We start from the raw sequence: 57181 nt of genomic DNA on the forward strand, positions 1-57181 counted from the left end.
TTGCAAATAGAATAACAAGCGTTCTTTGTTGATGTAGAAATATGCGATAGAAAGTACTTCGCTCGTTTCCAAATCGTTACCTGTTTAGTTTTTACAGCGAGGTAACTTTTTTATTTTCAGTTAGATACATTTTAAGAATTATTTTGCAGCGTAATATGAATGGAGTTATAAATCAAGGTGTTTGCCATTGAAAAACAAGCGCGGTCATCCTGCTTTCTTTCCCGTTTGTTGTCACTGTGGATACAGCCTGTCAGGGAGATTTCTTTTCTCCCTTTTCATGGCGTTTTGTAATATTGGTTATGCCGCTTTCCGTTGCCGATAAGCCCATGTTTCTCCTGCTGTGGAATAAAAAGATGACTGGAAATGTCTTTCATACAGAATATTTCCGTAACTTTGTAAATCATAAAATGAAAAGCTTACAGACTTATTTTCAGACATGGGAGAAAAGACATTAATTGACGACTACCGCGAACAAGTGAGGCAAATCATGCTGAAAGCAACCAAGGAAAACGGCGAACCGAGACTCACGGAGAAAGAAGTGAAAGACATCCTGACGTCGTTTTCTGATGAAGACTTAGCCTTTGGCATGCCTTTCAACACGCCCGAAGAGACGGCTGCCATGCTGCTTTCCGAATAAAGTAAAGGCAGAAAGCCGGCCAACGGCAAGCAACACACCCTGCAAGAACAAAAAATCGGAGTAGATTTCTCACTCCGATACTCATCGGTGGGACGCCTTTCAGCTTCCCACATACGCTTATTGACTAACTAACTTCAACCTGAAAATAATAACTAAAAACCTAAAACGTAATACGTTATCCTTTCAAACAATCTCTGTTTTTACCTCAGACTAATCCTATGTTATATCTTTATATCCTGAAAAATAATCTTTCGCTTACCTTAACTATACCTATGAGATGCTCTCTAATCAATCTTCTAAACCTAAAACCTATTGTCGTTTTGTGTCTGCGAAAATAGAAATAATTTCAAAAGAAGACCTCATCTGTTGCCAACTTCCATGAATTATACCGCGAATTTTTGATGTAAATCAAGTTTCGTTCCCGTCTGACGGCATGATTTCCCCAAACATAATCTTTCTAAACTCCAAGCTATTCCTCTCGCCATTCCTTGCAGGAAATGTTTTTTTTGCGTATCTTTGTCCACATATCCATATACCCCAAAAACTTCAAACCATTAAGACATGAATAAGAATCTTTTGTTTGCAGTGGTTGCCTTGGCAAGTCCGTTATGTGGTCATGCCCAGCTACAACCAACGTTTACAGAGTGGCACGACTGTGCTGTTAACGAGGTGAACCGTTTTCCCTTGCACACCGATTTCTTCGCTTTTGAGTCAGCTGACAAGGCACTGAAAGGCGAAAAGGAGCATTCGAACAATTATCTTTCACTCGAAGGCGACTGGAAATTCAATTGGGTTGCTAATGCCGATGAACGTCCGACCGACTTCTATCAGCCTGCTTTCAACGATGCCTCATGGGGCAAGATGAGTGTGCCGGGGTGCTGGGAAGTTAATGGTTATGGCGATCCTGTATACTTAAACGTCGGCTTTGCATGGCGAGGTCACTTCAAAGACAACCCTCCACAGGTTCCGATTAAAGACAACCACGTGGGCAGTTACCGCCGTGTCATCACGCTTCCCGACACGTGGAAAGGCCGTCAGGTCATTGCCCACTTCGGGTCGGTCACATCGAATATGTATCTCTGGGTTAACGGACAGTATGTCGGTTACACTGAAGACAGCAAGATGGCTGCCGAACATGACATTACAAAATACCTCAAACCGGGTGAAAACCTCATAGCATTCCAGACGTTCAGATGGTGTGACGGGTCTTACAGTGAAGACCAAGATTTCTGGAGATTAAGCGGAGTTGCTCGCGAATGCTACCTTTATTCACGCGACAACAACATCCATATTGATGACATTCGCATCACTCCTGACCTCACCAATAACTATACAGACGGCGATGCCATGATAGCAGTCACGGCGAAAGGTAACCCTATTATCGACTTCGAATTGCTGAATGCTAACGGCGTTGCAGTGGTGAAAACCGAGTCAAACTTCAAGAAACGGCAAAGTGGAAACGTGCATTTCGTCATCCGTAACGTGAAGAAATGGACTGCAGAGACACCTTATTTATATACCCTTGTGGCTACGGTGAAAGACCAGAAGCGCCAGGTAAAGGAGGTCATCACACAGAAAGTGGGCTTCCGCAAGATTGAAATCAAGAATTCACAACTGTTGGTCAACGGCCAGCCTATCCTCATCAAAGGAGCTGACCGCCATGAGATGGACCCCGACGGAGGCTATGTTGTGAGCACAGAACGCATGATACAAGACATCAAAATCATGAAGCGTCTGAACATCAATGCTGTCAGAACATGCCATTATCCCGATGATCCGCGCTGGTATGACCTATGTGATAAGTATGGACTCTACCTTGTTTCAGAGTCCAATCAGGAGAGTCATGGCTTCGGTTATGATGAGAATTCATTGATGCTTCAGCAGCAGTTTGCTGCTCCGGTGATGCAACGCAACCAGCATAATGTAGCTTCTCACTTCAATCATCCAAGCATTATCGTGTGGAGTTTGGGCAATGAAAGCAAATATTGTGACCATTTCGACAAAGCTTATGATTGGGTTAAGCAACAGGATCCGTCGCGTCCTGTGCAGTATGAACGCGCTGCATGGAGAGGTGGAAGGGCTTCGGATATCTTCTGTCCGATGTATTATCCCGTGAAATACTGCGAGAAATACTGCCTTGATTCCACGAAGACATTGCCGCTCATTCAATGCGAATACAATCACACGATGGGTAATTCCGGGGGCAATCTTGCCGAATATTGGCAGCTCGTTCGTAAGTATCCTAAGTTCCAAGGAGGCTTCGATTGGGACTTCGTTGACCAGGGATTGCACAAGAAACCGAATTATAAAGCCAACAGAACACTGGCTGATTATGAGGCAAAAGCAGCTTCGCTGGAACCTGGAACAGGTAACCAAGAGCAATATTGCTATGGTGGTGACTACAACAACTACGACCCGTCAGACAACAACTTCAACTGCAACGGCATCATAGGTCCCGACCGTCAGCTCAATCCTCATGCCTATGAACTGGCTTATCAGTATCAAGATATATGGACAGAGCCCGTGGACTTGGATGCTGGAAAGATACGAATCAAGAACGAATATTTCTTCCGTGACCTCAGCAACTACCGCTTGAAGTGGACTGCCTTGGATGAATACGGACAGGAACTTGCATCAGGAAACATCGACAATCTGAATGTTCAGCCACAGCAAACGGCTGAAATTCAGTTGCCATTAGATGAAAAGTCCAGCCGATTCATGTACTTAAATGTGGATTATCTGCTGAAAGAAGCCGAGCCACTCATGGCTAAAGGACAGTCGGTTGCACATCAGCAATTCAAGTCAGATGCGCCTGTTGCACATGCCATGTACGAACCTTCACCCGTGAAAGTGAAGTTCATCGACAAGAAGAAAGAACCGGTTATCCGTGTTGCAGGCAACAACTTCACCCTTGGTTTCGACCGAACAACAGGCTGGTTGACCCAATATGAGGTTGGCGGAACCGACATGTTAGGCAATGGCGGCATGTTGAAACCCAACTTCTGGCGTGCTTTGACAGACAACGATATGGGTGCCGATTTCCAGCATAAGCTTGGTGTTTGGCGCAATCCTGAAATGAAATTGATTTCATTAACCACTCAAACGGTAGCTAATGGAACCATGAAAGCGCATCCAACTATCATTGCATGCTATGACATGCCGGCTGTAAAAGCAAAGTTAAAGCTCACCTATACCATCTTCGAAAAAGGCAAGTTGAATGTCAAGATGCAGATGACGACCGACAAGGATGCCAAGGTAAGCGACATGCTTCGCTTCGGAATGGTGATGCAGATGCCGTATGACATGGATCAAAGTCGCTTCTTCGGACGTGGCCCAATAGAGAACTATAGCGACCGAAAAGCTTCAGAACGCATCGGCATCTATAAGCAAACAGCCGATCAACAGTTCTTCCCTTACATCCGTCCACAGGAGACCGGCACGAAACAAGACATCAAGTGGTGGCAGCAGACCAATGCTTCGGGCACGGGAATTGAAATCCATGGCCTGTCGGGTGACCTCTCCATGTCGGCCCTCCACTATGCCATTGCCGACCTTGACGACGGACTTGAGAAAGAACAACGACATAGTTACCAGGTGAAGAAGTCGCCTTTCACCAACCTTTGTATCGACAAAGAGCAGGCCGGAGTGGGCGGAACAGACAGCTGGGGTTCATGGCCTTTGGAGCCTTATCGCCTGCACTATGGCGACCGGAGCTTTGAGTTCTCTATTTCTCCTCGCATGAAATAACGCGTTTTATCCACCTTTTAACTCATAAAATCCACCTCCACGGAGGTGGATTTTCTTATTTTTGCACCCACAATACCACTGAAAGTATAACAAAAACCTAATATGAATACAAAGAAAATCCTATCGACTTTGCTGTTGACTGCACTGACTTCAGTCGGCATCAACGCACAACATCAGTTCACGGTCAGCACCAAACCCGGTGCAACCATACAGCCGACGATGTATGGCATCTTCTTCGAAGACATCAATTTCGGTGCCGATGGCGGCCTTTATGCCGAGATGGTAGAGAACCGTTCGTTTGAGTTTCCCGACCGATTAATGGGTTGGAACACCTTCGGTGATGTCACCGTGAGCGATGTCAAGCCTGCTTTCGACCGCAATCCCCACTACGTAACATTGGCCAATGCGGGGCATCGTGAGAAATGGACGGGCCTTGAAAACCGCGGTTTCTTCGGCATGGGACTGAAGAAAGGCATGCATTATGACTTTACAGTCTATGCCCGTTTGCACACCTTGCAAGGCAAAGAAGCCAAGTTCCGCATAGAACTTGTCGACGAAGAAGACCGTCCTATCAGCAAGGCTACGGTCACTGTGACGAGCAACAAATGGCAGAAACACACGGCAACGCTCACTTCTGACAAGACCATTGAAAAGGGATTGCTCCGCATTTTCCTTGAAGGCAGCGAGAGTGTTGACATCGACCATGTGAGTCTTTTCCCTGCAGACAGCTGGCAAGGTATGCGTGCCGACCTCGTAAAAGACCTTGCCGACCTGCATCCGGGCATATTCCGTTTCCCCGGCGGTTGTATCGTTGAAGGCACTGATCTGGCTACACGTTATCAATGGAAAAACACAGTTGGCCCTGCAGAAAACCGTCCGTTGAACGAGAACAGATGGAATTATACGTTCCCACATCGCATGTACCCGAATTATTATCAGACATTGGGTTTAGGCTTCTATGAGTTCTTCCTACTCTCCGAAAAGATTGGAGCCGAACCGCTTCCTGTGCTGAGTTGCGGATTAGCCTGCCAATATCAGAACGACGACAACGACAAGAATGCACACGTCTGCACCGCCGACCTGCAGCCTTATATCGATGATGCACTCGACCTCATTGAGTTTGCCAATGGTCCCGTTACGAGCAAATGGGGACGCCTGCGCGCCGATATGGGCCACCCGGCACCGTTCAATCTCAAGCAGATTGGTATTGGAAACGAACAGTGGGGCCCGCTCTATCCCGAACGATTAGCATTGTTTGTGAAGCAAATCCGCGCCAAATACCCTCACATCAAGATATGCGGCTCGTCTGGTCCTTCAGCAAGTGGCAAGGAGTTTGATTATGGTTGGGAGCAGATGCGCAGGCTCGGTGTAGACCTTGTTGACGAACATTATTACATGACTCCCGACTGGTTCCTGAAGAATGCAGGTCGTTATGACAACTATAACCGCACGGGACCGAAGGTGTTTGCAGGCGAATATGCGGCTCATGTGCATGGACTTGACAAGCAACCGACTGTAGCTATGAACAATTTTGAAGCTGCCTTGTCTGAAGCGGCATTCATGACAGGACTTGAACGCAATGCCGACGTGGTTTATCAAGCCACCTATGCGCCCCTCTTCGCACATGTTGAAGGCTGGCAATGGCGTCCCGATCTCATCTGGTTCAACAATCTTGAGAGCGTGCGTTCAGTCAACTGGTATGTCCAAATGCTTTATGCCACGAACCGAGGCACCCATGTTTTGAGTCTCACCGAAGGCGGAAAGCCTGTCGAAGGCCATGAAAATCTCTACGCAAGTGCCGTGTACGACAAGACCGCCAAGGCCTACATCGTTAAGATTGTCAATGCCGGAGACAAAGAACAGCATATCAATCTCACCTTCACGGGCCTCAAAAATCTTGGCAAGGGCAAGCTTATCACACTGCACAGCAACGACCCTCGCGCAACGAACTCGTTGGAAAACAAGACCCATGTGGTGCCCCAGACTTCTGATGTCGAAGCTCATGGCAACATGCTTTCAGTGAAAGTGCCCGCCAAGACCTTTGCAGTATATCGGTTCTGAAAACTTATCCCCTCCTCTTCTCAAGGGAGAGGAGGGCGTTTCGGCTGTCAATTTTCTTCCTTGTTTTTAACACTTTTCCCCACGGGCAAATAGAAACGAAAAACCGTTTCTCAAGCAAATGTGAAGTCATTTCATGGCTTCGAAGTCCTCGTTTCTGTCTCCAAGCTTTGCAATCTCAGTCACTTTACCATGCAAGATGACTGAGATTGTCTCGCTTTTCAAGTCAAAACACGTTGTAATCTGATGCAAATTACAACGCTTTTCAGCATGATTTCAGTCCGTTTTTCAACTTGATTTCTGTAATCATCTGATTGTCAACACATTGCAAACTGTCCAAAAACGACGCGTATTTGGAAAGAGAAAGACATTCGTTCTGAATTTGCAAAGCATTTAAAAGCGATTGTAAAGAATAATGACGAATATTAACCTATTATTCGCTTCCCATGATTATTCCTCACAGGAGCAGCCGACAAGCGAAACAAACAGAGCGCAACGGAAAAGTGTTTGCATAGGGATTACACCACCTATCGCAAGGCATAAGAAAATAAAAGCCATTTGGCGACTCGCCACTTTCTGTTTCGAACATGCACGAAACCACAGACCTTGCTGACAGCAATATATGAAAAGGGGTGGCCAATCAACATTGGTCACCCCTTTTTCATATCATATTCTATCTTCAAAACTCACCATTAGGATTGACAGTTTCCCCCTTCCAAAAATAAAGAAAAGCTTTTCTTGCGGCGCAGTTCTTTTGACTTTGCACCCTTAAAGCGTGCCGATGCGCCCACATTGTCAATCCCGACTTTGAGCCATGAGGGTTTGAAGCGTGAATTAGCGAAGCTTCTTATAGCCATATTTTGCTACGCCACCAAGCTCTTCCTCAATGCGGATGAGTTGGTTGTACTTCGCCATACGGTCGGTACGGCTCATAGAACCGGTCTTAATCTGGCCTGAGTTTGTAGCTACAGCAATGTCGGCAATCGTTGTATCTTCTGTCTCTCCTGAGCGGTGAGAGGTAACCGTTGTGTAGCCATGACGGTGTGCCATTTCGATAGCTTCAAGGGTTTCAGTGAGCGAACCAATCTGGTTCACCTTGATAAGGATAGCATTTCCTGCACCCATCTTGATGCCCTTTTCGAGGAACTTCACGTTGGTTACGAACAAATCATCGCCTACCAACTGGCAACGGTCACCGATTTTAGCGGTCAGTTTCACCCAGTTTTCCCAGTCGTTCTCGTCGAGTCCGTCCTCAATAGAGTCGATAGGATATTTTGTGATGAGTTCTTCGAGATAAGCAATCTGCTCATCTGCGGTGAGCTTCTTACCGTTGGGATCCTTCGGCATGCCGTTCTTCAGCTGGCGATAGTCGTAGAACCACTGTCCGTTCTCCTGCACAGCAAACTCTGAAGCAGCGCAGTCCATGGCAATCTTCACGTCTTTTCCCGGCTCGTAACCAGCGTCCTTGATAGCCTGGATGATAGAGTCGAGGGCGTCTTCAATACCGTCAAACTTCGGTGCAAAGCCTCCTTCGTCACCTACAGCGGTAGAAAGTCCACGCTTCTTCAAGTTCTTTGCCAGTGCATGGAACACCTCGGCACCCATTCGGATAGCCTCTTTTTCAGTAGGAGCACCTACAGGACGGATCATAAACTCCTGGAAAGCAATCGGTGCATCGCTGTGTGCACCACCGTTGATGATATTCATCATAGGTACCGGGAGCACATAAGTATTAGCGCCACCGATATAGCGATACAATGGTATGTTGAGTGCTTTTGCAGCGGTTTGAGCAACAGCAAGACTCACACCGAGAATGGCGTTGGCACCGAGTTTGCTCTTGGTTGGTGTGCCGTCAAGCGCTAACATCTTGTAATCAAGGGCGCGCTGATTGAATACACAATCGCCTTTCAAGGCCGGAGCTATCACGTTATTGACGTTCTCCACAGCTTTAAGTACGCCCTTACCACCGAAGCGTTGCTTGTCGCCGTCACGCAATTCGAGGGCTTCATTCTCACCCGTTGATGCACCGGAAGGTACACTTGCGCGGCCCATTACGCCGTTTTCGAGGGTTACTTCTACTTCAACTGTTGGATTACCTCTTGAGTCGAGGATTTCTCTTGCATGGATTTTTTCAATCTTCATAGTTCTTTTTGTTATAGAGTTCCTTATGTTTTCGTGAGGCAAAGATAAAGAAAACCTATCTTTTTTGCAATACCTAAAAATGGTGGTTTACAGGTTTTTTCTGTCCTATTTAAGCCAAAATAACACATCAGAAAGTTCAAATTTCAATGCACAATGTTCAATATCATTATGCCATTTCCCTCATGGAATGTATCAGTCTGTCGTACATCTCATGCAGATTATAATGCGGTTTCCAGCCTAAAGCCTCTAATTTGGCAGAAGACTGTACCAACATCGTTGCAGGAGGAAACCCCATTTTTCCATTCAACTCAATAGTTATTTTAATGGAAGGACAAAACTCTTGACAAACTTTTTCAGCCATCCCTCTAATTGAAATATAGGTTGATGGATTAGAAACATTATAGACTTCACCGTCATTTCCTTTCAACAACACATACAATACACCAGCAATTGCATCAGTAGTATAACAATAACAATGGGCTAAAGTGCCATGCGTGTGAAGCACAATGTCCTTTTGTTCAAGCACACATCGCGCAAACTGAGCAAACACTCGTGTATCATTCTGGGCAACTCCTGCGCCAAACACCTGTGCAAGTCGGGCTATCTTCACAGGGCAATGATATTCTTCTGTATAGGAATGGCATAGGGTTTCGGCGAGTCTTTTAGCCATAGGATAACTGCTCCTCACAGAAATCGGATCAACATATCCCTGCATCTCTTCCGTTACAGGAATAGTATCATCAGTTATCATGCCATAAACTTCTACAGAAGAAGCAAAGACAAGCGACTTCAACGGCTGCTTTATGGCATACGACAACACGGCTTTCGTGCCTTGATATATCGTGTTGATAGTCTCTACCGGCCTGTCAACGAAATACTTGGATGCCGTGGGGCTGGCAAAATGAATGACATAGTCGACGGTCTCAGGGGGCATGAACTCTCTGCTGTCGGCATTCGAAAAATCGTAGAGATAGTAACAAAGTCGGTCGTTTTCCGGCCCTAACACACGCTCGGCCTTAGCCTCATCACGAATGACTGCCACGACTTTTGCATCGATACCCAACAGACATTTCACTGCAATACTGCCCAAAAGCCCAGTTGATCCCGTTACACAAACCGTCGTTCCTGCTAAAGATGACTTGAGACTGAACTGCTCTTTGAACGCTCTGATGTCGTTATCTAATACTGTATTCATGCCTTGTGATCTATAAACCGAATATCTGTTGGTCTTCATGTACTTTCACCATGGCCCGCAAAACGAAGAAATCGGTAGGCGTAGTAATCTTGATATTCTCCATCGGGCCAATGACAGTACCCAATATCATGCCTTGACTGTTCATCATCGTGCACGAGTCTATATAGTCGTGACGCCCCTCTTTGATAGCCTTCCTGTGGGCTGCAAGGATATCATTCAACTTGAATGACTGCGGTGCACGCGCTATCAGCGAAGCCGAACGCGTTGGAATTTCAAGACTTCCGTCGGCTTGTTTGACGATGAAAGTCTCTGTGGCAGGCACGCAAGTGATGCAGGAACCGCATTCATCCACCTTATTTATATTGTCGGTTATCGTATCTTCGGTAATCAACGGACGCACACCATCGTGGATTAACACCGTGGCATTATCCCCCTTTGCATAGGCTTCGGCTGCACAAAGTCCGTTGTAAATGGAGTCTTGTCCTGTTGCTCCGCCTGGTACAATGCTTACAACCTTGTTGATTTCAAACTTCTTCAGCTGTTTCTTCAGATAGGGAATCCAGCTTTCAATGCAGGCCACGACAATGCCATCTATCATCGGATGATTGTCGAACAGCTCCAAAGTATAGATGATAATGGGCTTTCCGTTGAGGTCAAGAAACTGCTTCGGCTTCGACTTTGTGTGCATACGCAGTCCTGAACCACCGGCAAAAATAACGGCAATATTCATGATTTTGTCTTTTTCAATAGGCTTTTTACATCGCTCAAAGCAATGCGTTTATCGAGATTAAAGAACACTTTCTGATGATGAGATGCCCGCTTTTCCACAGGAGGGAGCGTCATATAATCACCGAAGAAATGGCGAAGATAGGCGTCATAATCATGGGGAAGGTTCACCATGAGACCCTCAAAGGAAAATGACTGCGGTGTTTCAAGCCATGCTTTCGGATAGATTTCCTGTCTATGATACACTCCACTGTAAGTGACAACGCTTGAAGATTGCGCGTAGTCATTGGCATAAGCAATGGTGTCCATCTGTTTCAAGAGCCACTTCCGAAGCCATGGACGACAGAAGAAAGCTACGGTCTTCACTGCAAAACGGCCCCATTCACTTCGTTTTTTCAGCAGCGAAACATACTCACCGAAGCTGTTATGCGTGGAAATAGCTTCCAATTTGTTCATCAAACGCTTGAAACGACACTTTTTCTGATAGCAGGTTTCAATGTCGTCACAAGCCCCGTCCAAAGGAAAAATATCTATATAGAGTCCGAAAATACAGGGGATATGCTCGTTTTCAAGCAGCGTTGTGCGTGCATTGCACATCTTGGAGAAATACATCGGATAGTCCTTGGTGTTATAAGGGGTCATCACCTCGTAGCCCTCGGGCATCGAATGGGCTGCCAAAGCAAGGAAGCGGTCGTAGTCGGGACGTGGCATGAACACATCAATATCATCGTCCCAAGGTATCATTCCCTGATGACGCACGGCACCGATTGCCGTTCCTCCTGCACAGAAATAGCGCAGTCCATACTGCTCGCAAATACGGATGAAGGCCGCAAACACATCAATAATCACGGCATTCCATTTCGGTTGTAGTTCTTTTGTCACCTCTTGCATGGTTGCAAACTTACATATTTTTTTTGATTTTAGACTGCTTCAATGCCTAAAATAATAAGGTAAGACCTAAAAAGAAAACTGCACATGCCTGACAGGACATATGAGAATGCTGTGATTTTCGGCATTCGTGGATGAACAAAACGAATGGAATGATAAGGTAAGAAAATGAAAGCGAGAATGCCGAAGCCAAAGAATGGCTTCGCATTCACGCTGAAAAAGGGTTTTTATTTCTTTCAAAAAACTATTTATTCAACTTCCAGGTGACGCCGTCTTTGGTGTCTTTCACCTCGAAACCTGCAGCTGCAAGGGCATCACGTATCTTGTCACTGGTAGTCCAGTCCTTGTCTGCTTTAGCCTTGGCACGCAGGTCAAGCACCATGTCGACTACTTTTCCATAGGCTTCTTCGCGTGCAACATTGTTGTCACCCTTTTCGTTTTTCAGTCCGAGAAGGTCGAAAGCAAAGAGTTTCATGGCATCACCAAGCTCTTTCAGGCAATCAGCACAGATCTCCGCTTTATGGTCGAGAAGTGTATTGATGAGATGACAAGCCTCGAAAAGATAGCTGATAACGAGCGGAGTCTGCAGGTCATCGTTCATTGCTTCATAGCAACGTTGACGGAAAGCCTTTACGAATTTGTCGGTTTCAGCATCACAGTGGCTGCTCACCGGAACGCGTTCAAGGTCGTCAAAAGCATTCATCAGTCGTTCATACCCTTTCTGGGCAGCTTCCAAAGCCTCATTGGAGAAGTCGACAGTACCGCGATAATGCGCCGAAAGAATGAAGAAACGAATTGTCATCGGCGTATAGGCCTGCGTGAGACTCTCATGATTTCCCGTGAAGAACTGCTCCAAAGTAATGAAGTTTCCAAGACTCTTTCCCATCTTCTGACCATTGATCGTAATCATGTTGTTATGCATCCAATAGTGCACCATCTGGTCACCTTGACTGGCAACAGCCTGGGCAATCTCACATTCATGGTGTGGGAATATAAGATCCATGCCACCACCATGAATATCGAAATGGCTGCCGAGATATTTCCTTCCCATAGCCGTACACTCGCAATGCCAACCTGGGAAGCCTACACTCCATGGACTGGGCCAACGCATGATGTGTTCGGGCTGCGCCTTTTTCCATAGGGCAAAATCCACTTGGTTCTTCTTTTCACCCACACCTTGAAGCTCACGGCTGTTATTAATCATATCCGTGAGGTTGCGACCCGACAGAATTCCATACTTATGTTCCTTGTCGTATTTCTCTACATCAAAGTAGATGCTGCCATTACTTTCATAGGCATAGCCGTTCTTAAGGATTTCCTTGACAAGTTCTTCCTGCTCGATGATGTGCCCTGTCGCATGCGGTTCAATCGAAGGAGGCAGCACATTGAGGGCTTCCATGGCTGCATGATAGCGGTTGGTGTAGTACTGTGCTATCTCCATAGGCTCCAACTGTTCGAGTCGTGCTTTCTTTTCTATCTTGTCATCGCCCTCATCTGCATCGTGTTCCAAATGGCCCACATCGGTGATATTGCGCACATAACGCACCTTATACCCAAGATGTTTCAGGTAGCGGAAAAGGATATCAAAGGTGATTGCAGGGCGTGCGTGCCCCAAATGTGGGTCGCCATAGACGGTCGGGCCACATACATACATGCCCACGTTAGGCGCATGCAGCGGTTTGAACAACTCTTTCTGACGTGTAAGTGTATTGTAAATGATGAGATTTTGCTCCATATTCTGAACGGTTTATAAATATGAATGCAAAGTTAATGGAAAAAAGATGAATGGCAAAAGAAACGCTTTGTTTTCTTTGGAGAAGGCCTGCTCACGATGAAGTTCTATTTTTCTTTATAGTCAGCATCTTTCTTTTTGCAGCCTCTTTCGCTGTGATTAGCGACCGCAAAGGTATTCCATACCACATGCTTTTTACATATGAAGCAGTGAAACGAATGATATGTCAGCATGGGAACAGCTTTACACAATCGTTTAATCTAAAATTAGAGGAATGCTATATTACAATCCGCCTATTCCTTTTCTTACTCCAATTATTTTGTATTCCACCCTTTTTATTGTAAATTTGCAAATGAATTCGAATTATAATATTATTACCGGTATGAATATTGAAAACGCAATATGCAGTTCCGTTATCAGCGTGGTGAAGGGACTCTATGGTCAGGATGTGCCTGAAAAGATGGTGCAACTGCAAAAGACACGTAGCAACTTTGAAGGCAACCTGACGTTGGTGGTCTTCCCTTTCTTGAAGATTTCGAAGAAAAATCCAGAGCAGACCGCACAGGAAATCGGTGAGGCTTTGGTGAAAGAATGCAGTGCAGTGGCTGCTTTCAATGTAGTGAAAGGGTTCTTGAACCTCACTGTTGCCAAGGAAGCATGGATTGAATTGCTCAACGATATCAATGCCGACGAGGAGTTTGGTGAAAAGAAAGTAACCGACAACTCACCGTTAGTGATGATTGAATACAGTTCTCCAAACACCAACAAACCACTACATCTGGGCCATGTGCGCAATAATCTTCTGGGCTGGTCATTGGCTCAAATCATGGAGGCTAATGGCAACAAAGTGGTTAAAACCAATATTGTGAACGACAGAGGTATTCACATCTGCAAGTCGATGTTGGCCTGGTTGAAATGGGGGAACGGTGTAACTCCCGAACAAGCAGGGAAGAAAGGCGATCATCTGATTGGTGATTTCTATGTGGCATTCGACAAGCATTACAGAGCTGAATGCGAGACTTTGAAGGCCCAGTACATGCAGGAAGGCATGGACGAAGAGGCTGCCGGCGAAAAAGCTAAAGCCGAAGCACCACTCATGAAAGAAGCACACGAGATGTTAGTGAAGTGGGAACAGGGCGACAAGGAAGTGCGTTCGCTTTGGGAAAAAATGAACAATTGGGTCTATGCAGGCTTTGATGAAACCTATAAAGCATTAGGTGTAGGCTTCGACAAGATTTATTATGAATCGAATACATACCTCGAGGGCAAGAAGAAGGTAGAGGAAGGGCTCGCCAAAGGGCTTTTCTTTCGCAAGGATGACAACAGTGTATGGGCAGATCTTACTAATGAAGGACTGGATCAGAAGCTGTTGCTCCGAAGCGACGGCACTTCGGTTTACATGACGCAGGATATCGGAACAGCCGATATGCGCTTTAAGGATTATCCTATAGACAAGATGATTTATGTTGTTGGAAACGAGCAGAACTATCACTTCCAAGTGCTTTCAATCTTGCTTGACCGCCTTGGTTTCAAGTGGGGTAAGGAGCTTGTGCACTTCTCTTACGGTATGGTTGAACTGCCCAATGGCAAGATGAAGAGTCGCGAGGGTACCGTTGTAGATGCTGACGACCTTATTGCTGCAATGATTGATGATGCCCGCAAGACAAGTGATGAACTCGGTAAGTTCAAGGATATGACCGAGGAAGAGAAACAGAATGTGGCTCGCATTGTTGGTTTAGGTGCACTGAAATATTTCATTCTGAAAGTAGATGCCCGCAAGAACATGCTTTTCAACCCGGAAGAGAGTATCGACTTCAATGGCAACACGGGGCCGTTTATCCAATATACCTATGCGCGCATCCGCTCTATTCTGCGCAAGGCAGAGGCTGAAAACATTACTGTTCCAACCACATTGAACACTGATGCTCCGCTCAACGAGAAGGAAATCCAATTGATTCAGAAGCTCAACGAGTTTGGTGCTGCCGTTGAACAGGCCGGCAAGGACTACAGTCCGAGTGGCATTGCCAACTACTGTTACGAGTTGACCAAAGACTTTAACCAGTTCTATCACGACTATAGTATTCTCAATGCCGACACTGAAACCGAGAAGATTACGCGCTTGATGCTGGCCAAGAACGTTGCAAAGATCATCAAGAACGGCATGGAACTGCTGGGGATTGAAGTACCGGAGAGGATGTAAAAGGCTTTTCCTTTTATGACTAAACACTATATCTATCAAACTGCCGACACTGCAATGTATGACAAGCTGAAGCAATATGCCAAGGAAAACAAAATGTTCCTGACAGATGCAGAGCGTGCCCTATGGACTATATTGAAGTCAAAATCGTTAGGATATAAGTTTCGTCAGCAACATATTATCGGTGACTATATTGCGGATTTCGTGTCACTTCACTATCATTTAATTATTGAAATAGACGGCAAATACCATTTCAAAGGCGACCAACCGATTAATGACCAACTCCGAACCAACGACTTAAATCGTATGGGCTACCAAGTGTTGAGGGTCACAAATGATGAAGTTTTGCATTCCCCTTATCAGGTTGTCAACAAAATAAAACGAGCAATCATGAATAAAGAAAGCCTCCCCCGGCCCTTCAAAAAAGAGGAGAGTACCTCCTTAACGGGCCAAAACAACCCCGAAAAGAATGCTGCGAGTTTGGTCTCCCCTCCTTTCGGAGGGGCCGGGGGAGGCTCCTTTCCCGAAGTGGAACGCAACGCTTGGGCTGTTGATGCAGCCTGTTCGGGAAATCCAGGGCCTATGGAATACCAGGCCATTGACTTGCAGACAGGGGCGAGGGTGTTTCATTTCGGCCCCATGCATGGCACAAACAATATTGGAGAATTCCTTGCTATCGTCCACGCCTTGGCTTTACTCGACAAACAGGGCGATAAAGAAAAAGTAATCTATTCGGACAGCTATAATGCCATTCTATGGGTGCACAACAAGAAATGCAAAACAAAATTAGAGCATACATCACAGACCGAAGCTCTCTATCAGATTGTTGCCCGCGCCGAAAACTGGCTACGCACACACAATATCCAAACCCGCATCATCAAATGGGAAACCAAAAAATGGGGAGAGATACCTGCCGACTTCGGCAGGAAATAATGTCTGGTTTATAAATATACTCCTAAATTAGCAACGACAGTACAAGATGTAAAACACCGTTTTGTCATGAATTGACAGTTTGACAATCAAAGTAAAACCAGAACATTTTCTTATACATTATTTTATTTAAGCGTGGGTCTATATACAAGGCTCACGCCTTTTGAATATACATGATTGCAGAATCTTTGTTTTAAATATACTTGCTTCTATTTTTCACTATTAACTTACATTAAGTTTTTATCAAGCAAGCTATTTGGAGACTTGCTTTTATTAAGTGAGTTTAAATCATACTATTTCATAAAAAACAATTAAAAGAAAATGAAAACAAAAACTATTTTCAAGTCAATGATGATGGCAGTATGCTGCCTTGGTATTGTAACATTAGCATCTTGCAAAGATGATAAGGATGACAACAAGGGGCTGAAGTTTAGTGTTGCTAAAGTTGAGGTTGCTCAAGGTGCTTCTGCCAAAGTCACCATTGGTAACGGAACACAGCCATACACGGCAAAGTCTACAAATGAGAAGCTTGCTACTGTCAAGGTTGATAAAAACATGATGACTGTTACGGGTGTAGCAGTAGGAAAAGCTTCCATTGTCGTTACGGATAAGAACAAAAAGACCGGCACGCTCTCTGTTAATGTGTTTGCTCCTGTGTCGTTTGATAAGCAGACGATAACTGTTCCCGCAGGTAAAGAGGGGGTGGTTGCCATCAAATCAGGCAAAGCTCCGTTTACAGTCAATGTGAAAGACAAGAACATTGCTACTGCCATGGAAAAGGATGGCAAGATTACTGTCAAAGGCGTTAAAGCCGGAACCACAACGATAACAGTTATGGATAAGGACAAAGCATCGGGCACATTCACTGTTACCGTGAAATAAACCGGAATTCTCATGACTCAGGAATAGGGAGGCTTCTCTTGCAGAACAGCTCCCTATCCTTTCATTTATCATTCATATTTATCATCAATATTCACACTGTCGTAATATCATCAAAAATAGGAGGATCTAAGATGAAACGTTTATTTTTCTATGCTTTCAGTTTTATCGTTGCGCTGAGCTCACTGTATTTGTATTCCTGTGATAATGATGATACGGATTATTCTGTTCGTTATCCGAATGCACTTGTTACCATCAAGACCAACAGTTCCACCGGACAAGTCTATTTCCAGTTAGACGATTCTACCACTATTCTTCCTGTCAATATCGATAAGTCGCTCTATGGTAAGAAGGAATTGCGAGCACTCACAAACTTCAAAGTCCAAGAGGGACAGAGCGGACATTATTCAAAAAGCGCGTATGTGAATTGGGTCGACACCATACTTACAAAGAACATAGCGCAAAGTTTTGGAGACAAGAACAACGAAAAATATGGTAATGATGCCATCGAAATCGTCAAGGACTGGACAACGGTTGTGGAAGACGGCTATCTCACACTGAGGTTCCGCACCTATTTCGGCAATCGCACAAAGCATGCTATCAATCTTGTCAAAGGTGATAAACCCTACGAAGTGGTGCTTCACCATAATGCATTCGGCGATACAAGAGGTTTCGTGAGCGACGGACTTGTGGCTTTCAGTCTTAAAGATCTGCCCGATACGCAGGGAAAAAGCGTTGATTTAATTTTGAAGTGGCAATCATTCTCGGGCATGAAGAGTGTGAAATTCAAATACACCACCCGTAAATAGTACTAACACAGGTGTCCTTGTTATATCATTAATGAACCTATTCGGGCATAATAAAGAACAACATATTATAGACCTTTTCATGAAGGGCGATGCATTCGCCATGGATGAACTCTATGCCGAATATGCTGATTATCTAACCAAAGTCTGTTCACAATATATTGAAAATCAAGAGAACCTGCGTGATGTACTCCAGGAAGCTTTCATAAGAATCTTTACCCGTATCCATACATTTGAGTATCGGGGAAAGGGCTCTTTGAAAGCTTGGCTGACAAAAGTGGTTATCAATGAGTCCCTCTATTTTATCAGAGAGAATGACAGAAGCCTCTTCGTTGATAAACAAGATATGCTGAGTTTGTCTGACATTGAGGCTGAAGAGCCGGACATTAACAGCCTGTCTATCCATCAAATCACCGACACAATACAGAAGCTACCGCCCGGATACAGAACTGTTTTTAACTTATATGCAATAGAAGGGAAAAGTCATAAGGAGATAGCAAAGCTCCTGAATATCAAACCAGACTCCTCGGCCTCACAATTTCACAAAGCAAAAAACATGCTTGCCAAAATGCTTAAAGAACAAAACATATATAGGGGATACAACAATGAAAGAAAAATGGCTTAATGATTTGCAGGCACGTATTCAGAAGGAATACCATGTAAGTGCTCCGGAAGGCCTCCTTGACGACATCAAGTCAGAGATGCTGCGTCGTGGCATCACCCCGAAGCATTCCCGCCAGCAGAAATCAAGAATTGTCCCGTTATGGCTTTACAGTTCGATTTCTATTGCAGCCATGGTTGTCATCGGACTATATTTATTTAACGCTTCCACCAACTCTTCTCTCTTATCTGATCAAGCTGTAACAATGCTTGACCATAAGGCAAACACCACTCCAAATCTTACAATTAAAAAAACGCATAGTCAGGACTACACTCCTTCAAACACCTTAAAATCCGGATATTCTATCTCAAAAAACGCTAAACAAGAATTTAACCATAAGCATAAAATCAATGCAGAAGTTCATCTTGACAATAGCTCTTTAATAGCCAACAACGCAGCTTATCATACAGACCAAGAAACTGTTGAGAACAATAAGCCTTCTGCACATCATCAAGAAACCGTTGAAAGTTCAGTTAAAGAGAATGCAAACAAATCTCAACAACCCGTAAACCAACGCCCCATAGAAAACCATATAACAGCTTATAATCCACATACAAAGCACGATGCTTCACCTTCACGGCTGATTGTCGGGACATCTTACAGTGGCACAATAGGAACTTCTAACACTTCTCAGACCCCTTTGCTGGCAGCAGCAAATCCCTATGGTGAATATACTTCGGAATTCTCCGGAGCCAATATCCAACGCCATATGGACGACACGGAGAAAGCAAAAGTCCGTGCAAAGCACCGCCCTGCAGTTAAGTTCGGCATCTCTGTAAGATATAACTTGAATGAGCATTGGAGCCTACAGTCGGGGATTACTTACAGCAAACTCTCATCTACTTTTAAGCATAAGATAGCAGATGAGCACTTCGATGTAGAGCAGAACCTGCACTATGTAGGCCTGCCTGTCAACGTAAGCTATAGCCTCATCCGGACAAAACGGCTCAATGTCTATATGACAGCAGGCGGAGAGGTGGAGAAACTCGTCAAAGGAAACGCTGTACAAAAGAAGAAAAACAGCGCCAAGACTGCCCAAAACAACACCTCTGTCACAGAACGTCAGCCTGTATTCTCCATGAATGCAGCTGTGGGTGGCGAATACTTGCTGAGCAATAAGATAAGTGCTTATGTCGAACCAGGAGTGAGTTACTATTTCAAGAACGGCAGTAATGTCGAAAATGTCTATAAAGACAAACCCACAAACTTCAACTTAAACATAGGTCTCAGAGTTGCTTTGAACAATAATTTTTAGTCTCGAACAGAAAGCTTAAACCTGTAATAGCCCCAAAATCACCTTAGTTCGGGATAATCAATTAGGGCCTGTTCTAAGCTAAGATTTATCCCCAATCAGTGTAATCCATATCTGTCTGCATGGTAACTTCACATAGATTACAGCGTAACTTGACTCACTTTACATCATAACTTGACGCTAATTACACTGCAACTTGAGTCACTTTACCGCCTAAAGTGACTCAAGTTGCGTGGTGATTCAAGTCAAGTTACAACGCCATATAATGAAACCTTATTTACTATCTCCAAAATATGGGAGTAAGATTCAACTTCTTCATTCCCTGCTTCTCTTGCCTGTCGACAACATTCTTATGGGACCAAAGATAAAGCAATGGGGCATTTCGGCTCGCGAAATCTGTGGCTTCAGCCATTGTTTCAAGGCGTCTACAGTGAGAATGCCCCCTGTTTTCAATTCTATCTGAGCATGAAGCACCAAGCCAAAACGTTCATCTGGAACAGCAAAGACCAACGCGTCTGCAATCAACGGATGAGACCTTAAACACTTTTCCACATGTTCCGGATAGACGTTTTCCCCTCCGCAAACTACCATTTTGTCGGCTCTTCCACGATGAAAAAACAATCCATTCGCAGCTTTCCAAACGCGGTCACCCGTACATTGCCAGCGATTTTGCCGACCAGTCATAGCCCATCGGCTTTTCACCCACAACGTTCCCACCCCTTCATCATCGGCATCTCTAATCTCACATCGCAACCCACGGATAGGTCTGCCGATAGAAACTTCATCGCCATAGACCAGTTCTTGTGGCGTGGCAAGCATGAAAAAGCCAGCTTCCGATGTGCCATAAAGGTTATAAAGCACATCTCCCAAGCAAGCAGAAGTCTTTTCTACCAATGGTTTTCCCAAACGATCTCCCCCGCTAATCACGCATTTCAATGATGTCATCCGGCGCTCAGCACCTTCTGTTTGCCACAATCTTGCGAGCATAGCCGGCACTATCGGCATCACTTCCACACGTTCATCCAAGACGACATGCAACACTTCTTGAACATCGAAATGGCGCAACAAACAAATCTTTTTGCCCATTATCAATGAGATTATCAGCGTTGCCAAACCGAAACCATGATAGAAAGGAAGCCCTATCAATACGCTCTGATACTGATCAATATGCAGGTCGCGAAGCAATGAAAAGAATGGTGGGAGAAACTGAACGATACCTGTTTGCCGTGCTGCTTCCTTGTAATTACCACTTGAGCCACCTGTCATCACGCTGATATTTCCCCCTCTTTTTATTTTTGGTAAAGTCTTCTTTTCATCTGTTCCCTTTTTCCCCACACAGGCATATAGGCTCTCACAGGAGATTATTGGACACGACTTCGGAAACGATTTCTTTTGCTTCATAGCCTCATCAAAGATAAACAGAGAAAACGGGCGAGTCATTACCCGAGCCAATTGGTCGTCAGAGAGGTCGGTATTCAACAGTTTGACATGTACGCCTAAACGCGAAAGCGCAGGCAAGAGTAAGGCTGAAACAAGATGATTACGGCACAACAGCACCACATGTTGTCCTCTTTCCAAATGATAATCATGATAGAGTAAAGTGGCTAATGCCTTTGACTGCCGAAAGAATTCACCATAATTCAAGCGTTTTTCCTCACTCACCACAGCACATTCTGAAGCATGATAATATGCCACAAAACGCAAAACAGCCATCAACGTGATGCCTTCGTGCCAGAAACATGCTATCAGGCGCATGATACCGCGTGGCGTTATGAGATGCAGATGCCAAAGCGAACGAAACAGAGATACTTTCATCGGAGGAGTTTCTGATAACAAAAGCGAACGATTGGTGCAAACAACGAGGCCATGGGAGCCGTAAACCAAGCCCACCAGGGCTTATAGGAAAACCTGTGGCTCATGGCCAACCGCAACAGAACTCCTGCGGCATCATGGGCCGAATAAGCGGGCATGGAACGATAATCAGGATTGACTTCCGACATTGCCGTATGCACTAAAGGAAGATAGGCCACATGGACTCCAACTCCAAGTGCTTTCCATTCGCTCTCTGCAGTACGGCACCATACGTTGGCTGCCGACTTAGATGCGTGATAAGCCGACCAGCCTGGAGCAGGCGGATAAAGGCAACTGACCGACGAGGTATAAACCAATTGCCCGCCAACTTGCTGCATGGCAGGCAATAAGGCTAAAGCCAAGGCAACCATTGCACGGTAGTTAAGCGCCATCGTACGGTCGAAATCATGCAGTCTGTCGGTAGCATCCACGATTTTCCTACAAATAGATTTACCCGCATTACAAAAGAGATAATCCACTGTCGGCAACCTCTTTCGCAGGTCATTACATAACAAGTCAAGTGCCGTTTTGTCGCGCAAATCCACTGCACGGCATTCTGCCTGACAGCCCATAGCCCGTGCTTCACAACACAAGGTCTGAAGTTCTGTTTCACTCCGCGCTATGAGATAGAGATTTGCCCCAGCCTCCATGAGCCTTCTTGCCAGTGCAAATCCGATGCCACGTGATGCTCCTGTGATTACCACCCAACGCCCCTTGAAGCATTCCTCCAATCGTTTTTCACGGAGATGAGGCACAGGATAGAGCCATCGGGCACATAGATTAAGTATGCTTGTATTCATCTTTCATTCCTGTTTTCCACTTGCAAACATAGTCTTTATCACCCTTGTTCTGAAACAACAATCTGACTATTATAATCAAAGCTTAGTCCCCAACAAATGCGGCCTATATCAGCTTGCTTTGTAACTTGACTTAGATTACCGTGCGTTTTGACTCAAATTGCATCGTAACTTGACTCAAGTTACCGTATAAAATGACTCAAATGGCGAGGCTATTCAATACAAGTTACAACACCATGCAATAGAACCTTATTTTATATTATCGCAGACTGAGGCGCTTTATTGTCTTTCCATGCAAGCTTTTCACAAGATAAAGTGAAAACAGCTCTGCAATCATTCTCCCATATTCTCTCTCTTACAATCGCATCATTCAGGCTTCCTTGCAGGAAGTAGGGATTGATTTCACCCTACTTCCAACCTGGATTTTGAACATATTCTCTCATGAGGTCGAAGTCGCGTTGAGGTATAGGCAGTAAGTCATTCTTACCCTTTTGGGTAAACATGGCACATATATAATAGGTTGGTCCATCGCTATACCAATTGACAAGCTGCTGTTCAGTTTGCTTAATAGCCTCATAGTAAACACCCCATCTTACAAGGTCTTGACGCCGATGTCCCTCGAAAGCAAGCTCGTAAGCACGTTCATCTCTCACTGCTTTCTGAAAGTTTTCATAATCCATTGCGCCGAGATCAGAGAGCGAATTAGCCTCAGAAACAGACAAGCCGAAACCACGACGACGCACCATATTGAGGGCAGTGAGTGCTTCAGCCGTTGGCTGTTTATGCCATTCATTGAGTGCTTCTGCATAGAGCAACAGCACATCTGCATAACGCAGTATATACCAGTTGACATTCGAGAGATTGGCATCGACGAGATAGTTGGCTACATCTACATACTTTTCCGTATCCCATTTGGCAGGGCAGATGTTATTCGCATAGACTTTCTTCAAATCATCTGAGGCATTAGAAGTAAAGGCATCAGCAAACGAACCCAACTTACTGAGAGGCTGAAGGCCTGCCGCTGTGTAGCGATAGTCAGCAAATGACAAAGCCCACCGCTTGTCGTTATCATGCTTTTTCCATTCACTGAGGAATGTTGGAATAATCCTCCAGTTAGCAGCATTACGTATTCCACGAATTCCTGTGGCAGAAACTCCGTTCCATTTTCCTATGCGGCCACTTGGATCTTCACCGTTCTTGCCGGTTATAGTGGGTGAATAGAACGACACTTCTATCAGACTCTCTGCTGGGTCCCACGTGCCGTTACACGTGTTTTTCCATAGCTGTTCATAGTCAGAAAGCAGATGATGCTTCCCCGATGCTATGAGTATGTGGGCTGTCAAAGCTGCTTCTTTCCACTTGCTGGTGTCATTAACCGGATTCCCTGCCCATGTAGCATAGACCTTTGTAAGTAGTCCAAGTGCTGCACCTTTAGACATTCGGAAGGCATTGTCTGTGCGCAAATGGTCATCAGTAGCATAGGGCAAATGAGCGATTGCATATTTCAAGTCGGCCTCTATGAATTGATAGACGGCCTCTGGTGTAGCCTGTTTGAAGGTCTTGGGATTGTCGTGAGAAGCATTAGTGCTTGTGGTAAGAGTGACATGTCCGAACCATCGCAGCAATTCAAAATAGTAGAGGGCACGCAGACAACGGGCTTCTGCCATATATACTGTAGCCAATCGTCGGTCTGCTTCATTGTAACTATCCGCTTTTTCAGATAGATTCTCCAAGAAATCATTGGCAGAATAGATTGCTGCATAAAGCGCTTTCCACGTAACACGCACTTCATTTTGTGTGCTGGTATAGGCATTGGCAGGCACTTGTCGAAAACCATTGGTGCTTGACCCCTCACACTTTGCTATGTCAGTGGGCAGCGTGAACAACAGCGAAAGATGATAACGGTAAAGTCCTTCGTCGGTCATCTGACTGTAAACACCCATCAACACGGTCTCTGCCTCCTTTGCATTACGCATAAACTTGCCTTTCTCTACTTCGGTAAAGTCCTTTTCTTCGAGCGAACAAGCAGTGAAAACAAGAAGCCCCAACAGGCTCATTGCAATGTATTTGATAGTATATCTTTTCATATTACACATTTTAAGCATTAGAATTGTAATTCCAAACCGAAGGTCACTACACGACTCTTGGGATAAGCTCCCCAGTCGAATCCCGGCATCAATGGGCTGCTCTTCATGTTCACTTCAGGGTCGTAACCGCTATATTGGGTCAGACAAAAGAGGTTTTGTGCCGTAGCATAAAGGCGCAATCTGCTCACTTTCATACGCTGAGTAAGCCGTGTTGGGAAGGTATAACCCAAAGTAATATTCTTCAATCGCAAATAAGAACCGTCTTCGATAAAGCGGGAGTAAAGTTCATTCTTCACATAACCTTTAGCCGAAGGCACAGCATTTGAAGCATGTGTGGGTGTCCATCGGTCAGCAGTTTCTGCCAGTTGATTGCTTCGCTCATCCTGGGTCTGCGTGTTGAACATGCGCGTTGCATTATAGATATCATTGCCATAACTGAACTGGAAGATGACACTCAAATCGAAATTTGCATAATTAAAGGTGTTGGTCAAACCACCAAACCACGATGGATAGCCGTCACCAATGACTGTACGGTCTGCTGTATCAATTATTCCATTGCCGTCGATATCCTCGTATTTCACCATTCCCGGTTCAACTTTCCGACCCGCATGACGGCTGATATCAGGTACTCCGGGCTTCAATACACGTTCACCTGATGGCGTAAGATAGAAGTCAGACGACTGATAAACGCCTGCAAATCGGTAGCCATACATCTTTCCCAATGCTTCACCGACCTTTGCAACATAGTCGTAACCCGTGAAATTGCTATTGAAAACAGTAGCCGAATACATTGATTGCGTACCGTCTTGCAATGATTTAAGCGTGTTCTTGACAAATGAGAGGTTGAGATCAGTCTGCCATCTGAACTTCTTTCCCTGTATATTCACCGTGTTAAGTGAGAGTTCCAGACCGCGGTTCTGTATCTTTCCAATATTCTGCCACTGATAATCAAAGCCTGTTACATAGGCCAAGTTCTGTGCCAGAAGCAGGTCTTTGGTGTTTTTGACATAGAAATCTGCACTCATGTTGACCCTTCCTCCAAACAAACCAAGGTCTATTCCGGCATTAACTGTCGATGCTCCCTCCCACTTCAAGTTCAAATTTGCTAATTGTTTCGGTGTAAGTACAGTCATCAGCTTCTTTCCAACACCGCATTTGCTCTGCATATAGAGGTTCATTGAGAGATAGTTTGAAATGCGGTCATTGCCTACAACTCCCCATCCCATACGCAGTTTAAGGTTAGAAAGCGGTTTGATATTCTTCATAAAAGCTTCTTCAGACACACGCCAAGCGAGAGAGAACGAGGGAAAATATCCCCACTTATGATTGGGGGCAAAGACCGTAGAGCCGTCTGCACGCAGTGTTGCTGTAGCAAGATAGCGGTTATCATAATTGTAGTTGGCACGTGCAAAAAAGGAAAGTAGTCCCTTTTCATAGCGATTGGTTCTTACAAGACTTGGCGTAGCACCCAATCCAAGGTTATCATTCCCGAGATTTTCAAATGGGAATTCCTGAGCCTGTCCCAACAGATATTCATTGCTTCGGAATGAATATTCGTGACCAAGCATCACTTCATAGCGCTGTTTCTTATTGATTTCGCCCTTATAAGTCAATGTGTTATTGGTCGACCAACGCAGATCTTTCTGCATCTGTGACGACCCATAAGAACCTCCACTACGATAAGCTTGACTGGAGTTCTCACCATAAAAGAAATCAATACGCGAATGGGTAACATTATAAGTAGCTGCACTACGCAGTACAAGTCCCTTCATCAGCCTTACATTGAAAGCCAGATTGGCTCCCCAAAGCTCTGTTTGTGTGCGGCTATGAACAGCTTCAGCCTGCTTGATAGGATTGATTTGAGAATAGCTATCGTTCTCTTTCAACAGCAACGGATCGAAAACAGAGTTGCGAAGTTCTTCATCTGTCACCGAGAGTCCACCCGTTGGGCGAGCACGCAAAAGGTTGGCCAACACATTAAGTGTGCCGCCTGTTCCTGCCGTACCGATGCCTTTCTTCACCGTGTTTGCATAGTTGATAGTGGCATCCATACCGATACCCTTGGTCAACTGCTGCTTGAAGCGCATCTTTCCAGTGTTCTTTTCAAAACTACTATTCGTGAAAATGCCGTCTTCATCAAAATGAGAGAAAGACAATGCATATTGAGTTTCCTTGCTTCCACCCGAGATACAGAGGTCGTGACTTTGCGACCAAGTAGGTTTGAAAGCTTCTTTCTGCCAGTCTATTCCTGCAACATTGTCATAATCAGCTATTGACTGATAGCGGTAAGGAGTTCCCGAAGCATCTTTTCCTTCCTTGAAATAAGTGCCAGCATACTTCAAAGGGTTGATTTCCATCTGCAAATCTACAAACTCACGAGGCGTAAGCAGGTCGAGATGCCTAGTGATATTACGTAGGCTGAAAGCGCCATTATAGGCAACAATAGGCCTTCCCTGCTGCCCCGATTTAGTCTTTACGAGCACTACTCCATTAGCAGCACGCGCACCATAGATTGCGGATGCTGAAGCATCTTTAAGCACATCGATAGAAGCAATGTCTGAATTGGCTAAATAATCAATATTGCTCACCTCGAATCCATCAACGATATAAAGAGGTGAAGAGTCGCCATTTACGGTACCCACACCACGTATCTTGATGTCAAAACCAGCACCAGGCGTACCGTCAGAAGCCGTTACCTGCACACCAGCCATCTGTCCTCCAAGGGTTTCAACGACTGATCCTGTCTTGAAATTTCGTATTCGCTGTTCGTTCACACTCGTAATAGCACCTGTGATGTCACTTCGTTTCATATTGCCATAGCCCACAACCACTACCTCATTGAGTGTTTTGTTGTCGGGCAACATCACAACGCGTTGTCCCTTTTGTGTCGTCAAACGAACCTCCATTGTCTTATATCCAATGAAAGAAAATACATATACTTTATTTTTCATTTTCGGCAGCATGAAAACGCCATCCAAATCAGTAATGGTACCACCATTTCCTACTTTGGGCTTCACGGTCACACCGACCAGTGGCTCACCAGCCTCATCTACGACAACACCCTGTACCATATCCTGCGCAAAGCTGCAAGCAATTCCCAGCCAGGCTACGATTACAAGGAGCAGGCTTCGTCTGCCTATATTATTCTTATTGAATGTTTTCATATTTTTGGTATTATGAATTAAAAGTCTGTATTAAACCAAATGGCCAATGGGAACACCTGACTTCCCGAAGCCACTTTTCCTACATTTCCGCTTGTTGTGAATGTCATCTGCCCAATAAACACACCGTTCGCATATTCATTGTCAGCCTGCCACTTACCTGGGTTCACGGTAACAGCGCAGTCTTTCGTTGCATCCACATAGCACAAAGGAGCGTTCAATGAGGCTTTGTTATCATAGAAAGACACCGGTTTGCGTGCTCCCGTGTTCACGGCAGCATCACCATAGTAGCGTTTCCACATTTGATAAATAAAAGCAGTAGTCGCTCCTGCCTTTAATTGTCCCGTCTGATGTGTTTCCGGACCATTGATATTATAATAGTTGAAAGCACGTCGATAGTCCATCAAGAACTTTCCAGGAGTTGCACCTGTGACTGTTGGAGCCACAGAAGTGCCGCCTTTTCGTGGATTCACTTGGAATACAAATGGCGTGTAATCTACGGTTACACCACCTACAGGTGCTGAGCAATGCACAAAGACCGGAGTCTTAATCGTCACCTCACCTGCAGTGCCCTTACCTGTCGTTACTTTCACAAGAAGCATGAACACCTTACCTGCTTGCCACTTATCAAAGGTGATTTCACCTGTATGTGGATTGATAGTGGCACTCGTACTCGAGTTTGCACCATCAATAAGATACTCTGCCTGCACACCTTTTTCTATATCACTGGCTGTTACTTTCATCTTAAATGTGCCTTTGGACGTTATCCTATACTGACTCGCATAATTGCGGATAGGTGACAATCCAATATTATTTCCCCAATGCACATACGTGAAAAGATATCGATTTCTCACGATTTTCAGTGCAACCGTAGCCGTCTTGCTACCCTTCGAATTCTCGGCTGTCACCTCAACGGTATAGTTGCCTTGAGGAATGGTATTCCCTTTCTCTGCCGACAATTCGCCTGTCTGCGCATTGATATTCAACTGCCCATTCAAAGCAGAAGGAAGGGTTTTGAAGGCATATTTCACACCATCTCCGTCTATTTCCTTTACAGGTAATGTAAATGATGTTCCTTCGATAAATTCGGTTGCAGAAGCATAATTAAATTTGGTTATCGTATGAATAAGCGGCACAATGGTAAAAGTGTAGACTTCGGGGAAGTCAGTTGCTCCATATTTATTAGTTACCTTAACCTCCACCTTGCAGGTCGTACCAATAGCCAAGTGATTGGGTTCTAACATGATTTCGCCTGTAGCAGCATCTATCTTGACAGGAGCCGTAGCAGGAACCACCTTACTAATCTCGAACTTCAAATCTTCAAGAGAGCCTGACATCACAGGCACCACACTCTTAACGGTCTCACTTATTTCTGCCTCAACCTTGCTGAAATCGGGTGAATAACCCAAAGTAAGAGGACGTGAAGTAACATTAACCTCAACAGCATTGGCAAAAAGTCCCTCTTCAGAGTGTTCATCTACGACCTCTGTTGTCAGTTTCATGTCGATGATATACTTGCCGGGAGCCAATTGTGCATGGTTGCTTCCAAAACCAATCACTCCTTTATCGCTCACCGAAAACAACTTATCATTGGCAATAACCACACCTTCATGCCTCACGTTGGCAATGACATATTTATTGATATGAATGTGCTTGCCGTCAGTAGTAATCTGAGAGGTTGGCAATTCTGACTCCGATTTACTCTTCACATCGTCATAGCTTACCTCCAAAAGTCGTGGCGTAGCCGTGATACCTTCGGGCACAGTGCGCATCATATTGACATGAACGAGGTCCTTGAAATTATAATGTTTGCCACCCGACCGACAGCTTACGCTCAGCGCATAGGTTCCGATAGCCAGCCCAGAGGTGTTTTCAATGGCAATGGCACCCGTTTCCTTATCGATACTGAAACATTCTGTCTGCACATCGTTACCGTCAAGAGTCACCCCTGTCAAAGCGAAATCCGAAGGTTTCTTGCCGATATATGTCGGTTCATAGAGCTTCATACTCATCGACGGTCCAATATCTGTCACATCCGAATAAAACAACTGAAAAGTCGTATTGTCGGTCAAAGCATCGTCTGAACAAGAACCCATGCCGAAACAGCAAAGTATCATCAGCAATGCACCTGTGGTCTTGTCGGCTATTTTTTTAAGTCTTTCTTTCATGATTTATTATAATAAGGTGAATGACAATGGATAGGTTTTTCCGTTTACCGTCACTTCAACAGAAGCACCCTTGGCATGGAATGTGCCTGCCGTTCCTGCAGAATTGTCAGTAAATCTGGCCTTAACATCCATACTTGCAGCCTCATCCGACTTGGCAAACGGACAGATAACACTCACAAAACGTGCGGCACCTTGGGCCGGTTTACGTATGGAAAGCTGATACCCCTTGCGGTTTCCCGTAACCTCACCAAGCTTGCTTGAGAATGGCGAATTCACTTCCATGGCTCCAAAATCCTGATGAGTTTCTGCGAAACTGCGTATCAACATGTTATTGTTATCTGCAAAACAAGTGTGTGCACCAAAGGCATATTGTGACGTTAAATCATCAACTACGGTTGCCTGACTACCTGTGCCTGTAAGCAAATGGAAGTTCAGATTAACCTTGTCGTGATTACCATCGCCGAAAGCTTCGTCAACAATTACAAAGAAACAGTTGTCAACAAAGAAAACGGCCCGACGATGTGTTAGACCATGATATGACTCGTTCTGCATGACTATCAACTGTGCTCCGGCCTGCTTTTCAACCTTAAGTAACTCACCGTTCATGTGCTTGTTGTCAATGGTTTTGCCAAGCACTGTGAGTGTGTTGTGCATCTTTGTAGCACGATAAGCATTGCGACTTGCATTGCTAGCACTGGTTCCTCCATACGAATAGCAACCTGCATCAGGGAAGAAATTACGGCCATTATGATAGAGTGCAAACGTACCGTTATCGGGCTGACAATGCCACTTGGCATCGGGATTGACATTATTCTTGATCACCATCATGGTTGATTCCTTTGTCCACCCATTGCGCATCATATAATAACCCGACGCCTTATAGGTAGCTATCTGGCGTAGAGGCACTTTCCCCTGCTGTCTTTCCGTAGCCAACCAACGCATTTCCTGATCATTAGGGAACATGCCGGCATAGCGTTTCAGATTTTTCAACACAACACTCTTTGTGTAAGAACTGCTGCGAGTATCATTGAAATTATCGAGGCTATAATCAGGGAAGATGATGTCTGTCACGAAAGTTGTGGCCCTCTTCAAACACTGAATATAGTCTGTAGGAAGCTGGTCAAGCCTGTTGTTGGCCTGCAACAACTGATAAAGATCATAATAATCGCTGATTGCTCCAATATGATAGCTGGGGTCAAGTTCATTCTGTACACCGTCAGCAAGGAATTGCTTTTCAAGCCCATGACTTACATCTTGAAGTCCTTCTTTCAGCCATTCACCTGCATTTTTGAATTCGGGCATCAGCACACCAGCCGTTGCCACAACTTTCGATTGCGTGAGTCGAATGTTGCTTTCATCCTTATAATAGCCCTTTCGGATAGTCTCCACTTCGTCGGCCAAGGCCTTCATCACGACCGAGAACCAGCCTGGAGTGAGTTTTGTTGAGTGCAGATAATAGGGCAAAATGCTCAATCTGTCGCGTACACGCTCTGCAGGTTGCAGCCCCATCCACGCCACATTGTTTCCGGCTACATTCGTATGAGGATTCGGATAGGCTTTCATCCAGTTATTATAAACGTTTTTCCATGCCTCAAAATAGGCTTCGTTGCCCGTCACGCGATAAGCTTTTGCCAGCGAGGGAAACCATTGATGACGATGAAGTTGGTTTTTAAACTCCTGATCGGGCATTGACTGCACCAACGTTTCCCAATCAATTTTTCCGTTATTATCGAAAGAATAATAGACATCCTGCCCGTTGACAACCTTCTCTTTGAAGTTTCTGATGTAGAAACGATGCTTCAATGCCTGTTCAGCCACATTCTTTTCAAAAGTCGAAAGTGTAGGTGTCAGAAGGTCAACCGATGGATTTACGACATTCGTTCGCATGCGGTAATACTCTAAAAGCGCATAGGCTGCCCGATAATATTGCTTTGCCTCATATTGTTCCTTGACTTTCTCCAAACCTGGATAATCCAAATTCAGAACCTCAAAGATTCCTTTGTTGATTGTGTCAGCAGCAACAGAATCAGGATAAGTCTCTATGTCTACAATCGTTTTCTGGGCTATTTCAGCTGTGTTGTCCGAACAACCTACAGGCCCAAGTGCTAAACTAATTACAGCAAAGAAACTGATAAATTGTTTTTTCATAAGTTTAAATTATAACTAAGAGTTACTGTCTTTGTAAGCTTTGGTTTGTTTTCCATTGGTCATGGTCACCCAAGTATGGATACAAAAATAATGTTTTTAAGGCAAGTCGACTTTCAATTCTGTCGAAAAGAGTTTTAATTATGTATAGGTAGGAGACTGACTTCATTCTTCAATTCATTGGAAACACACTTTTCAAGGGGAATGCTCTGTTTCCTTATAAATGATGATTGTGAGCGCAAGAGAAATGCCTTAACTTTGCAAACCGTATGAACAAAAACAGTGATATGAAGTCTTTTCTCCTATTATCTACAGCTTTTTTACCCTTATACGCAATGGCGGAAACTGCTGATTCGACGATTGCACAGCATCACACCTTGGAAGAAGTGGTGGTGAATGGGTTCAAACAAGACCACATCAGCAATGCCCCCATGTCGATATCTGTGGCGGGAAGTACCTTTCTTCAGCGCAATGAGCTCAACGGCTTGCGCGACATGAGCAGCGTTTTTCCCAATCTTTTCATTGCTGACTATGGCGCACGGCAGAACACTCCGATATATATTCGCGGTATAGGTTCAAAGACCAATGCGCCTTCTGTGGGCTTGTATGTTGATGGAATGCCTTATTTTGAGCGTTCTGTTGTCGACTTGGACATTGCCGGAATCAGTGGCCTTGAGGTGCTGCGTGGGCCACAAGGCACACTCTATGGACGCAATTCAACGGGCGGACTCATCAATATCTATACCTATTCGCCATTGGATTATCAAAACATGATTGCCAAAATCAGTTACGGTTCGCGCAATGATGTGCGCTTGGGGCTGGCACATTATCAGAAAATCGCCCCCAGATTAGGACTTCATGTGGCAGGGAATTATCACCGCAACGACGGTTTCTTCCGCAACATCTATACGGGGAAGAAAGCCGACGACCTGCAAAGTGCCAATGCAAAAGTGGGATTAGCCTGGCAAGCTGCACCCCTCTGGACCATGCGTTTGAACGTACTTTTCGACCACTCTACGCAAGGTGGTTATCCTTATGGACTGTATCATGCCGACGACAACACGGCAGAGGCTGTGAACTATAACCGCTATAGCAGCTATCGTCGTAATGTTTTGTCGGCCGGAATGAACTGGCTTTACAAGGGAGAAGCCTTTCATTTCAATGCACAGACATCGTTTCAACACAGCAAAGACAAACAATATATCGATCAGGATTTCATGCCTCGTGATCTCTTTTTCACGATTACAGGCTTGAAACAGACCCTCGTGAGCCAGGAATTCACGCTGAGATCGGCGAATAATGACTGCCGTTATCACTGGATAACAGGGGCTTTCGGCTTCTATCAAAAGCTCAACAATGCTGTCGAAACACAATTCATTACGCCCGATTATGCTACACCTAAGTTCTATGACAGCCCTACATGGGGCGGTGCTATCTATCATCAATCCACCTATGACCTGACAAAAACATTGCACGCAGCAGTGGGATTGCGTTATGATTATGAGCGAGTGGGCGAAAATTATGAAGCCAACAAATATACGTTGAGCGTGGGACAGAGCAGCAATGTGCAAACGGCTACATTCAAAGATCATATGCATTTCAGCCAGATTACACCGAAATTCACGCTCAGCCAGCAATTTTCTGCCGACAAAATGGTCTATGCTTCTGTGTCAAGAGGCTACAAGGCAGGGGGCTACAACATTACTTCTATCACGCCCAACCTGCCTGCTTACGACCCGGAATATAACTGGAACTATGAAATAGGCGCAAAACTAACCTTGTTCAATGGTGCACTTCAAACCGAGATGAGTCTGTTCTACATTGATTGGAAGCATCAACAAGTCACCACGACTGTACCCGGTTTGGGCAACATCATCAATAATGCAGGCCACTCCAACAGTAAAGGTTTCGAACTTTCTGCCGTCTGTCGCCCCTTCAGAAACTTGGAGTTGCAGGCCAATTACGGTTACACCTATGCACAATTCCTTCACTACAAGAAGAGCGCTACGGTTGACTTCTCCCGCAACATGCTGCCCATGGTGCCCCGACAGACCATGGCTTTCGTGGCCAACTATACTCTTTTCCACGTCATGGGATTGGACAAACTCTTGCTGAATGCCGCACTCACGGGAACGGGAAAGATTTACTGGACCGAGGATAACAAGTTGGTACAGCCTTTTTATGCACTGCTCAATATGAAGATTGCGGCCACAAAAGGACGTTTCACTTGGGAACTTTGGAGCAAAAACACCACCAACACACGCTATATGAGCTATGCTTTTGCCTCTTCTGCCAAGTTTGCTCAGCGTGGAAAGCCTTTCATGTTAGGCACCTCTTTGGTGTTCAGACTTCACCCATAGCCCTTGAAACGATTAGCAAAATGAACCGAACATCCACGCGGAAGGTAGCCTATTTGTCTACCTTCTTCAGTTTATATATAGCCCAAGCTGTGCCGATGAGTTTCTTCACTACGGCGCTGCAGGTCATCATGCGCGAGCAAGCGGTGTCGCTTTCTGTTATCGGGCTGCTGCAAATCATAAAGCTCCCATGGATATTAAAGGTGTTTTGGGCACCGGCCGTAGACCGCTGTTGCAACACCATTGTCGACTATAAACGCACCATTATCGGTGTGGAAATCATCTACGCCCTATTGATTTTACTGACAAGTGTATTCGATATGAGTACAATTCTGCCGTCATCTTTCCACCTCTTAATCGTCATTATCCTACTGGCTTTAATGGCTTCGGCAACGCAGGACATTGCTACCGATGCATTGGCCATACGCACTTCATCGCATCAGCAGCGCGGACTGCTCAACAGCATGCAGTCAATGGGCAGCTTCGGGGGTAGCCTTTTGGGGAGCGGAGTACTGCTGATAGTGCTCCATGAGTATAGTTGGAACCGCGTGGCACAATGCCTGAGTGTGTTTGTTCTCATGGCTCTTGTTCCGCTGTTACTGCATAAGAAGCTCGCGTTTCAACAGGAAAGCAAGGTCAGAGAGCGTGCTGCGTGGAAGGATTTCGGATTGTTTTTCCGTCAGAAAGGCATCTCCCGGCAAGTCATTTTCTTAGTACTCTACTACACAGGGATAATCGGTGTCATGTCAATGTTAAAGCCTTTCATGGTCGATTTGGGATATTCTATGAAAGAGATAGGCTTTCTCTGTGGCATCATTGGCATTGGTTCGGCTTTCGTGATGGCTTATCCCGCGGGACTCTTCGTGCGCCGTTGGGGGTATAAACGCATGCGAGTGGTCTTCGCTTTCGTGATGTTTCTCGCAACACTATTCTTTGTTATGCTGTCTCTATCCCATCCAACGACATTGCTGTTAACGGCAGCAATCATCATGCTTTGGGGCAGTTACGGCATGGGAACAGTTGTTGTTTACACCTCATCCATGCACCATGTGCGTGCAGGGAGAGAGGGAACAGACTTCACTGTGCAAACCGTTATCACGCATCTCATGGGAATTCTCATCGCCGTTGTATGCGGATTTATCGCCAGCAGCATAGGTTATACGGGCATGTTTGCCACACAAAGCGCCATTGCCTTAGCCTCTTTCTTTTATACGATGCATATGAACGAACATCAAACAGACAATGAACGAAACGCTTTTCAAGAAATATAACATCCCTGTTCCGCGCTATACGAGTTATCCAACGGCCAATGAATTCAAGCCTTTTGATGCAGAACAGTATCTGAAAGCCGTTGAAAGCTCGAACAACGCCACAGCCGACAATATCTCATTCTATATTCATGTGCCCTTTTGCAGGCATCTTTGTCATTATTGCGGATGTAATTCCGTGGCCATGGCAAAGCCTGACCGCATCACAGAATATTTCGAAACACTCCACAAAGAGATTGACTTATTGCTGCCACACCTAAGGAAAGACCGCCGAATAAGCCAGATACATTATGGCGGAGGAAGTCCTTCGTCAATGCCGTTGCCACTGATCCGTGGCGTCAACGAACATCTGTTGTCGGCTTTTGAAACGATAGAAAGCCCCGAAATTGCCATTGAATGTCACCCCGGTTACCTCAAGGCAGAAGACTGGCACTATCTGCTTGGCAGTGGGTTCAACCGCTTCAGTCTCGGCATTCAGGATTTCAACGCCGATGTTCTGCATACCGTGAACCGACACCCCTCATTGCTTCCCGTTGCAGAAATCATGGACATACTGCGCAAAGGCGGTGCAAAGGTGAACTTTGACTTTATCTATGGGCTGCCGAAACAATCGGTAAAGGAATTTGTATCGACCATAGAAACGGCCATATCTCTGCGCCCCGACCGCTTGGTGACATTCAGTTATGCTCATCTTCCAAGCCTTTTCAAACGCCAGCAGATATTGGAAAAGGCCGGACTTCCACTGCAAAACGAAAAGTTAGGAATGTTTGAAGAGGCTGCAAGAACGCTCCGGGCGGCAGGCTATGTGCCCATCGGCATGGATCATTTCGTATTGCCTGACGACGACTTGAGCGTGGCCCTGCAACATCACACCCTACACCGTAACTTCCAAGGCTATTGTCCTCGCCGCATCACTGCACAGGTCTATGCCTTCGGGGTGTCGGGAATCAGTCAGTTGGACGAGGCTTATGCGCAGAATACCAAAGACATTTCAACCTATATCACGCAGGTGAATGCAGGCCGTTTGCCCGTTCAACGCGGCTATGCCTTAGCCCCTTGGCAGCGCATCACGCGCGAAGTCATTGAATGCATCATGTGTAACAACGGCATCAACTGGCATGACATGGCGCAACGTTTGCACTGCACCGTGACCGACATTTGGCAGGCCGTTCACTACAATGAGGCACAACTGCAGACACTTCAAGCCGACGGTTTAATCATCTTTGATGCCGAAGAGGTGCGCGTAACGCCTGAAGGCATGCCCTTTGTGCGCAATGTTGCAGCTGCTTTCGACCCTATGATGCGCAACAGTCACCTGCTGTTTTCAAAACCGGTATAACGCTATTATCCACATATTCCATGCAGAACGAAACGAAAACAAGTATCGATGTCATCGTCATTGGTGCAGGATTAACAGGACTCACCACTGCCCACACACTCAGAAAGCGTGGGAAAAAAGTGCTCGTAATCGAGAAAGAACAACGCATCGGCGGTCAGATCCAGACCCACCGACAAGGAGATTTCACGTTTGAAAGCGGGCCCAACACAGGCGTTGTGAGCTGTCCTGAAGTGGCAGAGCTGTTTCGAGACCTCACGAAGTGGGGTTGCACGCTCGAAGAGGCCCATGAAGAAGCCAAGCAAAGGTGGATTTGGAAGGGCACAAGTTTCCATGCCTTACCTGCTGATCCGATAGCAGCATTGCGCACACCGCTATTCACTTGGCACGATAAATTCGGCATCTTGCTTGAGCCTTTCCGTCCCAAGGGCACCGATCCCAACGAAGATGTGGCATCAATGGTGGTGAGAAGATTGGGCAAAAGCTATTTAGACTACGCCGTAGACCCATTTATTTCGGGCGTATATGCAGGCAATCCACATGCGCTCATCACGCGTTTTGCACTGCCAAAGCTGTATAACTTGGAACAAAACTACGGCAGTTTCATTCGCGGAGCCATTGCCAAACGCAAGGAAAAGAAGTCAGATCGCGAGCGGTTAGCCACAAAGAAGGTCTTTTCTGCAGTGGGAGGACTCGGTCATCTGACGGATGCTTTGGCGCAATCCGTAGGACTTTCCAACATCATCTTGGGGGCAAACGAGGTTGTTGTCATGCCGATTGGAGGTCAATGGCAGGTGGAATATACAACGGAAACGGGCGAAAAGGTGAGTCTGCAAAGCCGAAATGTCATTACAACCGTGGGAGCCTACGCGCTGAAAGCCATGCTGCCATTTGTGAAAGCCGGCGATATGGCACCGATTTCAGCCTTGCGTTACGCTCCGATAGTACAAGTAAGCGTGGGGCTTTCCAATGCGCACGGCATTGAACATAAAGCCTTTGGCGGACTCATTCCCACGTGCGAACAGCAACAACTCTTGGGCATTCTCTTCCCTTCGGCCTGCTTTTCACAGCGTTGTCCTGCAGAGGGTGCACTGTTTTCATTCTTCCTTGGAGGCATGAAACATGCCGAAATGCTTGGAAAAACCAACGAGGAACTGTGCGAACTCGTAACGAAAGCACTGTCCAAGATGCTTGGATTTCCACAAGATGTGGAGCCCGATATGGTTCAAATCTTCCGTCATGAGCACGCCATTCCACAGTATGAGCTGTCGAGTGGCGCCCGTTTTGCAGCCGTCAAACGCATAGAACAAGCCCATCCTGGCCTTATCCTCGGTGGTAATCTGCGTGATGGCATCGGCATGGCCGACCGCATTCGTCAGGCCGTTGCTATGGGCCTGCAAATCAACTGATTAGAGAAAGCCCTGCAACTTGATGCATTTCACGCTGTAACTTGACTCATTTTGCGGCCTCATTTGAGTCACTTCACAGCATGATTTGACGCAGATTGCACAGTAATATAAGTCACTTTACAAAACCGTTTGCATGATGACATGAAAAAGGAGATAACATGTTGCTTCTCACCTTGTGGCAAAAGGAATGAGTTTCTAAGGCAGAGTCCAATCCGTCTTGAAAGAAGTATTCAGTAAAAGCAGCTTTTAAGCTTTTTTACTTCGACCGATTTGCGCGTTCTGAAAAATATTCGTAAATTTGTAAACTCTACTATAATAACTCGAAACAAGACTAAAACATGGACACATTTTCTCAGAGATTCTCCTTAGAAGGGAAAGTAGCATTAGTTACAGGTGCTGCCTATGGTATCGGATTTGCTATCGCGGAGGCTTATGCCAAAGCCGGAGCTAAGGTGGCATTCAACTGCCGAAGCGAACATCATCTGCAGCAGGCATTGGCCGACTACAAGGCTAAAGGCATTGATGCACGCGGATATATTGCCGACGTGACCGACGAAACACAGGTGAAAGAACTTGTTGAAAAGGTTGAAAAAGAGCTTGGCACGATTGACATTCTCGTCAACAATGCCGGTATCATCAAGCGTATTCCAATGGAAGAGATGAGCGTTGAAGACTTCCGCCAGGTGATTGACATTGACCTCAACGCACCTTTCATCGTGTCAAAAGCCGTAATTCCGGGCATGAAACGAAAAGGACATGGTAAGATTATCAATATCTGTTCAATGATGAGTGAATTAGGTCGCGAGACCGTCAGTGCCTACGCAGCTGCCAAGGGCGGTCTGAAGATGCTGACACGCAACATCTGTTCAGAGTTCGGCGAGCACAACATCCAGTGTAACGGCATTGGCCCGGGCTACATTGCAACACCGCAAACCGCTCCTCTTCGTGAGCTTCAGGCTGACGGCAGCCGTCATCCTTTCGACCGTTTCATCATCAGTAAGACTCCCGCTGCACGTTGGGGAACGCCGGAAGACCTTATGGGGCCGGCCGTATTCCTTGCTTCTGATGCCAGTGATTTCGTAAATGGTCACATCCTTTATGTTGATGGTGGCATCTTGGCTTATATCGGTAAGCAACCTTAATCGATGCCCGGAAGCCCGGTATTCGACATTCTGATTTTTATTTTGCCTATGCCCTGAGACCCTGCAAGCAGGACTTCAAGGAGGCAAAACAGCATTTGAGCCTTGCCTATTCATATGGTGCAAGGCTCAAACTCTTCATAAAGCTGAATGATAATATAAAGGGTAAGAACGCCTAAAAAATACCTTATGAAACACAAAACAGCCTGCTTTCTCTCTCTTTTCACTATTCTTTTGCTATTTACGCCCACGCATGCCATACCGCGAATAACATTTTCACACATTGGAACTGACCAAGGGTTGTCGCAAAGTTCGGTGTTCGATGTAACGCAAGACAGGTTGGGGTTCATGTGGATGGCTACGGCTGACGGCCTCAACCGCTATGACGGCTATGGCTTCAAGACCTATCATAACCTGCCACACGACCGTTTTTCAATCGGAAGTGATATCATCAAGACCGTCATGACCGACCGACAAGGGAGACTATGGATAGGAACCAATGCAGGACTTTCACTTTATGACGACCTCCACGACCGTTTTTTCAATTTTCGGACAGACCGGAAAATGTCGGTAAGCCATATTGTGGAACTTGGCAACAACCAGTTACTCATCTGCGCAAATGGACACTTGTGGGTATTTGATACGGTCAGAAAAGCCTTTCAAAAGGCGCAGATTGTTTCCTCTCCCATGGGAGAAGTGACTGCCATTGGCCGCTTCAAACACACCGTTTTCATCGGAACAGCATCGGGACTCTACGCCTATGACATGCGAAATCACACCACTTGCCCATTAGCTGCCCATGAATTGGCCGGTAAACGAGTGTCAGTGACAGCCTGCCATGGTCCGAATCTGTGGATAGGAACAGAAGGCAACGGTCTCTATCAGCTTCAACTCACTACGCTGAAAGTTTCCCGATACACGCCTACAAACTCTCTTCTGTGCTCGAATTACATTCGTGCGCTGGCCTATGATAAGCATGGAAATCTTTGGATTGGTACTGTCAATGGATTAAATGTGCTTGATCATCAAGGAAACATGACCGTCTATAAGGCGCAGCCCCTTGTTGAAGAAAGCCTTTCACAAGCCTCTGTCAGATGCCTTTATGCCGACACAAACGGCGGAATGTGGGTTGGAACCTATTTTGGAGGCATGAACTATTACCACCCACGGAAGCATCGTTTCAGCTATCTTCGCATGATACCGGGACAGAACACCATTCACAATAACATCATTGGTTGCATCGTTGAGGATGCCAAGCGCAATCTATGGATTGGAACGAACGACGGTATAAGCTATTATGATGCCGTCAAGCAACGTTACGAAACCATTACTTCGGTCGACGGACTCGCATCGAATGATATCAAGGATATCTATGTAGACCCGCACAACGGCACTGCGTTTGTCGGTTCACAATTAGGGGGATTAGCAATCATCCGGCAGCATCCGCGCCGCGTAAAGAGTGTCGTCATCTCTGAAATATCGCCTGATGCCAACAGCGTCTATGCCATCTTGCCTTACAAAAACAATCGCGAGCTGCTGCTTGGCACACTCGACGGACTTAAATGCTTTGACATTCTATCACAGAAAATCACATCACCAAAGGTGGCATTCTCTGCTCCCTTGACAAGCGAACAGCGCAAGATAGGGGCCTTGCACCGCGATCATGACGGCCGCCTGTGGGTGGGAACGGAAGGCGGTCTGTTTGTTCTTCGCCCCACAGCAAAGGGATTTCGCCAGCTTTTTCCTACAAAGATAAGCCATACTTTAGGGCGGGCTTTCGTGCATTGTGTGGTAGAAACTCCCGACAGAAAAGTGTGGATAGGAACCCGTCAAGGTGCTTTCTGCGTGGATCCTGCCACGTGGCAGGTGCGCAGATACAGCGTCAGCAACGCTTTGCCAAGCAATATTGTGTGTGGAATCATTCAAGATGCGGGCGGAACACTGTGGTTAAGCACAGGGAACGGACTGTGCCGACTTAACCAAAAGACTGGGAAAACAAGGGTGTACACCCATACTGACGGCATACAGAGCAATCAGTTCAGCCCGCATGCCTTTTGTCAGACGCAGGATTGGCGCTTGTTTTTCGGTGGCGTCAACGGCATTACGGCCTTCAATCCCCGCCAACTGAAAGACAACCCCTATGCACCTCGCGTGGTCATCACAACCTTGCGCGTGTTCAATCAGCCTGTCGTCCCCGGCGATCATCACGACATTCTCAACCGTCAGCTGCCTTTCACCCGACATATTACCCTGACACATCAGCAGACCATGTTCTCGCTTCAATTTGTTGTTCCCAACTATATTGCGGGCTCACACAACACCTTTGCCTACATGCTTGAAGGCTACGACCAGAAATGGCACTATACAAACGACATGCAAACCGTAAGTTATTCGCGTCTGCCGGCCGGCACTTACATCTTCAAAGTGAAAGCAGCCAACAACGACGGCAAGTGGTGTGCACAGCCAACCGAGCTTGAAATAGAGGTGCTTCCCGTCTGGTATGCCACTTGGTGGGCGCGCCTTATCTTCCTTTTTGCTATCATTGGAGTCGTCATTCTTGGCTTCCGACATCTATTAAGCCGTAAAATGGTGCAGCTGCAATTGGAGAATGAGCGCCAAGATAAGCTTCGAATGCAGGAAATCAACGAGATGAAACAACGTTTCTTCATTGATATCTCTCATGAACTGCGCACGCCGCTGACGCTCATCAGTTCGCCTTTGCAGGAGATGAAAGAGCGACTGACCGACACTTGGGCACAGCAACAGCTGACAATCATGAGGCGCAATGTCAACCGACTGCTGCATTTAGTCAATCAACTGATGGATTATCGGAGGGCAGAATTAGGCTATTTCAAATTGCAAGTGAGGCCCGTTGACCTGCAGCAGATGATAGAAAGACTGTTCGAACAGTTTGAGAAGCTGGCTCAACAGCGAGAAATCGGCTATCAACTTATAGCTGATTTGAAAGAGGAGCACGTGGTATGTGACCCTAATTTCATCGAGCTAATGATGAACAACCTACTTTCAAATGCCTTCAAATTCACCCCTAAAGGGGGAAATATCACTGTAAAGGCAGAACTCACCATGGACAGTGAGGCACCGAAAACGCTTATCCTGCAGGTTTCTGACACAGGGAAAGGTATCCCTGAAGACCAACATGCACGTATCTTTGAACGCTTCTATCAGACCGATGCCATGCATGAGGGCAGTGGAGTGGGGCTTTCTCTCGTGAAAAGATTAGTCACTACGCATCATGGCAGCATTCATTTGGAAAGTCAAATAGGGCGAGGAAGTGTCTTCACAATATGCCTACCTGCTGAGAAAAGCGCTTACCAGACCAACGAATTCGCTACGGAACAAGCGGTCGTACAAACCTATTCGATGAATTCGCCAATGGCGTTTATGGCTGATTCGCTTGAAAATGAAATGGAAGAGGAAACCATAGAGACCAGAACGGCAGCTGAAACGAGCGGACATGAAACCCTGCTCATCGTGGAAGACAACGAAGATATCCGTCTGCATTTGTGTCAGGCACTGCGCGGAAGCTATCGGATTATTGAGGCAGCAGACGGCATTGAGGCCACAGAAAAGCTTGCTTCAGAGACGATTAGCCTTGTGTTGACCGATGTCATGATGCCACGCATGGACGGACTGCAACTCTGTCGCCATATTAAACAGCACATTCAAACAAGCCATATCCCTGTGATCATACTCTCGGCCAAGGTAGAAGTGGAGGAACAATTAGATGGATTGCGCATCGGAGCAGATGACTATATCACCAAACCTTTCTCGATTGCCATCGTGAAAGCCAAAATTCAGAATGCCTTGCGCATTCGAAAAACAACCATAGAACACTACACACAGACGCAACAAATCGTTCCAAAGGAAATTACCAACAATGCTCTTGACGAAGAATTACTTTCTCGTGCGATTGAAATCGTAAATCAAAATCTCTGTAATACCGACTTCTCTACGGAACGTTTTGCACGTGAGATGCTTATGAGTAGGTCTAATCTGCATCTCAAACTAAAGGCACTTACCGGAGAATCGACCAATGATTTCATACGCCGCATACGTTTTAATAAGGCTTGTGCCCTGTTGAAAGAGGGCCGATTAAGTATCTCTGAAATCAGTTACAAAGTAGGTTTCAATTCGCCTTCCTACTTTGCAACGAGCTTTAAAAAACGTTTTGGCTGCATGCCCACCGAGTATGGAAAGCAACCGGAAGACGTGCAGCCGTGAGATAAACGTTAACCTTTATAGTGCAAATAACGATAAAGTGCTTCAAGAAAATAATAGTCGGCATAGTTGATTGGCGTGTCGATTTCAGAACCATTGGGCAGTGAACCGACAGAATGCATCAGCAGAAAACCTTCGTTTGTCCCTGATCTTGCTAAATAACGGGGTGAAGAAAGTTGTTTCAAAAGAGCCTCCCCATAGTTGAAGTAGACTTTCCCATCGCTGACCAACTTGCTGAGTTCGAGCATTGCCGAAGCGGTAATGCAGGCAGCCGACACGTCGCGTGGTGTACGTTTTCCTGCAGGTGCATCATAGTCCCAATAGGGAATATGGTCTTGAGTTGTTACGCGTTGCATGATCATTTTGGCGATATTCACAGCCTGTTGCAGGAAAACCGGGTTGCGAGTCTCGGCATAACATTCCGTATAGCCATAGAGTGCCCATGCCTGTCCACGTGCCCATGCAGAGCCGTCGGCCTTACCTTGAAAAGTACATTTGCATTCCACGCTGCCGTCATCATTGTAACTCACGACATGCCATGTGGTGAAATCTGGGCGGAAATGATGTGTCTGTGTGGTCAACGCATGTCTTACGGCAATGTCATAATAGCGCTTGTCGCCTGTCAGTTTCGATGCCATGAAAAGCAACTTGAGGTTCATCATGTTATCAATGATAACAGGGAAGTTCCATTTTCCAAAGTCCCAGGAACGAATACAGCCTATCTTTTCATTAAAACGCGCAGCAAGATTTTCGGCTGTCTCAATGATAACGCCTTTTATAGTGTCGTTGGGAGCAAAGCGAAGTGCATTCCCATAGCTGCAATCTATCATGAACCCCAAGTCGTGGGTTCTTTTATAGTAACGCACGGGATTAAGTTTCTCGGTATAGGCAATAGCCTGTTGCTTCAATTGGTGACTGTTCGTAAGGGCATAGGCATACCAAAGACTGCCGGGAAAGAAGCCACTTGTCCAGTCATAGACATCGCAGAGACGCAGTGTTTCTCGCTTTGATGCAGACGGAAGTGGCACTAATGTCCGCCTGAAAGAGTCGGTCTTGGTCTCTAACTGCTTTTCGATGAAGGCCACATCATAGCCTTTCCATATTGAACGAGGAAAGGAATCGGTAGCCATTACACGCGTTGCTGTTGACAACAACTGTTGCCGTGCCACCTCAATCGCATGCTGTGCCCAGCGAGGCTGATGCACATTAGCCATGCCTGAAGCTGAAGTTATCAGTAAGGCTGCTGTCAGCAAACCTGTTTTCAGTGCTGTTCTATGAGAAAATCCCCTGTTTATTTGTTCCATTTTAATATTCTTTTTTTACCATTTACAATAAGTTCCACTTCCTGTTCACCGTCGGTCGATTTCAGTAATCGGGCTTTATACACAGGGCAAGTGCTTGCGTTTTCCAACGGAGTGATAACCGTAATAAAGCTCACAGGCTTGCTGTTGTTCTTTTCTACGTCGAAAGAGAGCGAAGGGCGTGGCGTCTTTTGTCGATAGGCCAATGAATAAAAGCCTTCTGTAACCTTGAGTCTCGCATGACTGTTCGTAAAGCATTGCAGAACGAGATTACTCTTACCGTCATATAAAGTGCTGACTTTCAGCTTTGCACTATCCACGGCAAGCTGGCCGTCGCGCAGGTGATAGTTCAGATTAATCGTGCCCGTGGCTGTTCCTGTTGCCTCATCAACAATCACAAAGAACTGATTGTCGACGAAGAAAACAGTACGCCTGTGCTGCAAATCACGATAGCTTGGGTTCTGTGTTACCAATGTCGGCGTTGCTCCTTCGGGCTGCCAAAGCACAGTTTCTGACTGTGTAGTCTCCATGTTCTGGTGGTTTAGGGTCAGCGTGTTGTGTACCGTAGTCTGTCGGAACCAGTCACGTTGCTTCTGCACTTCATCGTCTCCGGCGTAGACATAAGAGCCACTGTCGGGGAAAAGCTTGCGCCCATGAAACCAAAGTTCAAAGGTTCCATTGTCTGGTTGGCAATGCCATTCGCCCTTAGGACCCGCCTTCACCACCATAACCGTGGCGTTCATGTCCCACCCATTGCGGAAAGTGAAGAAGCCGGAAACAGGGAAACCCTTTGAAAGGTAGGGCGGACGGCGTCCCTGTTTGCCCTGTGTTGCCAGATAACGAATGGCCTCATTCTCGGGAAAGAGTTTGCTCCACTCTTGATAATTACGGATTTCGCCCTCTGACTTGCCCTCTTTGGCATCGCTGAAACATGGATTAGTATAGTCAGGGAAGCAGATATTGGCATAGAACATAATCATCTTCTCAACCGTTTGCATATAGGTTGGCGGAATGAGTTGCTCCACATGATTGACCTTGGCCATTTCAATGGTTTTACAGAAGATGTTGATAGAGGCCAAATGATAATGCGGGTCTAATTCAAACTGACCGCCGTCGGCATACACCTGCTTGCAGATTTCCTCATTGAGAATGCTGATTCCACGCTGCTGCCAAGTCTTGGCATCTTTGAATTCAGGGAAGAACGTGCCTGCATAAAACATGCGCTGCGCCTCGAAAAGCAAATGGTTGCCCTTCTTGGAGAAGTTCTCCATGATGTGGTTGGCATTACGATGATAGTTCACTAAAAACGAAGTGAGAAACGAAGCATTGAAGCTTGGCGACGAAATGAAAAGCGAAAACTGATTAATCTGGTCCTGCACACGGTGGCTTGTCTCTAAAGGTCGCCATGCAAACACGGCATTCTCAATGGCCTTGTCTGTCTCCTTACCTTTTCGTTCGTATTGGCTTCGCTTCACTTTCACAAGGGGGTTCTTGACAATCCAGTCTATATACTGCGCCATCCACTCCCGAGCATAACGCTCGTCCTTGGTCAGCTGATACACCTTTCCCATTGGAGTGAACCACTTATGCCGATGCAATTGCCAACGCAGTTCGTTATCTTTCACCGGCCAATAAGTCCAGTCAATATCCTTTCCATAGTTAAACGAAGGCTGATAGCCATCATGTACATAGAATGTATGCTCGAGCGCATCATCCGCCCACTGCCTTTCTCGCTTGCTGACCGTGAGCCGTTGCAGACGAAGCATAGGGTTTACAATGCCTGTCCGCTGCCGATAATAGGCAAGAAGAGCCTCTGCAGCCCCATTCATATTACCGCATTCATATTGCTGTCTGACTTTCTCGAGTCCTGCATATCGCAGATTGAGCAGCTGGAACACCGTTGTGTCAACTGCTGATTTGGCATTGGCCTCCGCACAGAAGACCATACCTAACAGACTCAAAAGCATGTAAAAAAGAATGTTTGAAAGTTCCTTCATGTTCAAAGATTTACTTGTTTTTCTGCTGCAAATATACCAATTTACCACCTTTCTCATTTTTCATTTTGTTGAATTACATTTCAATTTTGTGCGAACAAGCGTTTATTCCATGCTTTTTAATAAATTATTTCAAGTGGTTCTCAACAGGAAAGATGAGTAAGTTTCTATGCTTTCTCTTTGCGAAAATAATACCATCTCAAAATGTACAACGTTATCTTTGCCAATAAAAAATATCATTATTTTCTTCCAGTTGGGGATAAGATAAAATAAGGTCTCATTACATGGCGTTGTAACTTGTATTGAATCACATCGTAACTTGACGCAGATTACACTGTAACTTGACGCACTTTACAGCGTAACTTGACGCGAATCACGCGGTAACTTGATGCAGATTGCAAAGCTTGGAAACGCAAGTTGGCTCGCATGTTGCTTTTTCTTTCGTAATAATCTGATAATCATTGCGTTAAAAAGAGGTGGAGGTGGTTCTGCATTTGGAAGAAAAAGGGGTTGGTTCTGCGGTCAATCATGATTGCGAATGAGGCATGAAAACACTTCAGGTTCAGTTGGGTATAGTAGCCGTAAGGGGCAGCATGCCTCGGTTATTGGTGCGGGCAGCCGCTCTTTTCCTTGTTCCTGTACTCCTTGGGACTCACTCCCGACTTCATCTTAAAGAAGTTAGTGAAAGCTGAATGGTCTTTGAAATTGAGTTCGAATGATATTTCTCCGATGGTCATGTCGGTCATGCGGAGCAGCTTGCAGGCTTCACCGTAGAGGAAACTCTGCAGATATCCGTTGACCGTATTGCCCGAAACCTCTTTCACAATGCGTGAAAGATAGGTGGGAGTGATGTTCATCTGGTCGGCATAGAAATTGATTTGGCGTTGCTGTCTGAAGTTGTTCGATGCCAGATGAATAAAGATTTTGAAGATGTTTTCCTTGTGTTTCATGTCGTGAAGTCCCGTGATGGGGTGGCTCACTAACTCGCGGACATGCATCTGTATGAGGTGGACAAGGAAGCCAAGCATCTCTTTTTTATAAATGTGCGGCTGGCTTATGGTGCACTCTATCTGTGTGATGATGCCCATAAACTCCGAGGTTTGACTCTCGCTGAGCGCCTTATAAATATAGGTGTTCAGCAGATTAAGCGGAATAACATCGCGCAGATTGTCGTCGTTCTTGATGATGTCGTTGTAGAAATCAGACTCAATGAAGAGGAAATAGGCACCGAGTTCGCTGCTGCTTCTGACGAAACCAACGTGCTGCATAGGGGCAGTTCGCAGGATGCTATGCTGCTCTAAGCGGATGGTCTTGTCGTTGATGGTCACTTCTGCATACCCGTCTATGAGCAGGAAAACCGCGTAGAAGTGAACTAAGTTAAGCTGATTGAAGAATGAAGCGACGTTGTCTTCGTTGGCATGCGCTACGGCCACAACTGCTCCAAAGGCTGTGGTTATATCGTTTCGCTCGATAAATTCGGGCAGATTATGCAACAGTTCGCTTTTCATCGACGTAGATTCTAAGAGGTAGAATATCGTATTGCAAATATACAAATTGTTTCTGATTTCAGCAATACTTCATGCTGTTTTTGTCGTGACAGCATCTTTTCCAATCGCACTTATCGCTTCAGAAAGAACCTTACAAGCAGGAAATTCACCGGCACGCAGACGCAGAACATGGGGATGGGTGCCAGCTTTTCGCTGAAGCCCACAGCGATGAAGATATGCAACATGAGGATTTGCAGGCCGTAATTGATAAGATGACTCAAGGCAAACCCGGCTCCATGGCGCGCATTGGTCTTTACTTTGAAGGTGTAACGGGTGCTGGCAAGGAAGTTGAAAAGAAAGCTCACAGCATAGCCTATGGTGTTGGCGAGGGTGGGAGATACGGCATAAAGCATCAGCAGATAAACGCCATATTGTATCAATGTGGCTATACCGCCCACGAGGGCAAAGCGAAGAACCTCGCCAAGTTGCTGTCGGTGCTTAGGATCTAAACGGCTTATAATAGGCTTCATCAGCATAGTTGAGCATTTCACGGTCGCCTCGGCTGTCGCCAAAGGCAATGATATGGAGTTCTGTTCGCGGGCAGGTGAGCAGCTTTTGAATGCGGTTCACCTTCTCTTGCCCATAGCAGTTGGGGGTTGTGAAGCGGCCCGTCAGACGGCCATTCAGCACTTCAACCTGCGTGCCTGCTACTTTCACGTCGGGCAAGAACGGCTGAACCCAGTTGTCGATGCTGGCACTGACCACGTAGATTTGGTCTTTCTCCTTGGCCTCGGCAATGGTTTTCAAGGCCTTGGGGCGCAGAAGATGTCGGCTTTCAGAAGCAAAGTCATGGCATAGTTGATTGAATTCTTCAATGGTTTTCCCCTTGAAAAAATAGCTGAAGACACGTTGCTTGGCCTTCCAGTTTGGGTAGAGATGCAGTTTCATCAGCACTAAGACAGGACTGAAAAGCAGGAAACCCAAGAGCAATCTCGGCGTGCCCACGGCATAACGGATGACCTCAACGAGCGTGTCTTTTGTGGTGATGGTTCCGTCAAAGTCAAAGAGATAAACCGTTTGTTTCATCCTTTCAGCACGTAGATAATCAAGAGGAATGTCAGCAGCCAGGCCACGACGACAAGCTGAGTGAAGCGGTCTTTGAGCAGCACTTTGGTCGGATCGCCGCTCTTTTGGTCGACAACGGTGAGCTGAATATAGCGTAACAGCCCCACAAGAACAAAGATAGTGGTCAGATAGAGATAATCGGTTTGGAAGTTTTGAATGACTTCCGGGCTCACCGTGTACATGATATAGCACACCAAGGTGACGCTTGCAGTGATGGTGATGGCTTGATTAATGAACGTAAGATTATAGCGGATAGTGTTCTTTCGCGGTGCTTCGCCGGTTCGTTCCATGCGAATGACATCGTCACGACGCTTGGCAAAGCTCATGAAAAGCGTGATGAGGAAGGTCATGAGCACTATCCATTTGCTCAATGGAATGTGAGTTGCAAAGCCGCCGGCAAGCAAACGGAGCACAAAACCGAAGGCCACGATGCACACATCAATAATGGCATACTGCTTCAAACGGGCGCAATAGGCTAAGTTGAGCAGCCAGTAGAGGAGGAGAATGCCGCCGGTCTGGAGCGCATAGTCGGGCAGGAAGAACATGCTGAGCATGGAAAGTGCAAAGCAAATGAACATCAGCGCGTAGGCCACTGACGCGGAAACAGCCCCCGAAGCAATAGGACGGAGGCACTTTACAGGGTGACGTCGGTCGTCATCGACATCGTGAATGTCGTTGAAACAATAGATAGATGAGGCGGCAAAGCTATAGGCAAGGAAAGTGATTGCACCTGCCAGAAGCGCTTTCCCATTGAATAATTCGCCACCGAAGAACAGCGGAAGCATCACGAAGAAGTTCTTCATCCACTGCTTCGGCCGTAGTATTTTCATGTAATTCTTGATGTTCATAGGGCTTTCTCGATTTGCTTGGATAGATATTCAACGAGTTTGCTGAGCACAAATGCTAATGGAAGCGTGATCAGAAGACACACCATGAAGGTTGGCCAATAGCTCCATGACTTAGGAATATAGGCCAGGACGAAGTGGATATGAATGAGATAACACTCTAAACTCAATGCACCGACGAACTTGAATGTCTTGTTAAACCACTTCGGTGTGCGTCGGAAAACGCGGTTCAAGAGCAGGATTGAGGTCAATGTCAGTGGAATATAGAGCATGCGTTCCACGTAGAGGGGAAACAATCCGTGGCGTTGCTGTTCGAGAAAGATGCTTGCAAAGAGCGTCATTACAAACAGAATAATCACCATCCAGATGCCCGCGCCGTCAATACGTTGCTTTGTTCGCACCATTTCTCCCATGTTGATGCCGATGAAGAAAATGGGAACGCGACTCCAAAAGATTTCAATGTGCCCCACAGCTTGATGAATTGGTGTGACATACTCCACGAGAATGCACCACATAATCATGACAACGGGGAGCCAACGGTAAATGGGATGTCGGCGGATAAGCTCCATGTAAGCCGGTGCAAAGCAATACAATATCATGATTGCAGGGATATACCAGAACGTAAGTTCATCGTGGAGCCAGAAGTCCCAGTTGATAGTGATGTCGCCAATCAGGTCGAGCCATGCCATGAAATCGCCGCCATGAAATCGCGGAATGTAGTAGAGGCAGGCCATAATCAGCCATGCGGGATAGATGCGCAGATAGCGTTTGGTGAAGAAATGTCGGGCAGAAGGCTTCTTCATCCATGAGAACCAAAGGCCTATTCCACTGAGGAAAAGGAACATGTCTACACCGATATTGCCCATTCGTCTGAGTCCGAAAAAGAGGTCGTTTCTCGGCAGACTGACATGGAAAAGCATGATGAAAAGCATGGCAGCTCCCATCAGTTCACCGCGATAACGCGATATGTTTACGAGTTCAATGTCCTTGATTTTCATTTGATGGGAATGCGTTTGATGATTTCACGGAAGGCCCATGCCAAGCAAACGCTCGTCACAATGTAGAGCAGGAAGCCTGCGTAATAGTCTCCCTGTCGGCTAAGAGGAATAAAAATCTTACGTGTGATAGGGTGGCAAACGAATAGGGCTGCACTGATGCCTCCTGTCCAAACAAGGGCCTTGTTGATGTGTTGAAAGGGACGCATGGAAAACAGTTTGACCAATGAAATGGTTGCCGTGCAGATGAAAACAGGTACGAAAGTCCAGCCAATGAAACTCATGCTGAACCAGAAAATCATGAAGACTGAACCTACAAACAGGGCTGCATGTGTCTTCAAATCCATGGGGCGACCATAGCGGGCATAGAGAATGCCGAGTCCGAAAGGCAGCATGCCGCCCATGAAATTATAGCGATAGCGGTTCAGTTCCTCGCTCTCTGGCCCGAAACAGAACTGCAATGCCACGCAAATCACCATTAAACCGACTGTCCAACTCCAATGTCTGCGGGCGATGAAAAGGCGGAAAACCAAGTAGAGTTGCAGCATTAAGCCGAAGAACCAATAAGGACCTGGCCAGATGATAGCATCGGGATGAGGCAGCAGGTTGTTGAACATGCCGAGCATAGCCACGATGTCTGATGCTTCGTAATGATGCGAATGAGGGGTCATGAGATCAATCATCGTGAAGGCTACGAAGCCTAATATCATCATCTTGAACAGCTTTTTGTAATGGTGTTGCATGAAGCTGAAGACGCCTTCAAGCCCACTTCTGCCTCTTTGCAGACTCTGCCCATCGGCTGAAGTCTCGTATTTCATCACCAATCCATAGGCACTTAGAAACAGAAACACAGGTACACCATAGTGACCAAAGAACGATAACAGATGCATGGGGAGCAGCTCATCGGGAGCTGAAAGCACCTGTCTGAACCAGTCAGTATTGCTTTGAAAATACTGATATTCATTCTCCTTGACCACCGGGTTGAGCCAATGGCAATAGTTATGCATGAAGATACCGATGATAGCCAGCCCTCGCATGGCTTTACATTCGGTACGGGTGAGCAGTTGATGGTTCATTTCTTGTTCTTTTTCTCCTTGTAATAAGCTTCGCGCAACTTGTCGTAATCGGTGGTCGCCTTTAGGATTCTGGGACGCATTTCATCGTAATGATCGCTCAGAATGTTATATTCGGGATGATAGTCTTTCGCTTGAATGCCAGCCAAATAAAGCAGCATGTGGGGCAGTGCATCAGTCATGAAGCGACGTCGGCGAGCCTGAACGACCTCGCGAAATATCTCCGGATGCCGGTGCGCATACTTCGGAGAGCAGTATATCCAGAATGGAATTTCAAACTCATAGTGGGCTAATGGCCAGTCGATGGCAGCTGAATGATTGCGGCAAATGAAGCCCCGCGACTCCTCATAGCACTCTTCTCCGTGGTCGGGCATATAGATAACGATAGCATCTTTGTTCTCAAATCGCTTGCAGATCTGGTCGACAATCGAGTCATTATAATGCACGGCGTTGTCGTAGTAGCTTAATATGGTGCGCTGTTTCTCGGACAGTTCGGGGCGTTTCTCGGTGTAGTCGTCAGCAGAGAACTTATATTGTTTCTTCGGACAACGCGTGCGATAGTTCACATGTTGACCTATCAAATGGAATATGGTGAGGTTAGGGCCCTTGGTATCTATCTTTCCTTCTTTCACGAAATGGTCGTAGTCGGCCAGTAAGTCCTCGTCGAACACGTGCAGTTTTTCATTGCGGAGGTCAAACTGTGCCTTGTTCAATGTGGGGTTATTCAAGAAGAATCCCCCGCTGAAATCATATACGGCAGCGTTGGCTTCTATCAGGAACTGATTGGTAAGGAACTGCACTTTATAGCCTGCTTTGCGGAATAATTCGGGGAAAAGTGGGTAGTCGCACCAGTCTCCCTGCTGTCCGACGACGTGCATGGAGAATACATTTTTAAAGACATAACTCGTCAGGTTCCATGGTGCCACCACGTCAGAATAGGGCACAAGGAAGCCGCGATGCTCGCGTTTAATCTGTCGAGGCGTGGTCGGCATGAAGTAGCCATACTGCTGGGAATGATGTTTTCCATAGCTTTCTCCGATAATCAAGACGATGTTGGGTGAACGGAATGAGCAGCTGTCAACCTTCACTTTGTCGGATGCAGCCACGAGTTTATCCACCTGTTTGGCAGCCAATTTGTTGGCATAGATGCTGAAGACGAGGCGGCTGAAAGGCGTATAGAGCACGGCATGGTCTTTCTCGGTGAGCGTGTGTTCCACTTCTCCTATCGAGCGTCCGCTCATCAGTTTCCACGTGGCCGCCTTGTTGTGGGCCGATGCAACAGCGCCCCATACGACCATGAACAGCGTAAACAGTCCTGCAAGGGGATAGTATTTCTCAATTGAAAACTGTGGAAGATGCAGTCGTTTGATGCGTGGAAGATAGGCAAGAAAGATGTTGAACACAGCCAGAAGGATAATCCAACCGACATTGCTGAACAGGAAATCGGCCGAAAGAAGACTCGAAATGAAATCCAATGCCTCGCGACTGTTGGTCTCGCCAACGAGCATCAGCATGGAAGGATTAAGCGTAGAGCCGAACTTTACGAAGCAATAGGTGTCGGCTAATGCCACACTGTATAATATAATGTAGAGGAAGAGGCGTACCCATCTGTGTGCTTTCAGGGGCACAAGCATCAGCAGAAGACAAATCACATAGAGGTCAACAAACTGCTCTGTATACAGGTTTTCGTAGACAGTTGCACCTTTGAAAGGCGGTAAAGTAATCCAGGCACACAAGCAACTCAGCACATACATCATTACAAAAAACAATGCATTGCCTTTCACGGGACTGAAAATCTTTGCGAATAAGCAGTTTAATGGCTTCACTATCTTCATCAAATCCTTATTTTCTGCAAAGTTAGTGCAAACGAAGCAAACATCAAAGGGAAAAGTAAAGAATGTTCTTTTTCCTTTGCGTTTGTGAGTGCAGCCTGACTTCTGCAAAGTCAGTAAAGACAAAGCAAGCCTCAAAAGATTCCCTTTCTCAAATCTACTTGTTATGCAAAGATATTTGAGAAAGAGTTTCCGAGGGAATGAATTCATCCGCCACAAAGGTCATGTTGCAAAGAACATCACGATAATCTGGGCGATAATCACACGCACAAACATGCCCAACGGATAAACCGAAGCATAGCTGATGCTGGCAGTATCGCCCTTCAAAGTATCGTTGGCATAGCCTAAGGCCATAGGGTTGGCCATGCTTCCGCAAAGAATTCCACAGATGGTTCCAAAGTCAAACTTCTTTGTTTTCAATGCAATCAGCCCCACGATGAGCACGGGAACAATCGTAATCAACGCACCGACGCCCACCCAAAGCAGTCCCTGTGGACGCATCACTGTACCGAAGAAGTCTTTCCCTGCATCGAGACCAAGACATGCCAAGTAAAGACTTAACCCGAGTTTCCGCAGCATCAGCGATGCTGATTGCGTGGTGTAAGAGATGAAGTGCATTTTGGGGCCGAGTGCACCGACAATGATTCCCATGATAATAGGGCCTCCGGCAATGCCCAATCGGACAGAACTTTCCATGCCGGGAATGCTGATAGGAATAGTGCCGAGCGCCAGCCCAAGGAACATTCCCAGGAGAATGCTGCCGATATTCGGTTCATTGAGTGTCTTGACAGAATTGCCGAAGTAGCCTTCAACATGGTTAACGGCTTCGTGTTGTCCCACGACCGTGATGCGGTCTCCATATTGCAATCGCAGGTCACCTGTGGCCAACAGCTTCGTATCGCCACGCAGTACACGGCTCACATTGACGCCATACGACTTGCGAAGATGCAGCTCTCCGAGTCGCTTCCCATTGAGTTCAGTGCGCGTCAGCACTAAGATACGGCTCTCAACCAAGGAGTCAATGGCGTTCCAGTCGATAGCTTCCTTGTTCCAATCCTTATTGATTTTCTTGCCGAAAAGGATTTCCATGGCACCCTCATCTTCTTTCGTGGTGATGACAAGCAGGTCATCATTGGCCTTCAGTACGGTCTCCGCAGTGGGCACAATGACTTCATTTCCACGCCAGATACGTGAGATAATGAATTTCAGATGCGTCATACTCGACACTGTAGCAATGTTCTTTCCCGACGTTGCAGGATTGATAACCTCGAATTCGGCAATGTAAGTGTGGTCATTACTGTCGACAGATTGTATCTCAAGGTCGGTTGGTTTGACGAAGAATTTGCGCAGAATGATCATTGCAACGATCACGCCAAGCACCCCCAACGGATAGGTAACGGCAGTGGCAAGGGCCACACTTCCGCTGCTCATTCCCAAGTGGCTCAGTGCTTGAGTGGCTGCACCGAGGGCCGGTGTATTGGTAGTTGCACCGCAAAGCAGACCTACCATGTCGGGCAGGTTGATGCCTGTGAGCGGTATCAACAACAGAGCAAAGAGTGTTCCTACAATGACAACAACAAGACTCCATATGTTGAGTGCCATGCCTTCATGACGCAGAGAACCGAAGAAATTGGGTCCTACATGCAGACCGAGACAATAGACAAACATGGCCAAACCGAAAGTTTCGGCATAGTCAAGTACCGTGGAATCAACGCTGAAACCAAGGTGCCCGGCAAAGATACCCACAAAGAAAACGAATGCAATGCCAAGGGAAATGCCCATCACCTTGAGCTTACCGATGCCTAAACCGCACGCGATAATGATTGACAGAATGACGACGGTCTGAATGGAAGAATGAATGGTAAAGAGATTATTTATCCAGTCCATGTTTGTGTTAGAGAATATTCAAATATTGTTCAAGAGGTATCCCTCGGTTCTTGTCTTCATTGTCCTTGTTGAGGAATATGAGTTGATAGACGCCGTCCATTGCCTTGCGTGTGGCGTCGGTCAGAGGCTCATCGTTGAGCAGATGACCAATGAGAATGGCCGAAAAGATGTCGCCTGTGCCGGGGAAATGCACCGGGATTTCATCATAGTAGAGTTGGAAATACTCATTGCTGATATGGTTATAGCCCACGACAGAGGGCTTCCCGTCGACAGGAATGCTTGTAATGAGCACTGATTTAGTGCCAATCTTGCGCAGAAGGTCAAGCATGTGATAAGCTTCTTTCAGGCTGACGCCTTTACAATCATACGTGCTGTCAGTCAGGTAGCAGGCCTCGGTGAAGTTGGGATAGCATAGATGTGCCACGCTCAACATCTCGCGCATGCTCTTGATTGTGGATGGTGTGACACCGTTATAGAGCTTGCCTTCATCGCCCATGATAGGGTCGACGAAGATTGTTGTGCCTGTAGTGGCCTGCTCAAGACAGTAGCGCGACACGATTTCGGCTTGCTTCTCGCTGACGATGAAGCCTGTGGCAATGGCGTCAAACGTGAAGCCAAGTTCTTTCCATACAGGGAAAACACCGCGTATGTAGTCGGTTGTGTCCATGATGTTGAACTTACCATAGTCGAGCGTATTCGACACTAAAGCCGTCGGAAGATTGTAAGTTGGGTGACCGAAATACGACAGAATAGGCAGCATGGCAGCCGTAGCCACCTTGCCATAACCTGCCATGTCGTTGATCAAAAGAATTTGTTTCTTACTCATCTTGACTTT

Annotated in this window: 37 protein-coding genes and 1 pseudogene; 16 read left to right on the forward strand and 22 right to left on the reverse strand. The window is 46.1% G+C overall.

What is annotated here, in order from left to right:
• Positions 1–436: 436 nt before the first annotated feature.
• The 3 genes from HMPREF2983_RS03570 to HMPREF2983_RS03580 all read left to right on the forward strand — a co-directional run bounded on the left by HMPREF2983_RS03570 (position 437) and on the right by HMPREF2983_RS03580 (position 6445).
• The gene (locus HMPREF2983_RS03570) at positions 437–637 is read left to right on the forward strand and encodes a hypothetical protein (RefSeq protein ID WP_004375380.1); all 201 of its coding nucleotides are present in this window, start codon (positions 437–439) and stop codon (positions 635–637) included.
• 561 nt (positions 638–1198) lie between these two features.
• A complete protein-coding gene (locus HMPREF2983_RS03575) occupies positions 1199–4384 on the forward strand; it encodes a glycoside hydrolase family 2 TIM barrel-domain containing protein (protein ID WP_070666840.1) in 3186 nt (1061 codons plus the stop codon).
• Between the two features lie 102 nt (positions 4385–4486).
• Positions 4487–6445, forward strand: coding sequence for an alpha-L-arabinofuranosidase C-terminal domain-containing protein (locus HMPREF2983_RS03580; RefSeq protein WP_070666842.1), 1959 nt, complete (start codon positions 4487–4489; stop codon positions 6443–6445).
• A gap of 831 nt (positions 6446–7276) precedes the next feature.
• Here the strand turns inward: HMPREF2983_RS03580 and eno are convergent.
• The 5 genes from eno to cysS all read right to left on the reverse strand — a co-directional run bounded on the left by eno (position 7277) and on the right by cysS (position 13128).
• Entirely contained in the window at positions 7277–8584 is a 1308-nt protein-coding gene (gene eno, locus HMPREF2983_RS03585; RefSeq protein WP_004378295.1) for a phosphopyruvate hydratase, read from the reverse strand.
• 166 nt (positions 8585–8750) lie between these two features.
• The gene (locus HMPREF2983_RS03590) at positions 8751–9779 is read right to left on the reverse strand and encodes an NAD-dependent epimerase/dehydratase family protein (protein ID WP_070666894.1); all 1029 of its coding nucleotides are present in this window, start codon (positions 9777–9779) and stop codon (positions 8751–8753) included.
• Between the two features lie 10 nt (positions 9780–9789).
• Positions 9790–10509 (reverse strand): IspD/TarI family cytidylyltransferase, encoded by a 720-nt coding sequence (locus HMPREF2983_RS03595; protein ID WP_070666844.1) that lies wholly within the window; start codon positions 10507–10509, stop codon positions 9790–9792.
• Positions 10506–11396 carry a LicD family protein gene (locus HMPREF2983_RS03600; RefSeq protein ID WP_070666846.1) on the reverse strand — a complete coding sequence of 297 codons (891 nt, stop codon included), beginning with the start codon at positions 11394–11396 and terminating at the stop codon, positions 10506–10508. The genes HMPREF2983_RS03595 and HMPREF2983_RS03600 overlap by 4 nt, the downstream gene beginning before the upstream one ends.
• A 241-nt stretch (positions 11397–11637) precedes the next feature.
• On the reverse strand, positions 11638–13128 hold the full coding sequence (cysS, locus tag HMPREF2983_RS03605) for a cysteine--tRNA ligase (RefSeq protein ID WP_070666848.1): 1491 nt from the start codon (positions 13126–13128) through the stop codon (positions 11638–11640).
• Between the two features lie 379 nt (positions 13129–13507).
• On the opposite strand from cysS, the gene argS reads away from it, so the two are divergent.
• The 7 genes and pseudogenes from argS (at position 13508) to HMPREF2983_RS03635 (ending at position 19853) form a co-directional block, all read left to right on the forward strand.
• Positions 13508–15325, forward strand: coding sequence for an arginine--tRNA ligase (gene argS, locus HMPREF2983_RS03610; RefSeq protein WP_070666896.1), 1818 nt, complete (start codon positions 13508–13510; stop codon positions 15323–15325).
• 54 nt (positions 15326–15379) lie between these two features.
• Positions 15380–15700, forward strand: a pseudogene (locus HMPREF2983_RS14480) (endonuclease domain-containing protein); the annotation flags it as partial.
• A 12-nt stretch (positions 15701–15712) separates the two neighbouring features.
• Positions 15713–16255, forward strand: coding sequence for an RNase H family protein (locus HMPREF2983_RS14485; protein WP_371441335.1), 543 nt, complete (start codon positions 15713–15715; stop codon positions 16253–16255).
• A 318-nt stretch (positions 16256–16573) separates the two neighbouring features.
• Positions 16574–17134, forward strand: a complete 561-nt coding sequence (locus tag HMPREF2983_RS03620) for a pilus assembly protein N-terminal domain-containing protein (RefSeq protein ID WP_004378281.1) — start codon at positions 16574–16576, stop codon at positions 17132–17134.
• Positions 17135–17265: 131 nt separating this feature from the next.
• Entirely contained in the window at positions 17266–17940 is a 675-nt protein-coding gene (locus HMPREF2983_RS03625) for a NigD1/NigD2 family lipoprotein (RefSeq protein WP_070666851.1), read from the forward strand.
• Between the two features lie 31 nt (positions 17941–17971).
• Entirely contained in the window at positions 17972–18562 is a 591-nt protein-coding gene (locus HMPREF2983_RS03630) for an RNA polymerase sigma factor (protein ID WP_070666853.1), read from the forward strand.
• Positions 18543–19853 carry a porin family protein gene (locus HMPREF2983_RS03635; RefSeq protein WP_070666855.1) on the forward strand — a complete coding sequence of 437 codons (1311 nt, stop codon included), beginning with the start codon at positions 18543–18545 and terminating at the stop codon, positions 19851–19853. Before HMPREF2983_RS03630 ends, HMPREF2983_RS03635 begins: the two co-directional genes overlap by 20 nt.
• Positions 19854–20165: 312 nt before the next feature.
• Here the strand turns inward: HMPREF2983_RS03635 and HMPREF2983_RS03640 are convergent, their stop codons facing one another.
• The 6 genes from HMPREF2983_RS03640 to hepC (HMPREF2983_RS03665) form a co-directional block, all read right to left on the reverse strand.
• On the reverse strand, positions 20166–21665 hold the full coding sequence (locus HMPREF2983_RS03640) for a class I adenylate-forming enzyme family protein (RefSeq protein ID WP_070666857.1): 1500 nt from the start codon (positions 21663–21665) through the stop codon (positions 20166–20168).
• Positions 21662–22501 carry an SDR family NAD(P)-dependent oxidoreductase gene (locus HMPREF2983_RS03645; RefSeq protein WP_070666859.1) on the reverse strand — a complete coding sequence of 280 codons (840 nt, stop codon included), beginning with the start codon at positions 22499–22501 and terminating at the stop codon, positions 21662–21664. Before HMPREF2983_RS03645 ends, HMPREF2983_RS03640 begins: the two co-directional genes overlap by 4 nt.
• A 404-nt stretch (positions 22502–22905) precedes the next feature.
• Complete coding sequence (locus HMPREF2983_RS03650) at positions 22906–24585, reverse strand: RagB/SusD family nutrient uptake outer membrane protein (protein WP_070666898.1); 1680 nt, start codon at positions 24583–24585, stop codon at positions 22906–22908.
• A 17-nt stretch (positions 24586–24602) separates the two neighbouring features.
• Positions 24603–27749 carry a SusC/RagA family TonB-linked outer membrane protein gene (locus HMPREF2983_RS03655; protein WP_070666861.1) on the reverse strand — a complete coding sequence of 1049 codons (3147 nt, stop codon included), beginning with the start codon at positions 27747–27749 and terminating at the stop codon, positions 24603–24605.
• 17 nt (positions 27750–27766) lie between these two features.
• Entirely contained in the window at positions 27767–29914 is a 2148-nt protein-coding gene (locus HMPREF2983_RS03660) for a surface glycan-binding family protein (RefSeq protein ID WP_070666863.1), read from the reverse strand.
• A 6-nt stretch (positions 29915–29920) separates the two neighbouring features.
• Positions 29921–32062: a heparin-sulfate lyase HepC gene (hepC, locus tag HMPREF2983_RS03665; RefSeq protein WP_070666865.1), complete on the reverse strand. Its 2142-nt coding sequence runs from the start codon at positions 32060–32062 to the stop codon at positions 29921–29923.
• 284 nt (positions 32063–32346) lie between these two features.
• Between hepC (HMPREF2983_RS03665) and HMPREF2983_RS03670 the strand changes: the two genes are divergently transcribed.
• The 6 genes from HMPREF2983_RS03670 (at position 32347) to HMPREF2983_RS03695 (ending at position 43810) form a co-directional block, all read left to right on the forward strand.
• Positions 32347–34419, forward strand: a complete 2073-nt coding sequence (locus HMPREF2983_RS03670; RefSeq protein ID WP_210400359.1) for a TonB-dependent receptor — start codon at positions 32347–32349, stop codon at positions 34417–34419.
• A 20-nt stretch (positions 34420–34439) separates the two neighbouring features.
• The gene (locus tag HMPREF2983_RS03675; protein ID WP_070666869.1) at positions 34440–35687 is read left to right on the forward strand and encodes an MFS transporter; all 1248 of its coding nucleotides are present in this window, start codon (positions 34440–34442) and stop codon (positions 35685–35687) included.
• Positions 35659–37023 (forward strand): oxygen-independent coproporphyrinogen III oxidase, encoded by a 1365-nt coding sequence (hemN, locus tag HMPREF2983_RS03680; RefSeq protein WP_070666871.1) that lies wholly within the window; start codon positions 35659–35661, stop codon positions 37021–37023. Before HMPREF2983_RS03675 ends, hemN begins: the two co-directional genes overlap by 29 nt.
• 20 nt (positions 37024–37043) lie before the next feature.
• Complete coding sequence (gene hemG / locus HMPREF2983_RS03685) at positions 37044–38429, forward strand: protoporphyrinogen oxidase (protein WP_070666873.1); 1386 nt, start codon at positions 37044–37046, stop codon at positions 38427–38429.
• A gap of 338 nt (positions 38430–38767) precedes the next feature.
• Complete coding sequence (locus HMPREF2983_RS03690; RefSeq protein ID WP_018920224.1) at positions 38768–39571, forward strand: gluconate 5-dehydrogenase; 804 nt, start codon at positions 38768–38770, stop codon at positions 39569–39571.
• Between the two features lie 186 nt (positions 39572–39757).
• Positions 39758–43810: a hybrid sensor histidine kinase/response regulator transcription factor gene (locus HMPREF2983_RS03695; protein ID WP_070666875.1), complete on the forward strand. Its 4053-nt coding sequence runs from the start codon at positions 39758–39760 to the stop codon at positions 43808–43810.
• A gap of 8 nt (positions 43811–43818) precedes the next feature.
• On the opposite strand, the gene HMPREF2983_RS03700 is transcribed toward HMPREF2983_RS03695, so the two are convergent.
• The 11 genes from HMPREF2983_RS03700 to HMPREF2983_RS03750 all read right to left on the reverse strand — a co-directional run bounded on the left by HMPREF2983_RS03700 (position 43819) and on the right by HMPREF2983_RS03750 (position 57172).
• Positions 43819–45111: a glycoside hydrolase family 88 protein gene (locus HMPREF2983_RS03700; RefSeq protein WP_070666877.1), complete on the reverse strand. Its 1293-nt coding sequence runs from the start codon at positions 45109–45111 to the stop codon at positions 43819–43821.
• The gene (gene hepC / locus HMPREF2983_RS03705; RefSeq protein WP_070666879.1) at positions 45099–47105 is read right to left on the reverse strand and encodes a heparin-sulfate lyase HepC; all 2007 of its coding nucleotides are present in this window, start codon (positions 47103–47105) and stop codon (positions 45099–45101) included. Before hepC (HMPREF2983_RS03705) ends, HMPREF2983_RS03700 begins: the two co-directional genes overlap by 13 nt.
• Before the next feature lie 599 nt (positions 47106–47704).
• Positions 47705–48610, reverse strand: coding sequence for a helix-turn-helix domain-containing protein (locus HMPREF2983_RS03710; RefSeq protein ID WP_070666880.1), 906 nt, complete (start codon positions 48608–48610; stop codon positions 47705–47707).
• Positions 48611–48720: 110 nt separating this feature from the next.
• Positions 48721–49119 carry a GtrA family protein gene (locus HMPREF2983_RS03715; protein WP_070666900.1) on the reverse strand — a complete coding sequence of 133 codons (399 nt, stop codon included), beginning with the start codon at positions 49117–49119 and terminating at the stop codon, positions 48721–48723.
• Positions 49088–49675, reverse strand: a complete 588-nt coding sequence (locus HMPREF2983_RS03720) for an HAD family hydrolase (protein ID WP_070666882.1) — start codon at positions 49673–49675, stop codon at positions 49088–49090. The genes HMPREF2983_RS03715 and HMPREF2983_RS03720 overlap by 32 nt, the downstream gene beginning before the upstream one ends.
• Positions 49672–50562, reverse strand: coding sequence for a decaprenyl-phosphate phosphoribosyltransferase (locus HMPREF2983_RS03725; RefSeq protein ID WP_070666884.1), 891 nt, complete (start codon positions 50560–50562; stop codon positions 49672–49674). The genes HMPREF2983_RS03720 and HMPREF2983_RS03725 overlap by 4 nt, the downstream gene beginning before the upstream one ends.
• Complete coding sequence (locus HMPREF2983_RS03730) at positions 50559–51557, reverse strand: acyltransferase family protein (protein ID WP_070666886.1); 999 nt, start codon at positions 51555–51557, stop codon at positions 50559–50561. The genes HMPREF2983_RS03725 and HMPREF2983_RS03730 overlap by 4 nt, the downstream gene beginning before the upstream one ends.
• Positions 51554–52630 carry an acyltransferase family protein gene (locus HMPREF2983_RS03735; RefSeq protein WP_070666888.1) on the reverse strand — a complete coding sequence of 359 codons (1077 nt, stop codon included), beginning with the start codon at positions 52628–52630 and terminating at the stop codon, positions 51554–51556. Before HMPREF2983_RS03735 ends, HMPREF2983_RS03730 begins: the two co-directional genes overlap by 4 nt.
• Positions 52627–54462, reverse strand: a complete 1836-nt coding sequence (locus HMPREF2983_RS03740) for a phosphoethanolamine transferase family protein (protein ID WP_070666902.1) — start codon at positions 54460–54462, stop codon at positions 52627–52629. The genes HMPREF2983_RS03735 and HMPREF2983_RS03740 overlap by 4 nt, the downstream gene beginning before the upstream one ends.
• 219 nt (positions 54463–54681) lie before the next feature.
• The gene (locus tag HMPREF2983_RS03745) at positions 54682–56346 is read right to left on the reverse strand and encodes a putative transporter (RefSeq protein WP_070666890.1); all 1665 of its coding nucleotides are present in this window, start codon (positions 56344–56346) and stop codon (positions 54682–54684) included.
• Between the two features lie 7 nt (positions 56347–56353).
• Complete coding sequence (locus HMPREF2983_RS03750) at positions 56354–57172, reverse strand: pyridoxamine kinase (protein ID WP_070666892.1); 819 nt, start codon at positions 57170–57172, stop codon at positions 56354–56356.
• Between the last annotated feature and the right edge of the window lie 9 nt (positions 57173–57181).

The organism is Prevotella sp. HMSC077E09 (assembly GCF_001814685.1).
Classification (GTDB): Bacteria; Bacteroidota; Bacteroidia; order Bacteroidales; family Bacteroidaceae; genus Prevotella; species Prevotella oris.

Coding starts and splice junctions, on each gene's coding strand:
- HMPREF2983_RS03745 (WP_070666890.1), bottom strand. CDS start 56,346: ATGGACTGGATAAATAATCTCTTTACCATTCATTCTTCCATTCAGACC.
- HMPREF2983_RS03600 (WP_070666846.1), bottom strand. CDS start 11,396: ATGCAAGAGGTGACAAAAGAACTACAACCGAAATGGAATGCCGTGATT.
- HMPREF2983_RS03725 (WP_070666884.1), bottom strand. CDS start 50,562: ATGAACATCAAGAATTACATGAAAATACTACGGCCGAAGCAGTGGATG.
- HMPREF2983_RS03590 (WP_070666894.1), bottom strand. CDS start 9,779: ATGAATACAGTATTAGATAACGACATCAGAGCGTTCAAAGAGCAGTTC.
- HMPREF2983_RS03620 (WP_004378281.1), top strand. CDS start 16,574: ATGAAAACAAAAACTATTTTCAAGTCAATGATGATGGCAGTATGCTGC.
- hepC (WP_070666865.1), bottom strand. CDS start 32,062: ATGAAAAAACAATTTATCAGTTTCTTTGCTGTAATTAGTTTAGCACTT.
- HMPREF2983_RS03715 (WP_070666900.1), bottom strand. CDS start 49,119: ATGAAGCCTATTATAAGCCGTTTAGATCCTAAGCACCGACAGCAACTT.
- HMPREF2983_RS03630 (WP_070666853.1), top strand. CDS start 17,972: ATGAACCTATTCGGGCATAATAAAGAACAACATATTATAGACCTTTTC.
- HMPREF2983_RS03625 (WP_070666851.1), top strand. CDS start 17,266: ATGAAACGTTTATTTTTCTATGCTTTCAGTTTTATCGTTGCGCTGAGC.
- HMPREF2983_RS03650 (WP_070666898.1), bottom strand. CDS start 24,585: ATGAAAAGATATACTATCAAATACATTGCAATGAGCCTGTTGGGGCTT.
- HMPREF2983_RS03730 (WP_070666886.1), bottom strand. CDS start 51,557: ATGAAAATCAAGGACATTGAACTCGTAAACATATCGCGTTATCGCGGT.
- HMPREF2983_RS03735 (WP_070666888.1), bottom strand. CDS start 52,630: ATGAACCATCAACTGCTCACCCGTACCGAATGTAAAGCCATGCGAGGG.
- HMPREF2983_RS14485 (WP_371441335.1), top strand. CDS start 15,713: ATGAATAAAGAAAGCCTCCCCCGGCCCTTCAAAAAAGAGGAGAGTACC.
- eno (WP_004378295.1), bottom strand. CDS start 8,584: ATGAAGATTGAAAAAATCCATGCAAGAGAAATCCTCGACTCAAGAGGT.
- HMPREF2983_RS03710 (WP_070666880.1), bottom strand. CDS start 48,610: ATGAAAAGCGAACTGTTGCATAATCTGCCCGAATTTATCGAGCGAAAC.
- HMPREF2983_RS03740 (WP_070666902.1), bottom strand. CDS start 54,462: ATGAAGATAGTGAAGCCATTAAACTGCTTATTCGCAAAGATTTTCAGT.
- HMPREF2983_RS03750 (WP_070666892.1), bottom strand. CDS start 57,172: ATGAGTAAGAAACAAATTCTTTTGATCAACGACATGGCAGGTTATGGC.
- HMPREF2983_RS03675 (WP_070666869.1), top strand. CDS start 34,440: ATGAACCGAACATCCACGCGGAAGGTAGCCTATTTGTCTACCTTCTTC.
- hemN (WP_070666871.1), top strand. CDS start 35,659: ATGAACGAAACGCTTTTCAAGAAATATAACATCCCTGTTCCGCGCTAT.
- cysS (WP_070666848.1), bottom strand. CDS start 13,128: ATGGAGCAAAATCTCATCATTTACAATACACTTACACGTCAGAAAGAG.
- HMPREF2983_RS03695 (WP_070666875.1), top strand. CDS start 39,758: ATGAAACACAAAACAGCCTGCTTTCTCTCTCTTTTCACTATTCTTTTG.
- HMPREF2983_RS03660 (WP_070666863.1), bottom strand. CDS start 29,914: ATGAAAGAAAGACTTAAAAAAATAGCCGACAAGACCACAGGTGCATTG.
- HMPREF2983_RS03690 (WP_018920224.1), top strand. CDS start 38,768: ATGGACACATTTTCTCAGAGATTCTCCTTAGAAGGGAAAGTAGCATTA.
- HMPREF2983_RS03700 (WP_070666877.1), bottom strand. CDS start 45,111: ATGGAACAAATAAACAGGGGATTTTCTCATAGAACAGCACTGAAAACA.
- HMPREF2983_RS03720 (WP_070666882.1), bottom strand. CDS start 49,675: ATGAAACAAACGGTTTATCTCTTTGACTTTGACGGAACCATCACCACA.
- HMPREF2983_RS03575 (WP_070666840.1), top strand. CDS start 1,199: ATGAATAAGAATCTTTTGTTTGCAGTGGTTGCCTTGGCAAGTCCGTTA.
- HMPREF2983_RS03635 (WP_070666855.1), top strand. CDS start 18,543: ATGAAAGAAAAATGGCTTAATGATTTGCAGGCACGTATTCAGAAGGAA.
- argS (WP_070666896.1), top strand. CDS start 13,508: ATGAATATTGAAAACGCAATATGCAGTTCCGTTATCAGCGTGGTGAAG.
- hepC (WP_070666879.1), bottom strand. CDS start 47,105: ATGAAGGAACTTTCAAACATTCTTTTTTACATGCTTTTGAGTCTGTTA.
- HMPREF2983_RS03640 (WP_070666857.1), bottom strand. CDS start 21,665: ATGAAAGTATCTCTGTTTCGTTCGCTTTGGCATCTGCATCTCATAACG.
- HMPREF2983_RS03570 (WP_004375380.1), top strand. CDS start 437: ATGGGAGAAAAGACATTAATTGACGACTACCGCGAACAAGTGAGGCAA.
- HMPREF2983_RS03670 (WP_210400359.1), top strand. CDS start 32,347: ATGAAGTCTTTTCTCCTATTATCTACAGCTTTTTTACCCTTATACGCA.
- HMPREF2983_RS03645 (WP_070666859.1), bottom strand. CDS start 22,501: ATGAATACAAGCATACTTAATCTATGTGCCCGATGGCTCTATCCTGTG.
- HMPREF2983_RS03580 (WP_070666842.1), top strand. CDS start 4,487: ATGAATACAAAGAAAATCCTATCGACTTTGCTGTTGACTGCACTGACT.
- HMPREF2983_RS03595 (WP_070666844.1), bottom strand. CDS start 10,509: ATGAATATTGCCGTTATTTTTGCCGGTGGTTCAGGACTGCGTATGCAC.
- HMPREF2983_RS03655 (WP_070666861.1), bottom strand. CDS start 27,749: ATGAAAACATTCAATAAGAATAATATAGGCAGACGAAGCCTGCTCCTT.
- hemG (WP_070666873.1), top strand. CDS start 37,044: ATGCAGAACGAAACGAAAACAAGTATCGATGTCATCGTCATTGGTGCA.